Here is a 57,671-nt window from a genome sequence, read left to right as displayed (position 1 = left end):
CTATTGAAAAATCGCCTATTAGTATAGGGGAGGTGTTGTTTATTATATATGCGGCGGGTATCGTTTTTTTATCGCTCAGATTGATCTGGCAGTTGTTTAAGCTAAAAAAGGTGATTAGTCAGCCGCAATCACAGGTATCCTATTCCTTTTTCAAAACCGTGAAATTAAATGCCGATGGGGAGGCCAATGAAGCAATTGCCACGCATGAGGATGTGCATGCCAAACAATGGCATTCGGCCGATGTGCTGCTGATTGAGCTGGTGATGATCATTAACTGGTTTAACCCGATAGTATATTTCTATCGCCGGGCAATAAAACATATTCACGAGTTTATTGCCGACAGGCACGCTGTTGAAGCCGGTACCGACAAGGCCGATTATGCGATGTTGCTTTTAAGCCAGACATTCCATACGCCTTCGCATAACCTGGTTAATTCATTTTTTAATAAAAGTTTGTTGAAAGAGCGTATTGTTATGCTGCAAAAAAATAAATCGCACCGTATGGCACTTATTAAATACGGATTGTCTGCGCCGCTGTTTATTTTGATGATGATCCTTTCATCGGCAACAATCAATAATAGTGATACCATTACGGTAATAAATACCAGGGCCGATAAAGTATTTTCAACCCCGGCTAGCAAAGTAACCGAGATAACTATTGACGGGCCGGCCCAAACTGATGAAAGGCCAGTTGCAGCTCCCGATACTACGCCGGTTTATACCTCGGTTGAGCGTGTGCCCGAGTTTCCGGGCGGGTTGGAAGCTTTTGGCAAATTTCTGGCAACTAATATCAAATATCCGGCTGCCGCCCGCGAGAAAAAGATCCAGGGCCGGGTGATCATAACTTTTGTTGTTGAAAGGGACGGCTCGCTTTCAAACCAAAGGGTGGTAAGGGGCATTACCGGCGACCTTGACGATGAGGCCTTAAGGGTGATGAAATTATCGCCGCAGTGGAAGCCTGGGATGCAGGGCAATCGCACAGTGAGGGTGCAGTATTCAGTACCTATTAATTTTGCACTGGCTCCTGATGCAGATACCACCAAAACTGTTACGCCGGCAAAATTCTCAATAGCTTCGGCCCAATCAGGTACTGAACCTGTATTTACATCGGTTGAGCAGGTGCCCGAATTCCCGGGAGGTATTGAGGCATTTAGCAAGTTTTTAGCAACAAACATCAGGTACCCTAAAGCCGCCCGTGATAATAATGTTCAGGGCCGGGTGATCATAACTTTTGTTGTTGAAAAAGATGGTTCATTATCAAATATGAAGGTGGTGAGGGGGATAGGCTCAGGCTGCGATGAAGAAGCTGTAAGGGTGCTTAGCATATCACCGGCATGGAAACCGGGTATTCAAAATGGAAAGGCGGTAAAAGTTCAATATTCCGTTCCGATAAGTTTTGCGCTGGCCGATAGTAAGCCGGCGAGACCCGGCGAAAATAAAACTGGTGCAGTTGAAAATCCATCCGGGGCCAATCAGGTTATTTACACAGGCAGAGCGGTTACTGATACTACGAAATCCCATATCATTATTGGAGACGGGTATAATAGCAAATTAGCGCCCTTGATTATTATCGATGGGGTAGCCCTGGCCCAGGGATCATCTTTAAATAAAATTAATCCGAACGATATTGAACAGATAAACGTGTTAAAAGATAAAACTGCTGTCGCTATTTATGGCGAAAGAGCTGTAAATGGTGTAGTGCTGGTTACTACAAAGACGGCCGCGAAGAAAAAGGCCGCTGGGGGTAGTCCTGCGAAAAATAATTGATTCCACAATAATTTATTGTTATTCGGTTTTCGGCGGTTTTAGAAATAGTATTTGGCTTGTTTATGTAAATATTTATACCTTTGAGCCCCAACACCTTATTACATGAAAAAAAGAATACCACTTTTATTGGCTTTGATTGTCATTGCCATTTACTCTTCCTGTCACAAAGAACAAAATAATCCTGGCCCCAAGCCTATAAAGCTTCAAAGTATAAGCATCACTGATACTTTAACCGCTTACATCGGTAATGTATTGCAAATGGATTTGAAAGTAGATCCTGTTTCATTTGATACCTCAAAATTTTCATGGCAATCTTCTGATACATCGATTGTTTCTGTTTCTAAAACAGGAAAGATCACTGTTAAGAACGAAGGTATTTCAAAGATATCAGTTACTGATTCTGCCAAAATCAAAACAGCCACCTGCTTAGTAACGGTTAAGGACAGTTTAAGTATTGGCTTGTTGGCGTACTATCCTTTTAATAATAACCTTAACGATTTTTCGCCTTATAAAAATAATGGCAAAGCTAATGACATATCGTCAACAACTGATAGGTTCGGAAACGCAAACAGTGCTTTCTATTTTAATGGATTCAGCAGTTATATTGTTGTAAAAGATAATCAGGCATTACGCTTAAGCAATACAAATATTACATTAAGTACATGGGTTAAGTTAGATCAGTACAATTACTCGTACGGTGTCAATCTATTAACTAAGCATTATTCAGGCATTGAAAACGGATGGGCCTGGGGTATCACAGGTTATGGATTTTCAACATTGGGTATTGTAACTTACGGCACAGGCGGTGGCAGTGCCGCAGCCCGAGGAACCCAGGTAATTAGTCTGAATCAATGGCACTTAGTTACCAATGTTTACGATTTGTCCAAACATCAGCTAAGCATCTATGTTGACGGCACGCTTGATACCATAACAAACAATATGCCGGTGCCTAACATGAACACAGATGCCGACCTGTATATTGGGCGTGATAACCCGGGTGTTTCATCGGACGGGTACCTTGTACGTGGTGCTATGGATGAAGTAAGGATTTATCGCAGGGCGTTGAGTGCCTATGAAATTCATAAATTATTTATATCAAAGAAATATTAAGAGCTACACGGATAATTAAAATAAGAGGACCGGTTAATGATATTCCGGTCCTCTTATTTTTTAATACAACCGGGTATTGCAACTTTTCAGGTTGTTCCAGTCTGGGTTTATTTGTTATTTAAAACTGGTAATTAGCTATATGTGAAAGGTAATAACAGAATAAACACAGGCACAATGCAATAGGGTTATCTATGTCATCGTGGCTCCAAAGCCCCTTTAATATTATTTATTAACTTTGTGCCTGCAAAGCAAAGCCATATTACTCTGTATCTGTAATGACCGAAAATCCAAACCGCGAAAATGTAGTGTCATACTACGACGAACACGTTAAAAATAAGCTTAACGACTACATCGTAGTTAATCCCCGCATAGAGCTTGGCTGGGAAACCATAAAACGATTTACAATAACAAAACCAAACAGGATATTGGAAGTTGGCTGTGGCATGGGCAATATCTGTTCACGGATGCATAAATATTGGCCGGATGCGGTTATAACAGGTATTGATATCAGCACTTTATCTATACAGGTTGCCCAAAAGCTTTTTGCAGATAATAAACTGGATTTTAGGGAAAGTATACTTACTAAAGATACGTTTGATGAGCAATTTGATTTGATCATCTTTATGGATGTTTATGAGCATATTGCAATTGTTGACAGGCCGGAGGTACACGCAGCTCTTGCAAAAATATTAAGTAATAAGGGGCGGATAGTTTTAACCGTGCCCACACCGCATAACCTTAAATGGTCATTGGTAAACAAGCCGGAAACCATGCAGCCGGTTGATGAGCATATATCTTTTGAAACCGTTGGCAAACTGGCTGCCGATATAGGTGCAGAAGTAATACTGTATGAATCCAAAAGTGTTTGGAATGTAGGTGATTATGCCCACATTGTACTGGAAAAAAATGACGACTTTGAGGCCGCTTTCTTTTATCCCAAGCCCGTTACATCTTCACAACGTGCAAAGCGTATTATAAACAAAGCCATTAATAAGTTTAGCAGCGTATTTCGTAGGTTTTACGTGAAGAGAAAACTTGGTTGATATGAAAGATACGTTCAACTTGTGTATAGTTAAGCCAAATAAATCCACCTTTTCTGAAACCTTTATACAAGCTCATATTGATAGGTTGGAGGGGAACAAAAAAGTACTTTATGGCGGCGACTTTCCGCTTTATGACCATGAAGGGAAATTTCTTATCCGCTCAAAGGTCTCGCTGTTAGCTTATCTCGTTCAAAAAAGAATTTTTAAAAAAAAGGAAATAGGAGTTCGCATAAGGGCTCTTTCTGCTTATCTCAAGGAAAATAAGACCGATGTTGTACTTGCCGAATATGGTATGGTAGGTGCAATGATTGCATCAGCTTGTAAAATGGCCGGTGTACCACTGATTATTCATTTTCATGGTGCAGATGCGCATCATAAGCCCACGATAGCAAAATATTTGCCACTTTATCGTGTTGCCTTTGATTATGCTTCTGCAATTGTTGCGGTATCGAACGATATGGTTACGGCTTTAAAAAAAATGGGTGCCCCGGCATCGAAAATACATCTCAATCCTTATGGCGTTGATGGAGCTAAGTTTCCACTGACGGATATATTAAACTCCGGTCCTTCTTTTTTGTCGGTTGGCCGGTTTGTTGAAAAGAAATCGCCTCAATCGGTCATCCGGGCCTTCATGCAGGTACATTTGGGTTTTCCGGAAGCTCATTTATGGATGGTAGGCGACGGGCCTCTTTTTGATAATACAAAGCAGCTAATATCAGAACTTGGCCTTACAGATAGTGTAACGTTGACCGGTGTAATGACGTCTGCCGAGATCCGCGCACTTATGGGAAAAGTACGTTGCTTTGTACAGCATTCGGTAACGGCCGCCGATGGTGATATGGAAGGAACTCCCAATACCATTCTTGAAGCAGCTTCTGCAGGTTTGGCCATCGTAAGTACAGCTCACGCCGGTATAAAAGAGGCTGTTATTGACAGTGTAACAGGTTTTCTGGTTGCTGAACATGATATCGATAATATGGCAGCTAAAATGAGGCGTATTGCGGACGACGTGGAATTAGCCGCGAAAATGGGGTTAGCTGCTCATGATCATATTGTCAAAAACTATGATATAAATAAGCGCATCGCTTTGCTTGATCATATTATCCAAAGCAGCATCAGCAATAACAAAATTAGATGAACCTATTACAAAAACAGGGATTTTTTAACAGCCTCATATTGTATGCAGGGGTTGCTTTAGGTTTCTTTAATCTTATCATTCTTTTTCAGCGGATCCTTACCACAGAAGAGATCGGTTTTTTTATTTTGATGGGGACCATATCGCTGCTTTATGCACAGCTTGCGGGATTAGGTATTGGTAATATCATTCTTAAATATTTCCCTTACTATCGCAGCGACGATAAAAAACATGGCGGTTTCGCATCTTTTGTTACTGTTTGGAGCCTGATAGGTTTTGCGATCTTCACGGTGCTTTTTGTAGTTTTTAAGGATTTTATTATTAGTTATTATAAGAATAAGAATGGGGCTCCGCTACTAATCAGGTATTTCTATTACCTTATTCCTTTGTCATTTTTTACGCTTGTATTTTCTGTTCTGGAAAACCTGGCGCTTACGGTATTTAAAAATGTACTTTCTTCCTTTTTGCGCGAAGTAGGGTTACGTTTGTTCACAACCGCGGGCGTTTTGCTCATAGCCATTAAGCTGGTTGATTACCATGTTTTTTTGATGATATATATAACGGCTAACCTGGTGGCTGTATTGGTGTTGCTTGCCTATATTAGCAAAGGCCGGCACTTTAAGTTTTCGACTGTTGGTGCTCAGCTGCTAAGCGAAAGAAAAACGTTTTTGAGCTATGGCATTTTTACAGTATTAAGTGGCAGCTCCTTTGTAATGATCCAGAACCTTGATACCCTGATGCTGAGCATGCTTACCAAAGAGTCATTTAGTTATGTAGGTATTTATGGTACGTTTTTCGCCATTGCGGTAGTGATAAGTTTACCGGCCAAGGCATTGAGCCGCACCTCACTGCAGATCATAGCCCAGTCATGGGTTACCAATGATCTGGCCAAGATTGGTAAAATTTATTACAAAACATCAGTAGTACAAATGCTTATCGGCTGCCTGCTTTTCATAGGCTTGGTTATTAACAGGTCGTTTATTATAATGTTGTTACATAAACCTGAGTACGCCAATTATTTCAATGTATTTATTATAGTGGGCGTGGCCTTTCTGGTTGATATGACAGGAGGGTTAAATGGCTACATCATGAATGTATCTAAATATTACAAGCTTACCACTGTTTTTATTGTTTCGGGGGTGGTTTTTTGTGTGCTGTCAAATTTGGTCCTGATACCTATGTTAGGCATGATGGGTGCTGCCTTATCATACCTGATCACCATGTTTGTACTAAACTTTGCTTATTGGTTATTTGTTAAAATTAAGTTTAACCTGCAGCCTCTTGCAATGGCACACGTATATATATTATTGATCTTTACGGTTTGCCTGCTTATCGGGCTTTATCTTCCGTCATTAAAGAATGTATTTGCAGATATGATTTACAGATCGGTTATCGTGGGCGTGGTTTACGTGTTTTTGGCATATATTTTAAAAATTTCAGAAGATATTAATATAGTATTTGATCGCATCCTGAAAAAGGTATGAGTTGGGTTGTGATAATTGCTATAATATTCCTGGCCTTTATATAGTTTTATTGTCACCAGCTCACAATAATATTGCCGTTTATGTTATTAGCCGGGCTGCATTTACCCTTTATGGTTAATTAAATAAAATCAGTAGCGCCGCAGACCGTCCCTTCATCAGGCCCTTATCCAATGTGCTTCCTGTAAATTGGGGCTATTAATAATTCATAGTTTTTCACATCATACACTAAACTGATACGGGTTTGCACTCACCTTTAAAAGGTAAAATTTGTAATAGCTTCAATTGCAGTAAAGCTTAGTTTGAAATTTTTTGATAATGTAAACATTATAATTAATTGTATCGTAGAAGAGCTTAGGATACCGTTGTAATACAACGATATTAATAAACCTGGATTAACAATAAAATAATTAATTAACATAACTGATTGGGTCAACTCAACGCGGATTGGCTTTGGAATTATTTCGTTAATGATTAAAATATTTTGAAAATTTAGTAATATGAAAGATAATTATTATCATTATCCGTTAATTTAAACTATGCGCCCTAAACCTGCACCTCTATATAAAATAGTATTATGGGCAATATTTTGCCTGTTTTTTCTCCCGTTCGCTGGGTTTAGCCGGGCATTTGAAAACCCATTGACTGTTAACACGGAGCCGCGGTCTGTTGAACCACGGTTTACTACATACCATATTACGGTTGCCCCCCTGCAGGCAATTACCATTTGCTCCGCTGCTGCAGCTGTACTTAACGGCGATATAAAAAGCCCCGTTCCCGATAGTTACCTATGGCAAATAAATAACAACGGGAACTGGGTAAATGCGCCGTCGGCAAATACTCAAAAAGATTATATCACATCTTCGTTAACAAATACATCTGCTTCGAGTATTGTATACAGCCTTCGCCGCAAGATCTCTACCGCCGGCGTAGTAGATTATGATTCTTATTATGATGTTACCGTAAGGCCGATAGCAGCGGTAAACAACAATACGATAGTAGCGCCGGCTGTTACCCAATTTTGTTCAACAGGCAATCCTGCGGCTATTACGGGTAGTGTGCCCGGGGGGGGCGATGGTACTTTTTCGTATCAATGGCAATCATCCACAGATAACGCAACATTTAATGATATTTCGGGTGCTGTATCAAAAAACTATGACCCGCCGGTGCTAAACAATGATACTTATTATCGCCGTATGGTTTCGTCCGGGGCATGTACAACTCCGGCGCTTAGTAATGTAGTGCTCCTTAAGGTTTCAACGCCACCACCACCTCCATCACCTGCAGCGTCAACAATAACCATTTGCCAGGGAACCCCGGCTACATTGACAGTTGCCTCGCCGCAGGCCGGGTTTACGTATAACTGGTATGATTCGTCGGCTAAAATCACGGTGCTTGCTACAGGTACCTCATACACTACTCCTGTTTTAAACGCAGGAAAAAATTATTATGTCGAAGCATCAAACGGCACTTGCGGCAGCCAGTTAGCAACAATACAGGTAAAGGTTACCCTGGCACCTGCTGTGCCTCAGTTTTCTCAAACAACGGTTACAGCCTGTATGGGCTCAACAGTGACACTCAGTGTACAAAATTCGCAAAGCGGTGTTATTTATAACTGGTATAGTACTGCAACTGATGCCAATATTTTGCATACCGGCAGTACTTTCGTATTGCAAAAAGTAACATCAGCGGTAACTTATTATGTAGAGGGACTTAGTTCAACAGGTTGCAGTTCTACATCACGCGGAAAGATAAGTTTAACTGTGAAGCCCGTGATAGCGGTAACCAATAATCAGATCACAGCCCCCACAGTTACTGATTTTTGTGTAACCGGTAACCCTTCGGCAATTACGGGCAGTACGCCTGCCGGTGGTGACGGTACTTTTTCATACCAATGGCAGTCATCTGCCGATAATATAACCTTTGCTAATATTGCCGGGGCCACGTCAAAAAGTTATGGCCCGCCGGTATTAAGCAAGGGCGCTTACTACCGCCGTATAGTATCGTCAGGTACCTGTACAACCCCAATAGTAAGTAATGTGATCAGTGTTCAGGTTTTAACACCTCCGCCTGCACCGTCGCCCGTAGCATCGGGCCTAACCATTTGCCAGGGAACCGCAGCCACGTTAACGATTAGTTCGCCGCAGGCCGGGTTAACGTACAACTGGTATGATTCGCCTGCTAAAACTACAATACTTGCCACGGGTACTACCTACAAAACTCCTGTTTTAAACGCAGGCAAAAGTTATTATGTTGAGGCATCTAACAGCGCCTGCAGCAGTCCTTTAACAACAATACAGGTAACTGTTTCGCCATTACCGGCGGTGCCGCAATTTACACAAAGCACCGTTAGCGTTTGCTCCGGCTCCGCAACAACAATTACCATACAAAACGCGCAAAGTGGTATTGTTTATAACTGGTACGGCAGCGCCACCGATGCTAATATTTTACATACCGGGACCAGTTATACAATCAGCAACGTAACAGCGGCAACAACCTATTATGTACAGGCTGTTAACGCTGCAGGGTGCGGTTCTTCGGCCCGGGGGACGGTTAGTGTAGCTATCATTCCGTTGCCGGTGGTTACAGTAAGCAGTTCGGGCACTTCTGTTTGCCCGGGCACCAGTGCCACATTAACCGCGTCCGCATCAGGCGGGGCAGTTATTTCCTGGTATGATGCACCGACCGGTGGAAACCTGCTTGCTCAGGGCAATACATATGTTACGGCTAACTTAACATCGGCAAAAAATTATTACCTGGAAGCAACCAACAGCACTGGGTGTAACAGCAGCGGAAGAGTCACAGTGCAGGTACAGATGACCAAACCGCTTGATGAGCCTGTAGTAACGGTTGGCGAAGTCACCTCATCAAGCGTAGCTTTTGAGTGGAGCGCGGTAAGTGGCGCTACCAGTTACCTGGTAAGTACCAACAATGGTTTAACCTATACTGCGCCAAGTTCGGGCAGTAACGGTTTAACGCATAAAGTGAACGGCCTTGGCCTAAACGAGTCTGTTACCATCACAGTGAAGGCTTTGGGAGCATCGTCATGTACGCTTAGCGGGGCTTCGGCCGCGGTTACCGCCGCCACCATCGATAATAACAATGTAATATATGTAGCCAACAACTTTACCCCCAATGGTGACGGGAATAACGATATTATTTATGCACATGGAAAAAATATTAAAACACTTTCCTTTAATGTGTATGACCAATGGGGACAATTGGTTTTTACATCAACCGATGTTAACAAAGGATGGGATGGTTATTATAAAGGCTCATTGATGCCCGTGGGTGTATACGTATACTATTTAAAAGCGGCAATGAATAACGGGGCGCTATTGAATAAAAAAGGAACAATTACGCTATTAAGATGAAGAAACTACTACTCATTATTACAATAGCGCTGCAGTTTGCAGTTGGAGGAACGGTGAAGGCGCAGGTTGATCCGCATTTTTCACAATACTACGCTTACCCGCTTTGGCTTAACCCGGCGCTTACGGGCGTTTTTGACGGCGACACACGCTTATCTGCCAACTACAGGGACCAGTGGGCAAACATCAGCAATGGCTACCGCACAGCAGGGGTATCGGCCGATTTCAAGCCAACCGATAAAGTGGGCATCGGCCTTAATATCCTTGATCAAAAAGCAGGCACTGCCGGGTACAATTACTTTACAGCTTATGGTTCATTTGGTTATGGCATAACGCTGTCAGGTGATGGTAATCAGCGGCTGCATTTCGGCTTGCAGGCGGGTGTTATCAGCCGCAGCTTTGATCCGGGTAAACTCCAGTCTGATAACCAGTACGACCCGAACAGCGGCTTCGACCCTACATTGCCCAATTTCGAAAATTTTGGTTATTCGTCAAAAACGGTATTTGATGCAGGCGCCGGTATCTATTATTACAATGCCGACCCAATGAATAAAGCCAATTTGTTTGGCGGACTTAGTATTAACCATATCAATGATGTAACAGATCCATTTGCCGCGGGTGGTATAGCCAGCAAATTGCCAATGCGGTTTACTGCGCATGGCGGTGTCCGTATAAAAGCGTCTGATTTTTTTGACCTGATCCCAAACGCAGTTTACGTTAAACAAGGCAAAGGCGAGATCAAAGCTTTCGGACTATATTCTGAACTTAAGTTTGCCGATGATAACGGCCTGGTACTCGGTGGTATGGTCCGGGTACAGGATGCTGCAATTGCCAACGTTGGTTACCATATCCGCAGGATGGTGATTGGTGCCAGTTATGATTTTAATACTTCAGGGCTTCGCGCGGTTACATCAGGCCGCGGCGGTTTTGAACTATCAATAAGCTATATATTTAGTCGCTACGCTGATTCTCCGGCCCCAATTTGCCCAAGGATATAATATGAAAAAACTATTACCCTATTTCTTACTATTGTTTTTTCCGTTGGTTTCATTTGGACAGGCGAAAAACTACAGGGCACTGGCCGACACCGCCTTTAGCAGGCACGAGTACTATACTGCCGCGTATTATTACAAGCATATTGCCGATGGTACAACCGATGAGCCAAAAAGCAATGTGCCGCGTTCATCAGCTGTAAAAAAAATCAGTTCAAAAAAGGCTGAGACTAATCAATACATCATTTATCGCCTGGCCGAATCATATCGTCTGTATAAAGACTATACTGATGCTACTATATGGTATGCCCAATTGGCTAAGGAAGCACCAACTGCCCAATATCCGTTAATACCGCTTTGGTACGGCATCTGCCTGCAGGCAAACGGAAAGTATAATGAAGCTTTGGTCCAGTTAAAGCAGTTTGCGGGCAATGCTCCCGATCCGCAGTATGCCGCTCTCGCTAAAAAAGAAATAATCTCGTGCGAGTATGCATTAAAGCAATTGGAACACCCGCGCGCCGTTGATGTATCGGCTTTAGTGTTCTTAAATAAAGACCAGGGCGACTACGCCCTTACCGTTAACCTGGGCAGGTATTGGTTTACCTCATCACGCCTGGTTGATAAGGATAAGTTTTATACCAACAGGGTTTACAGTTCGGCCATCCTCGATTCAACTAAAGCGCTTGCCACAAACTTTAACGCGTTTGATAAAGATGGACAAATTGAATACGCTACATCTGCGCTTGATGGTACCGGCACCAGGATGTACCTTACCCGGTGGTATAAAAAGAACGGGAAAACAGTATCTGCCATTTATTTTAGTCAACTGATAAACAGCGTATGGCAGCAGCCGGTAAAGCTGAATAATACTGTTAACGCCGAAGGCTATAATTCCAAGCACCCTTTTGTTAGCGCTGATGGCCGGCGATTGTTTTTCGCATCAGACAGGCCCGGCGGTGAAGGCGGTGACGACATTTGGGAAAGTAACCTTGATGATGCCGGGCAACCGAAAACTGTAAGTAACCTGGGCGATGCAGTAAACACAGCATATGATGAACAGTCGCCATATTATGACCAGGCTGATAAAGTGTTGTTTTTTAGCTCGAATGGTTTTACCGGTATGGGCGGCTTTGATGTTTACCGCAGCGAAGGAGATTTTGGTCGTTGGTCGGCCCCGGTTAATTTAGGTTACCCGGTTAACTCATCTAAAGACGACTTGTACTACAGCCTTGATCCAACCAATCCAAATAAATTCTACCTGAGTTCGGCACGCGGCTCTGACTGCTGCTTAAGCCTGTTTACCGGGCAGTATAAATTTTTATATATCAGTGGCCGTGTAATTGATTGCCGCACTAACGGTGGTATGGCAGGGGCAAGGGTGATCCTTAAAGATCCGGACGTAAAAATGGGTTTGGCTGTTAAAGTAACCGATGCCAAAGGCGATTATGTTTTCCAGGTAAAGGAAAAACTGCCAAGGTATAAACTGGAGATTTCGCAAAAGGGGTACTTTACCAAAGTTATTCCTGCACCGATAGTAAAGCCGGGTATTGATACGCTCATTAACCCCGAAATTTGCCTGCAGAATTATAAGATCAATGTTCAGATAACTATCGAGAATATTTATTTTGATTTTGGTAACGCCCATCTCCGATCCGAATCATTTGATACGCTGGATAAACTGGTGGCCATCATGAACGATAACCCTAAAATTAAGATCGAGCTTGGCTCGCATACCGATGGGATAGGCACCGACGCCGCTAACATGAAATTATCGCAGGCCCGCGCGGAGGCTTGTGTTGATTACCTGTTATTGCAAGGTATTAAGTCTGCACGCATTACAGCCCGCGGGTACGGGAAAAGAATGCCCGTTGCCCCAAACAAATTACCAAATGGCAAGGATAACCCTGCAGGCAGACAGCTTAACCGGCGGACCACATTTACGGTAAAATCGGCAGAATAAAAACAAATTATTTTATTTGTTTGCAATCGGAAGGTTATGGTATAATTTTGCCTTGCAAATTAAATGCCCGACTTAATGCAAGGCGTTTAAATTGCAATACCTGATCTGCTGAAATCATACCATGCAAAATCTTGCCCCGATAGCTCTTTTTGTTTATAACCGGCCCGACCATACCCGCCGTACCATCAGTTATTTGCAGCAAAATTTACTGGCCGATGAATCGCGCCTGTACATTTTTTGCGATGCAGCCAAAACTGATGCCGATAAGCCAAAGGTTGAACAGGTGAGGCAACTGGTAAACGATATAAGCGGTTTTAAATCGGTAAAAGTTATTTTGCGTAATCATAATCTCGGTCTGGCCGAATCCATCATCAGCGGGGTAACACAGTTGGTGTATGAATATGGCAAAGTGATTGTGTTTGAAGACGATCTGTTATCTTCTCCATATACCTTGCAGTATTTTAATGACGCGCTAACAAAATATGCAAACCAGGAACAGGTAATGCATATCGGTGCCTATATGTACAACCTGCACAACAAAAAACTGCCCGAAACATTCTTTTATCGGGCAGCCACCAGCTGGGGGTGGGCAACCTGGGCCCGTGCCTGGAAAAACTTTGAACCCGATGTTGATAAGCTGATTGATCAGTTTGATACGCTGAAAATAGCCCGGTTTTCGATAGAAGGGAAAATGAATTTTTGGAAGCAGATAGAGCAGTTTAAGGCCGGTAAAAATAATTCATGGGCCATTCGCTGGTATGCCTCTATCTTTTTGAAGAACGGGTTGACGCTGAACCCTTCACAGTCGCTTATTCAAAACATAGGTCATGATGGTACTGGCGTACACTCCAATAAAGAGGATATGTACCATGTGCAAATAGCACGCAAACAGGTAACGCAATTTCCCGACACCATAGAGGAGAATGAAGAGGCTTATAAAGCTATCAAAAATTTCCTGGCAAACAGAAAGGGCACCTTGCTGCAGCGGATCAGAAGGTTCGTGAAGCAGCAGATGGGACGATAAGCTATTTAGGCGTTTACAGCGCAAATGTATAGACGTATGTGATGTTTCTCTGCGTTGGAAATAATCAATTTGAACTTCCCGTTAAACCGGAAAACAGAATTTTCCCATCAATACTGCCGGGTTAACACCGATCCTGATCGGCTCACCGCATAAGGCTTCATTGCCTAATAAAGCAAATAATATAGCTTCTTTGGCATCGGGGTTGATCCCAAGTAAACTGCTATCCTCTATTGCCGCTTGGGGCAATAGTTTTTTTAATTCCCCAATAACAAATGGATTTCGTGCCCCGCCGCCGCTGGTAAAAATTTTAATATGATCCCCTGCGATATTTTCCTTAACAAAACCGGCTATAGATGCCGCGGTGAAGGCGCTTAGGGTACAAATAAGGTCTTTACCACTAATTTGCCTGATACCTGACCGTTGCTGTGCTTCAGCAACCATGGCAAGGTTGAACAGTTCTGGTCCGGTGGTTTTAGGGGCTTTTTCGTCAAAAAATGGATGGGAGAGGAGCGCCGTTAATAGATTATCATTTACCTGCCCGTTGTAAGCTATGGCTGAATCCTCATCAAAAGACTTATCAAAATATTTTCGGCAGGCAGCATCGATGAGTGTATTGCCGGGGCCAATATCTGTGCAGAGCACACCGTTAAAATCACCGTCACCAGGAAGCCAGGTTAAATTAGCAATGCCTCCTATGTTTAACAGCACCCGGTTTTGGCCGGTTTTATTGCCCAATAATACATCACCATATAAGGCCAGCGGAGCGCCCTCTCCTCCGGCAGCAATATGCTTCTGCCTGAAATCGCTGATGGTTAATATGCCGGTTTTTACGGCGATATGATCGCCGTCGCCAATTTGCAGGGTGGCGTTAGGGTAGTTTTTATGCTGATGTAAACGCTGGGGGGCATGGTAAATAGTTTGACCATGACTGGCGATAAAATCAACCTCCTGTGGGTCGATTTTCCATTGACCAAGTGCCTGTAATATCAGTTCGGCGTGATAGCTGCCGATATAAGCGTTAAGTAAAGTTACCTTTTCAAGATCTGCATTACGCCGGGCAAATACCTGCTGAACTTGCAGCTTAAAGTCATCCGGATAGGGGATTGTGATAAATTGTACCAGCTCAAAATGAGTGCTTAAACCATTGCCGGTAAATTTGCATAGGGCAATGTCAAGCCCATCCAATGAGGTGCCGGACATTAGGCCGACACCCATTTTTGATGGTTTTTGAGCGATGCTAAATAGGTGCTGCAGGTTATGGTTCAATGCTATCATGGGCTTAAATTACTATTTGTACGGCAACCCGCAAAAGTTGGGGCAAATGCATTTAATATTTTAGTAACGATGATTTGTTGTTAATATAGCAACGAAATAAGATAATGATATTGGCAAACTATCAGTATCAAATGATACTTGTTTTATGGCCTGATGCCGGTTAAACGGGCCAAGTTTCATCAGCACTTGCTTTTGTCAATAACAGGGGCAAACGTTTGGATGTGTTAATTGCTCGAAAATATCAGTTTAGTGTAACCCATGGTTGTGTTTAAACTGTTGATTATTAATGTTTTCTATTTTAAAGATTTGAAATTTGTTAACCCGTGTTAACCCCATTTAGATGGGTTAACACTACCGCAAAAGTTAAAATAATAACGGCACTATGTAAATATCTGATATATTTGTTTTGAACAACTAACCTCATTTTCATTTCCTAAGATTCATGGCACGATTAAATTTATTGGAAGAGACACGTTACGAGAAGTTACCGGTAAGCGTATATAGCAACCAGCAGGAAGCCTCGGTAGCGGTAGCGAACCGGATAGCAGATCTGATCCGCGCGAAACAAGCTAAAGGCGAAAAAGCGGTATTAGGGCTTGCCACCGGTGTAACCCCGATAGGGGTATATGCCGAACTGGTAAGGCAGCACAAAGAAGCAGGCTTGAGCTTTAAGAATGTGATCACTTTCAACCTGGATGAGTACTACCCCATGAAGCCCACAGCAGCGCAAAGCTATGTGACTTTTATGTATGAAAACCTGTTCAGCCATATTGATATAGATAAAGCCAATGTGCACATCCCGGATGGTACACTGGATAAAGAAGCCGTAGCAGGCTACTGCCTGGCTTACGAAAAGCAGATAGAAGAACTGGGCGGCTTAGACCTTCAGATCCTGGGTATCGGTCGTACAGGTCACATCGGCTTCAACGAACCGGGTTCTGCACCAAATTCAGGAACCAGGATGGTAACGCTTGACGATCTGACCAGGAGTGATGCTTCAAGGGATTTTGGTGGTAAGGCGAATGTGCCAACCAAAGCGATCACGATGGGGATCGGTACTATTTTCAAAGCCAGGGAAATCATCCTGATGGCCTGGAACAAGAAGAAAGCACCGATCATCAAGAAAGCGGTAGAAGGAGAGATCTCGGGCGAAGTACCTGCAACCTACCTGCAACTATCACAACATGTAGAGTTTGTACTGGATGCAGATGCTGCATCAGAACTGACCAGGTTTGATACCCCGTGGCTGGTAAAAGATTGCGTGTGGGATAACCAGTTAAAGAAAAAGGCTGTGATCTGGTTAGCCAATGAGGTTAACAAACCGGTACTGAAACTAACGGAAGAAGATTACAATAACCACGGCATGGCGCAACTTGCAGTAGAGCAGGGCCCGGTATACAATATCAACATTGATATTTTTAACCAGATTCAGCATACCATCACCGGCTGGCCGGGTGGCAAACCGAATGCGGATGATTCGCAAAGACCGGAAAGGGCACTGCCTGCTAAAAAGAGAAGTATCATTTTTTCACCACACCCGGATGATGACGTAATCTCGATGGGCGGTACCTTTATCCGTTTGGTAGACCAGGGGCATGATGTACACGTAGCTTACCAAACATCAGGCAATACCGCCGTTTGGGATGATGACGTGCTAAGGTACATGGAGTTTGCTATCGATTTCACAAAGAGCATCGGCGAAGACACCGCTCATCTTCAAAAGTCATATGAAGATATGCGTGCCTTCTTCCCAACCAAACAACCAAACGAAATTGATACCCAGGAAATCAGAAACGTAAAAGGCTTCATCCGGAAAACGGAAGCGATTTCAGGCGCAAGATACGCAGGCTTACAGGATGATCATATCCACTTCATGGCACTACCGTTTTACGAAACCGGTAAAACGAAGAAGAACTCGGTAGGTGAGGAAGATATTCAATTAACCATCGACCTGCTTCAAAAAGTAAAACCACAGCAGATCTTCGCGGCAGGTGACTTTGCAGATCCTAACGGTACGCACCTGGTGTGCTTCAAGATCATCTTAGCTGCACTCGAAAGATTAAAAGGCAAAGAAGCCTGGGTAGAAGATTGCTGGTTGTGGATGTACCGTGGCGCATGGCACGAGTTTGAAACACATGAGATAGAGATGGCAGTACCATTGTCGCCGCAGGAGGTGATCCGCAAACGTAACGCTATTTTCAAACACCAGTCGCAAAAGGACAGGCCTGTGTTCCCGGGCGATGATGCAAGGGAGTTTTGGGTACGTGCAGAAGACCGCACCCGCGACACCGCCCAGCGTTATGATCGTCTTGGCCTTGCGGAATATGAGGCCATGGAAGCGTTTAAACGATATATGTTTTAAGGATTTATAGAACCTCATTGTCTTGTGGAAGCAGGCAATGGGGTAATAATTGAAGGCCATGTGCGATTTCCTCCCTTGGGAGGGTGTAGGGAGGGGTTTCATCGATTAGCCTTGTTTTTGACAGGGTGTATAAACCCCTCCCTGCCAATGCACATTCCAAACGCACCCCTCCCAAGGGAGGGAATTTCTTTAATGTAGCCTATGACCTCAACCATAACCGAAAAACCAAAACGGCTTCTTTCCCTTGATGTATTCCGGGGCATTACCATCGCCATGATGATCCTCGTTAATGATCCTGGCGATTGGGGACATATCTATGCACCGCTCGAACATTCTAAATGGAACGGTTGTACACCTACCGACCTGGTTTTTCCTTTCTTTTTGTTTATGGTTGGCGTATCGGTTATATATGCCATGGAAAGTAAAAAGGCTACGGTATCGCATAGTAAACTCATCCTGAAGGCGCTGCGCCGTACTGTGATCCTGCTGCTGATCCCCTGGATAACTCAACTGATCTTTCACCCCGATACCGGGCTGGCTCATTTACGTTTGCCAGGTGTGTTGCCGCGCATAGCCCTGGTATATTTCATCAGCACGGTGCTTTATCTCAAGACATCGCAAAAAACGCGCGACTGGATTTTTGCCGGAGCGCTTATAGGTTATTTTATCATCATGACCTTTATCCCGGTACCGGGCGTGGGTTATGCCAACCTGGAGCCCGAAACCAATATGGGGGCATGGATAGACAGGCTGGTATTTACGCCCGATCACCTCTGGCGCGAATCGCATACCTGGGACCCGGAAGGTTTGCTGGGAACTATTCCCGCCGTTGCCACAGCCCTGTTTGGCATTAGGGTGGGCAGCTGGCTAAAACGTAGGGACCGCGATGACAACATCAAAACTAACTGGATGTTTGTTTACGGAATAATCGCGGTTATAGCAGGCTTGTTCTGGGATTTGTTTTTTCCTATTAACAAAGCCTTGTGGACAAGTTCCTTTGTGCTTTATACCGGCGGCCTGGCAACCATTGGGCTGGCTTTATGCTACTGGCTTATTGACGTACAAGGGTGCAAACGCTTTACTTATCCCTTTGTGGTATTTGGTGCAAATGCCATAACAGCTTATGTGCTGTCGGGCTTTATTCCGCATTATATGGGGATGATTAAAATAAACGGCTCATCTATTTATCAAACTTTTTTTGCTCCTTATTTTTCACCTGTAAATGCTTCGTTGATTAGCGCTATATTTACGGTACTCATTTTATGGGTAGTGATGTGGGTGCTCTACATCAAAAAGATCTTTATCAAAATTTAATATGAACCTAAAACTTAAACTTATCGCATTAACAGGAATCATCCTGTTTTCTTTTTCAAGCTTAAAAGCGCAAACAACCACTCAAACTATTACCCAATCACATTTAAAGGCCGCTGAGCAATTGTTAGTTTCTATTGGTATAGATAAACAGTTTGGCGGAATGATGGATAATATCATTAGCACTTCAAGTAGTCAAATGCCTGCAGAGCAGCGTGCCAAATTCATTGATGTGATGAAAACCTTTATGAACAAATACTTTACCTGGGATTTGCTTAAAGATAAGATGGCAGCTATTTATGCTGAAGAATTTACTGAAGATGAACTTAATCAGATTTCTGTGTTTTATAGCTCACCGATAGGACAAAAAGTAAGCTCAAAATTGCCTGCGTTAATGCAAAGGGGGATGATGGTTGGCCAGAATGCCGTTGCAGAACATAAAGATGAGCTAACACAAATGATGCAGGATGCTTTTGGTTCTTCTAACCAGGCTCCGGCTAATCAGGCTCCCGCTAAAAAACCAGCCTCAAAATCAGCTACAAAACATTAATTTTCATAACAATACTTTGTAACTAAGACTTTCGTTTTGCATCTTAGTACCCTGACTATTTAAACTTTATAATGAACCTGAACAAATACGTTCCGCTGGCCCTATTGGCTTTAACACTTTCGGGCGGAAGTGCTTTTGCACAAGTAAAAAAGAAACCTGTTCCGTCGCCTAAAAATAAACCCGGCACCCAGGCCATTGCTGCCAAGAGCGATATATTACCGGTTGACAAGGATGTGATCATTGGTAAATTACCCAATGGCTTAACTTATTATATCCGTGCCAATGTTGAGCCTAAAAGCAGGGCCGAACTTTACCTGGTTAATAAAGCCGGTTCTGTTTTGGAAAATGACGATCAGCAGGGCCTGGCCCACTTTACCGAGCACATGGCTTTTAACGGTACACGCGATTTTCCAAAAAATCAGATGGTTGACTACCTGCAAAAAGCAGGCGTAAAATTCGGCGCCGATTTAAACGCTTACACTTCATTTAACGAAACTGTATATCAATTACCTCTGCCAACTGATACCGTCAGCGTGTTTGAAAAAGGCTTTAATATACTGGCTAACTGGGCCGGTTATGTAAGCTTTGATCCTGCCGAAATTGATAAAGAGCGGGGCGTTGTTTTGGAAGAAGAACGTCTTCGTGGCAAAAATGCCCAGGAACGCCTGCAACAGCAAACATTGCCCGTGCTGCTTAACAACTCAAGGTATGCGCTGCGCTTGCCTATAGGTAAAGAATACATCCTGAAAAACTTTAAGCCGGAAACCATCAAAGCTTTTTACCAGGATTGGTATCGCCCGGATTTGCAGGCTGTTGTTGCCGTGGGCGATTTTGACCCAAAACGTGTTGAGGCGCTCATTAAACAAAACTTTTCACAGCTTAAAAACCCGGCCGCCGAAAAGCCGAGGACAAAATATTCCGTACCTGCAACACCGGGTACCGCGGTAAAAATTGTTACGGATCCCGAGTATCCATACACTGTTGCACAGATAATTGTAAAACATCCCGGCACGGTTACTAAAACTACCGGCGACTACATGCAGCAGGTAAGGATACAGTTGTTTAACCAGATGCTTAACTCGCGCATAAACGAGTTGCTGCAAAAACCTAATCCACCGTTTTTATATGGCCGTACCAGCTATGGTAATTTTATTGGCGACCAGGATGCGTATACTTCACTGGTTGTCGCCAAACCCGGCGAACTTGAAAAAGCGGTTAAAGCCGTAGTGGCCGAATCTGAACGCGCCCGCAAATTTGGTTTTACCCTTACCGAACTGGAACGCGCCAAGCAGGATGCACTGGTTGGTATTGGGAATGCTTACAGGGAGAGGGATAAAACCCCTTCGGCAAATTTTGTACGTGAATACCAGGCTAACTTTTTGACCGGCGAAGCTATCCCGGGTATTAGCTATGAATACAATTTTTATATAGGCAATATCTATAAAGTAAGCCTGGCCGATATGAATGCTATGGCCGGTAAATTTATCAGCGATCAAAACCGTGTGGTGGTAGTACAGGCCCCGGATAAAGAAAAAGCTAATTTGCCCGATGAAAAAACCTTGCTCAACTGGATTGCCACAGGCGGCCAAAATGTAACTGCCTATATTGATAATGTATCAAGTGACCCACTGCTGGCCAAAGTTCCTGAAGGTACTAAAGTTGCTAAAGAAGAAACAGATGAGGCCCTTGGTACAACCACGCTTACTTTAGGCAATGGTTTAAAGGTGATCTTAAAACCTACTGAATACCGTAACGATCAGATCCTGATAAACGGTTATGCTTTTGGCGGTACATCACTGGCAAGTGACGATGAATTTACGTCGGCAAACCTGGCTTCATCTATCATCAGCGGTAGCGGTATAGCGCAATTTAACCAGGGTATGCTTGATAAAAAACTGGCCGGCAAAAACCTGAGTATTTCGCCGTATATCAGTGAGTTCGCACAGGGTATTTCGGGAAATACCTCACCAGCCGATTTTGAAACAGCCCTTCAGTTGATTTACCTGTACTTTACCCAGCCGCGTAAAGACAAAGACATCTGGGATGCCAACATCGATCAAACCAGGTCTATATTGAGTACCCGCGGGCTTGATCCTGGAAGTGTTTACCAGGATACGGTATCGGCTGTATTAAGTAACTATAATTTCCGTGGTATGGTAACTACCTTACCAAGGTTAAATGCGGCAACACTTGATAAAGCTTACGATTTTTACAAAAAACGCTTTGCCGATGCCAGTGGTTTTACCTTTACACTGGTGGGTAATTTTAACATAGAAACAATTAAGCCATACCTTGAGCATTACCTTGGCGGTTTGCCCTCAACCAACAGCAAGGAAACTTACAAAAACATGAATATTGAGCCGCCTGCAGGATTGATCACCAAAACGGTGAATAAAGGGGTAGGTGAAAAAAGCACAGTACAATTGGTTTTTAGCGGCGATTATGATTACAATGAAGCTAACAATATCCAGGTAGATGCGCTGGAAGAAGTACTGAACATTAAACTGATTGAACGGCTACGTGAGCAGGAAAGCGGTGTATATGCTCCCGGGGTAAGGGCCGGCTATCATAAAATTCCGGGAGGCCGTTACACTTTTACCATATCTTTTGGTTGCGCACCCGAAAATGTGGATAAGCTGATCAACGCTACCATGGAGGAGATAGCCAAAATTAAACAGAACGGCGCCTTACCGGCAGATATCCAGAAATTTGTTGCCGAAGAAGCCCGTTCAACCCAGCAGCAGCTAAAGCAAAACGTTTTCTGGGCAGGATATCTTGCCTCTACATCGCAGAACGGCGAAAATCCTGATCAGATCCTGGGGCATGTAAGCAGCCTTGAACAAATAACCCCTCAAAGCACCAAAGATGCCGCCAATAAATACCTGAGCGGTAAAAATTTGATTAAACTGATATTGATGCCCGAAAAGAAATAAGGATAGTCGATATCATAATAAAGAAGGCCTTTCCGTTTTGGGAAGGCCTTCTTTATTTGTAGAGACGCATCACATTTGCGTCTTCCGGAGGACAAGCGGCTTTGCTTAATTATCGTGATTTGTATGCCCAGGACGCAACTATGTGTTTCTACGTCGAAAACAATCAATGCATATTCAAATAAGCCACTGCAGTGTTATTGGCTTTATGCACTACCACGCCAACGCAACGGCCGCTACCACCTATTTCAAAAGAGATCCCTTTAGCCAAATCAGTATAAATCTGCACCTTATCGCCATTGTTGGTGTAGGTAGAGGTTGGCTTTAATGAATAATATTTTTGAATATCCTGTTTGGGTGAACCTACACCTACGCCCTCGCGGGTTTTAAACCGCGGCGATGTTATGAGGATCTTTTGTATATGACTTATTAATTCATCCTTACCGCCCATGTTGCGGTGCGAAAAAACTGCGGTACGATAACGGGTAATATCATGTTTGGCAAACCAGACCATCAATGAACTGCCCATGGCCGCGTCGGAGCTATCAGGCTTGCCCAATTGCTTTATCACATTTTGCACATCATCATTTAAAATAATATGCCCGATGCTTTTGCCGGGAGTTATCAGCCAGTCCGAGTGAACGGTGTTGGCCGTGTTAGTATCGAGTGCCATGGTATGGTGGACGGAGGTATCGTTTTTATTGCCTGAATGCTGGCCTGTGGTATCCCTGGGTATGTGATTGGTATCGGCTAAAGTTGTTTCTTTTTTTGAATTGTTGCCGCAGGCCAAAAGGCAGATGGCTATCGAAATGATTATTAAGCTATTTCTGATCGTCATATAACCATAACCAATTTAATAGTTATTTTGTTGGCTCGATTATTTGTGCAATAACCAAACAACAAAAATTTTGTTAACAGGATAATGACAAGCAAAGGCCAACAGGTTATACAGCAATGGTACATGGAAAAAAATTGGGAGCAGTTCCCTTTCCAGGCCGAAATGATGGAGGCGTACCTTGGCGGCTATTCAGGCTTGTTGAATGCTCCCACTGGCAGCGGTAAAACTTTTGCCCTGTTCCTGCCTTTTTTAGCGGGGTTCATCAACACACATCCCGATACCTATAAAACAAAACAAAATAACGGTTTGCTGATGCTTTGGATAACGCCATTACGGGCGCTTACCAACGATATCCGTAAAGCCATGCAGGAAGCCTGCGATGAGATAGGTTTACCATGGCGCATAGCTACCCGAACCGGAGATACCCCCGCTGCCGAAAAACAGGCGCTCAAAAAAAAGCTGCCCGAAGTGCTGCTCACCACGCCGGAAAGCTTGCACCTCATGCTTGCCCAAAAGGAATATCCTAAACTGTTCAGTCAATTGCAGGTGGTTGTGATTGATGAATGGCACGAGTTGCTGGGTACGAAGAGGGGAGTGCAGGTGGAGCTGGGTTTGTCCAGGCTTAAGGCCCTCGCTACAGTTTGCAGTGGGCAGTTTACAGTGGGCAGTAATAATCAGTTTGTAGTGGACAGTTTGCCGTTTGCAGGGAATAGGGTGCCAAACGAGAGTGTAAACGGAACCAAAAACTGCCAACTGCCAACTCAAAACTGCCAACTCAAAATCTGGGGTATCTCCGCAACCATTGGCAATCTTGAACAGGCTGCCGAAGTTTTATTAGGAAATGATTTCCCGCCGGAACAGGTTAAAATGGTGCGCGCTAACCTGGAGAAAAAGCTGGATATCCGGTCTATTATTCCACAGAATATTGAAAATTACTCCTGGGCGGGGCATATCGGGTTAAAGCTGCTGCCCGAGGTGATGGAAATAGTTGCCAAAAGTAAAACCACACTGATATTTACCAATACCCGCTCTCAATCGGAGATCTGGTACCATGCCATTTTGGATAATTACCCCGAGTATGCGGGCATCATGGCTATGCACCATGGCTCATTGGATAACGAGCTGCGCAACTGGGTAGAAGCCGCCCTGCATGCCGAAGCGCTAAAACTGGTAGTATGCACCTCAAGTTTGGATTTGGGGGTGGATTTTAGGCCGGTAGATACCGTAGTGCAGGTAGGAAGCCCGAAAGGAGTAGCACGATTTATGCAGCGCGCGGGGCGAAGCGGCCACCATCCGGGAGCGACATCTCTGGCCTATTTTGTACCCACGCACTCGCTCGAGTTATTGGAGGGCGCGGCGCTGAAGGAAGCTATTAAGAATAAGATTTTTGAAAGCCGCGATCCGATGCTGCTTACCATGGATGTGCTGATCCAGTACATGGTGACACTGGCCGTGTCTGATGGTTTTTACGCCGACGAGCTTTTTAAGGAGGTTAAAACCACTTATGCCTTTGCCGATTTGAGCAGGAACGAATTTGGACAATTACTTGATTTTATTACCAGCGGCGGTAAAACACTTGCCCAGTATGATGAATTTTTAAAAGTTGAGGTTGAAAACGGATTGTATAAAGTAAATAGCCGCAGAGTAGCCATGCGGCACCGGCTTAGTATTGGTACCATTACCAGTGAATTAAGCATCCGAGTAAAATGGCTCAGCGGCGGTAGTCTGGGTACTATTGAAGAGTCCTTTGTATCGAAGTTAAAACCCGGTAATACTTTTTGGTTTGCAGGCAGGAGTTTGGAGTTTGTACGCGTGAAGGAAATGACAGCCTACGTTAAAAAATCCAACTCAACCAAAGGCATCATTCCGAGTTGGAACGGGGGACGCATGCCGCTGTCATCGCAACTGGCTGCCGTGTTCAGGCTTAAGCTGGATGAGGTGGCGCATGGAATTGAAAAAGATGTAGAAGTTAAAGCTTTGAAACCGCTTTTTGATTTGCAGCAGCAATTATCGCACTTACCGCAAAGCCATGAATTTTTGATCGAGTCATTTAAATCGAGAGAAGGGCACCATTTGTTGTTTTATCCTTTTGAAGGGCGGTTGGTTCACGAAGGTATGGCATCGCTGCTGGCTTATCGCATCAGTAAAATAAGGCCTGCAAGTTTTTCTATCGCCATGAATGATTACGGTTTTGAATTGCTTACCGACGAAGATATACCTATTGAAGAAGCACTGGAAGATGCCGGTTTTTTTTCGATAGATAACCTGATAGATGATATTCAGCACAGTTTAAATGCCAATGAAATGGCCCGCCGCCGTTTCAGGGATATAGCACATATTGGAGGTTTAGTGTTTACGGGTTATCCCGGTCAGCAGGTTAAGAATAAGCATTTGCAGGCATCAACTTCATTACTGTTTGAAGTTTTCAGCGAGTATGAGCCGGATAACTTACTGGTACGCCAGGCCTATAACGAGGCTTTGGCCTTTCAATTGGAAGAGTTCAGGCTAAGGGCTGCTTTGCAACGGATCCAAACACAAAATATCATTTTGAAAGTGATTGAGCGACCAACACCTTTCGCCTTTCCGATCATGGTTGACAGCCTTGGCCGGGAAAGACTGACTACCGAGACCATGGAAGAGCGCATAGCCAAGATGGCCCGCAGCTATGGTGCCGAAGGTGTTCCGGAACCAGCAGAACGCAAAAGCAGGAAGCCGGGAATTACAAGGAAGAAAGGGTTTTAAATAATGAAAAACAAAAGCAGGCCAGCTGTATGCAAAGCAAACAGGTAGCCCCCTCTTTTTTCTATCTTTTTACCCTAACAAAATCTCCTGTTCTACGTTGATCTCCTTTAAAAAATATTCATCGTGCGATACAACGATGAGCGTTCCCCGGTAATCGTTAATAGCTGCTGTTAAAATTTCGATGTTTTGAATATCGAGGTTATTGGTGGGCTCATCCAGGATGATCATATCTGGTGCCTGGTTGCTGATGGTTAATGAACAGAGCATCAGCCGCATTTTTTCGCCGCCGCTCAGGGCGCTGCATGGTTTATCCCAATACTCCTTAGTAAACAAAAACCTGTTGAGGCGAATTTTGATGTCATGTTCCTGCAATACGCCCGAATTATATTCTTCCGCCTGTTCATAAACACTGAGCTTATTATTGATGAGTGAATAATCCTGGTCGATATAAATGGCTTTGACCGCCGCAAGTTCAATTGTGCCGGATTGTGGTTTCAGTGAGTCCAGCAGCATCTTTATCAGCGTTGTTTTGCCCGAGCCGTTTGCCCCTTTGATCACCAGTCTTTCGCCGCTGGCGATTTGAAAACTTAACGACGGGGTCCAAAGCTGCTGATCTTCGTATCCAAAGTTAAGGTCCTTAGCGGTAATCAGTACCTTCCCTTTATGAAGTGTCGAATTGTCAAAACCCATCTTCATTTTATCAATATCCGGCAACCGTGTACGCAGCTGGCTTAGTTCCTGTGCGATAGCATCAGTTTTTTCGGCATGGACACCCTTCATCTTCGAGGTGCTTTTTTCGGCGCTGTTTTTAAGCGTTTTCATCATGATGGTTGGCACACCGGCTTTTTCCTGTTTCTTTTTACCGCGGGCATCCAGCTTTTGCTGCCGTTCAATTGATTCCCTTTCTGTTTCCTTAGCCTTGCGGAGCGCTTTCTCCTTGCTTTTTACATCCTGGTTCAGGGCATCGCCCTCCATCATTTTTTGTTCGGCATAAAAATCGTAATCTCCGCCGTAAACGGTTATACCTCGCTTGCTAAGTTCGCAAACCGTAGTAAGTAAGTTGAGTAAGGTACGGTCGTGACTAACCACCACCAGCGTATTATTGGTTGATTGGATATAATTATACAACAGTTCCCGGCTTGTGTTATCCAAATGGTTGCTCGGCTCATCCAGCAAAACTATTTCGGGGCGATGAATGACGATGCCTGCTAAAAATACTTTTGTTTTTTGCCCGCCGCTAAGCGTGCCCATTTTTTGCGAAAGATCAATATCCTTAAGCTGCCAATGGATAAACGCTTCCCGGCAGCGCTCCTCAATGGCCCAGTCGTCATTGAGCAGGGCCATATTTTCATCGGTAACATTGCCCTCAAGGATCTGCTTTAAGGCATTTAGTTTATCCGCTATTTGCAGGGCTTCGGCAACGCTAAACGCATTGTACTGTCCAAAAATCTGGGGCACATAATATGGTTTCGCACCGGTTTTTACCACGCCGCTTGCGGGCTGTAAGTTTCCGGCCAATATTTTAAGCAGGGTTGATTTCCCGGTGCCGTTGTTGCCTATGAGGGCTATTTTATCGTTTTTATTAACTACGAGATCTATACCGGCAAATAAAAGATCACGGTTAGGGTGTATATAAGTGATATCGTGCAGAATAAGCATAATTTCTTTCTTTAAAGCGTGAATAATTACAGCGTGTGTTGTGGTGACGGCGCTGTTTATTTGTTCTGAAAGAAATTATTTATCACATAAAGGGAATGGTTGTTTACCGCGGCAAAAATAATAAAAATGGTTGAAATGCAATGAGGGAGATATTCCATCCTCTTTCTACCAGAAATCAGCTTAAAAAAAGCCTTCGAACGTCAGTTCAAAGGCTTAATTCTATATCAATCTTCCGACAAAATTATTTGCCGATCTTCTGTACTTTAAAATCTTCAAACTTTACATCAAAGCTTTGTTTGCCGGGCGCCGCCGCCACCATTCCTATCATCGCTTTTACATTGGGCGGAAAATAAGCCAGGCGGAGCATATCATATTTTTCACCATCGAACGAATATTTGATTTCTACGAAATCGCCTTTGCGCAGCAGTTTCAGCCAAACCGATTTGGGACTGTCATGCCTCGGCACTACCGACCAGTCCGAAACTTCGCGGGTAACTACAGCGCTTACGTTTTGCACGCCGTCAACATATTCAATTCCGGTTTTTATCCAGTTTTTGTTATCTATCCTTACCATTAACCCGGCCTGGTGAAACAGCTCTTTGTAGGCCCCGGTAATTTTTACGTTGGCTTCAAAATCACCTTGCTGTTCGGTAAAATAAAATGGACCGTTATCCCTGATAAAGCCATAGTGTGTTACCCGCCAGTAGTCGGTTGCGGGGTCAACGGTCATGTGCAGCGTACTGCCTTCTATTAATGATTTTTGAGGTTTACTGTACCACTGCATACTGTTTAAATTTTGTGCGAAACCAAATTTGCTGAGCAGGGCAAATAAGGTTAAAAAGGTTAGTTTTTTCATGGAGGTAAATTTATGATAATAAAGAATGAAGGTCGTTTTAGTTTATAAACTTTTACTTCGTTGGCCGGGTCACGCCACGCCATATAAGGCCACAGAGGGAGTGATATTACTAATTTTTAAAATAGGCCTGAAGACATCCAGAAACGTGATTTGGAATCTTTAGCTTCAAGGTTTAGACGGAAACTGAGCAGGCAAATGGCTGAAGAAAAATCAGCCCAAAATCAAAGTAATAACCACATGGAGTATTTGTAATCTTTCGCAAAAAAACTGAATAGTTGTTTGACTGTGGGCTAATCGTCAATTTTTTAGAACAGCAGGTCTTATAGTTAAAAATTCAGGAGATTTACTTCTTAAAAGATTTGCTTATGAACCTCGCATTAGATCAAAAGGTAGCTGTTGTATTGGCGGCAAGTAAAGGATTAGGGAAAGCCTCGGCAATGGCGTTATCAGCAGAAGGCGCTAAAGTCATCATCGGTTCCCGGAACGCGGCAGAACTTAACGAGGCCGCAGAAGACATCAGCTCAAAAACGGGCAATAAAGTGGCCTGCTTCCCGGTAGACGTCAGCGATAGCGAGCAATTGGCTTCGTTTATAAATCGGGCGGGCAGCATATACGGACGGATAGATATATTGGTTAATAACGCCGGCGGGCCACCTTTCGGAAAGTTTGAGAGCTTTGACGACACACAATGGCAGCAAGCCTATGAACAAAACATGCTCAGTTTCGTTCGCACATCCAGGTTGATATTGCCGTTCATGAAAACGGCAGGCAGCGGTCGTATTATCAATATCGTTAGCGGTTCCGTCAAGTCCGTATTGACCAACTCAGTGCTGTCCACCGCAATGCGTATGGGCGTAGTTGGTACGGCAAAAATGCTTGCCGACGAATTAGGCGTTTACGGAATTACCGTCAATAACATTGCGCCGGGCCTTATTCTGACAGATCGGATCAGGCACACACTGCCCCAGGACGTAGACCCCGAAGAGGCAATTAGGGAAAAAGCTAAAAGCATTCCGCTCGGACGCATTGGTAAGCCAGAAGAGTTTGCAGCCCTGGTAGCATTCCTTTCATCTGCCCAGGCGGCATACATCAGCGGGACAACCATACAGGTAGATGGAGGCGCCAGCCGCGCTATTTTTTAATAAAGTTCGAACTTATTGCCTGTATGTAATATCGAACCACTCATCTACTTGTATGCAATTGCCGCGCTTGATGGCCCGGTTAATGGAATGATTGAAGTTGATTTAAACCCGGCAATATTTGCCCATCTGTTAAAGTCGGCAAATGTGTAATCAAACCCGGTGCCTGTTTCAATAAGCATATTCAAACTCATCATCATTCCAAAAACATTTTGCTTCCGCTCGCTATCTATTATGTTTTCGATAGCTACAAATGCTCCGTTGGCGGGGAGCGCGTCATAAGCTTTTTTCATTAATGATATTTTATTTTTCTCGTCCCAATCATGCAGGATATTTCCCATTACAACAATATCTGCATTGGGTATCGGCATAGTGAAGAAGTCGCCGCTTGCTGTTTTTACCTGGTCGGATAGCCCGAATTGCTGTATAGTTGCGTTTGCAACGGGTTCAACCGGCGGGAGGTCAAAACTGGTGCAACGCATATGAGCATTATGCCTGGCAACCATCAATGAAAGCAGCCCGGCCGAACCGCCTACATCAATCAGCGTTTTGTATTTGGTAAAATCAAATTTTTGAGCAAAGGCCATAAAGTTCCCCATTTGAATGCCACTCATTGCATTAATAAACCCTTTCAATTTTTCAGGATCTGAATATATTAGGCCAAAAAAATCCTCGCTCTTTTTTATTTCATTTTGCGGAAGCCCGGTAAGCAGCCCTTCGCCCAGACTACCCCAAAATGTATATAAACGATTGTCCATCATTTCAAGGATGCCGCCAATGTATGATGGCTTGTTTTTATCTAAAAATGTGTCTGTGTCGAGAGAATTTGAATAAATAGCCGTATCCAAAATACCTTCACGCTTTAAAAAACCAAAAATGGTTAACGCATCTAAAAAATCGTAAACATTCCTGTCGGTACATTTAAGCCCTAAAATGTTTTTGATGTCGCTGGCTTTCATGGTTTTCTTTTCGGCAAGTCGGGTGAACAATTGAAAACTTACGGCAGTTAAAAGGATTTTTGAGGCCCAAAATCCTGTGCCAATTTTCATAATGTTTTCGGGTGATGGCTGGTTAGGTTGCTGTTCCATTTTTTAGTAATTATCGGTTTAAAACTGGTGATGCCTTTCGGCGAATTCTACCCGGGCGGGAGAAATTAATTATCTAAAATACAGGTATTTAATTTAAGAAGAAAGAGGAATTGATAATTATGAAGAATGTATTTATGTTAATTGATTATACCTTTTTCTGTTCGGGCCGAATGGGGAGATGGCATGATAATTTTTTGCGAAGAGAATGAGCTGTGCTTCCGGCAAAAGGTGATAAAGCATTGCTGCAAACTGCTATGAGCCTATTCGTCGACACAATCACATCATTCATCGTCACATTGGCACAAAAAATACGCGGATTTGTTCCCTCAATAAACAAACTTTTTAAATTATGAAAAAGCTATTTTTATTTACCGCAGCCCTAAGCCTTATGCTCTTTTCCTGTAAAAAGGATAGCACAAATAACGGGGGTACCGCCCACGTGACCGTGAAAATGACTGATGCACCCGGCGCTTTTGATGCCGTGATCCTGAATATCAAAAGTGTGATCATTGTAACCGATAAGGGTGAACAAACGCTCAATGTGGATGGAGGCGCCGTTGATATTCTGCGGTTCCGTTCGGGCCGTGATACTGTGCTGGCCGACCAGGATATCCCAGCAGGGACCATCCAGCAGGTGCGCCTGGTGTTGAACGACAGTGGTAACCGCGTGATTGTAGCCGGTGTGTCATATGACCTGACCACGCCAAGCGGTCAGACCTCAGGTGTGAAGCTGAACGTTCATGATAAGCTTACCGCCGGTATTGCCTATACTATGCGTTTGGACTTTGACGCCGCGCAATCCGTAGTACTTACCGGTAACGGCAAGTACATCCTCAAACCAGTGATCCGCGCAATTGCCACTGCCGCTTCAGGTGCACTGACCGGTGTAGTTAGTCCTGCCGCATCCTCACCGAAGGTATATGCTATTACGGGTGCCGACACCATTGGCTCAACTACAGATGCCACCGGTAAATATTATTTCCCTGGCCTGGCAGCGGGCAGTTACCAGGTGAAATTTGTGCCGGTTAGCCCCTATGCCATCAAAACAGTAACCAACATTTCGGTAACAAACGGCACCGTCACTGATATGGGAACGGTGAACATTACCCAGTAACCCTGCTCTATCATTAAAAGGAAACAGCGGAGATTCAGCGGATGGTTAGATGATCTCCGCACCGTTAACCTATATCTTGTAAAAAGCCTTTGATCTTCAGATTAAAGGCTTTTTAGTTGAAATTTGGCCTCAGTGAGGATATTTCTAAGCTCATAGCTTGCAGCGTTTCCTAAATTGGGCTATTTGCTATTTATTTTTTTGATATAGGTGGACTGCAAATCTTCAACATCGGTATAGTCAATCGCGGTTCGATAGGGTCTCTTCATACTTCCTGCTATAATTCTATGTCTTTCGCTTATCTTTGCGCGCAATTCAATTTTAGCATACAGTGATCAATGTCAACAACATCTCCGTTTCATTTGGCGGAACCACCTTATTTAGTGACGTAACCTTCTCCATCAACGAGAACGATAAGATAGCCCTGATGGGTAAGAATGGCGCAGGCAAGTCGACCATCCTCAAGATCATCGCCGGCGCAGCCAAACCTACTACAGGCAACGTAACCGGACCAAAGGACGCGGTAATAGCGTATTTGCCGCAACATTTGCTTACCCAGGATAACGTTACCGTTTTTGAGGAAACGATGAAAGCTTTTGACGAGGCTAATCAGATGCAGAAAGAGTTGGACGAAGTGAATGAGCAGCTTAACATTCGTACCGATTACGATAGTGACGACTACCTGAAGCTGATTGAACGGGTATCGGAGCTGAGCGAAAAAGTTTATTCGCAGGAGGAGGTGAATTATGATGCGGAGGTAGAAAAGGTATTGAAGGGCTTGGGTTTTGAGCGCAAGGATTTCACCCGCCAAACTTCCGAGTTTTCGGGCGGATGGCGCATGCGGATCGAGCTGGCCAAAATTCTGTTAAAAAAACCAGACCTGATCTTACTGGATGAGCCCACCAACCACATGGATATTGAGAGTATACAATGGCTGGAAGATTTCCTGGTTAACTCAGCCAAGGCAGTTATGGTTATCTCCCACGACCGTACATTTGTGGATAATATCACCAACCGTACCATCGAGGTAACCATGGGCAGAATCTACGATTATAAAGCCAAATACACCCATTATCTTCAGCTGCGTGCCGACCGCCGGGTACATCAATTAAAAGCATACGAAGAACAACAGCGTTTTATAGCCGATAACCAGGAATTTATAGACCGGTTCAGAGGCACGTACTCCAAAACTTTGCAGGTACAATCCCGCGTAAAAATGCTCGAAAAGCTTGAGGTCATTGAGATAGATGAAGTGGATACTTCGGCATTGCGATTGAAATTTCCGCCATCGCCACGTTCCGGTCAGTACCCGGTAATAGTTGAAGACCTGACAAAAACCTATGGTGACCATGTAGTGTTCCAAAAGGCAGCCATGGTGATTGAGCGGGGCGAAAAAGTGGCTTTTGTTGGTAAAAACGGTGAAGGCAAATCGACCATGATTAAAGCTATTATGGGCGAGATTGATTTTGAAGGAAGTTTAAAAGTAGGTCACAATGCCAAGATCGGGTACTTTGCCCAAAACCAGGCAGCCTTATTAGATGAGAATTTAACGGTATTTGAAACCATTGATCAGATCCCTTTGAGTGATGGCACGGTAAAGATCAAAGATCTGTTAGGTGCATTTATGTTCAGCGGCGATGATACTACGAAAAAGGTTAAGGTACTTTCGGGCGGAGAGAAAACACGTTTGGCTATGATCAAGCTACTGCTGGAACCTGTAAACGTACTGATCCTGGATGAGCCAACCAACCATTTGGACATGAAGACCAAGGATATCATCAAAGATGCTCTAAGAGATTTTGACGGAACACTGATCCTGGTATCTCACGACCGTGATTTCCTTGATGGACTGGTACAAAAAGTATTCGAGTTTGGCAATAAACGCGTGCGTGAACACTTTGAGGACATCAAAGGGTTTTTAGCGTATAAGAAGATGGATAGTTTGAAGCAGATTGAGCAGGGGTAAAATTTTTATTGCTTTGATGAATAAATAAAAGCCTGCAAATCAACATTTGCAGGCTTTTATTTATTTTAATAGCCGTTAAAATATGAGAGCCGAATACCTTTTCAGAGGATACAAGCAATGTGATTAAAAGTTAATTCAAAAACGGACATTATTTTGTTCGCTTTCGATACAGTTTATACTTGAAATATCAGATAACATTTTGCTGGTTAGATAATTGCGTTTCTGGATCGTGAATTGAGATTTTGTATTAGTTGAAAACCTATACGTTTCATATTACCCTTTATGATCTCGCCTTTTTCGGAATGCTATTCATCGCATTTACTTTGGCGTTCCTCCTATTGTTCGTTAGGAGAGGCAATCAGTTAGCAAACCGTTTTTTGGCAATTCTCGTTACTATAGCAGCGTTGTGGATGGGGCAAATTGTTGGGATAGGTAGTAAACTCTTCAGCTATAATCCGATTTGGAACTTGCTGCCCCTGCACTATTCACTGGCGCTGGGGCCTCTGCTTTATTTCTACGCACGAAGCATAATTTATCCTAAACAAAAACTCAAACGCCAGGATTTACTACACTTTGTTCCCTCGTTGCTGGAATTAAGCTTTTATCTTTTACAGGCAAACAAAGCCCTTAAAACAGGGCTGATAAATTACAATTCACTTCTATTTCAATTATCAAACTCTGGCATTCATTTTTTAACATTCATCTCGGTCATTGTTTACTTATACCGATGTTATATTTTGAGCCAAAACTTTTATAAGGAAATGAAATTCAATGGCGGGGACCGGTACCGGCACGAGTTTCGATGGCTTCAAAACCTACTTTCGGGCTTGGGGTTAATATGGTTGCTGTGGATACCTTTTACGGTTGCCGACTATTGCTTTTACCGTTACGAATTAAGCGTTCAAGCCTATTATCCCATCTATTTTCTCTTGATGGTGACTTTGATATGTATGGCAGCCAGGGCATTTTTAAGACAGGAAATTGAAGTACAGTCAACCGCTGTTTTAAATTTAACGCCTTTGCTAACATCGGATCTTAAGCAAAAAGGAATCTGGCTTAAAAGGGTTGTTGAACAGAACCGGTATTACGAGGACCCTGAATTAAGTTTAAGTTCTCTTGCAGAAAAGCTGGGCATTACCGCACACGAACTATCGCGGATCCTCAATCAGGCGCTAAAAAAAACCTTTAATGATTTCATCAATGCGTACCGTGTTAGGGCGGCGACCCGTAAAATGCAAGACCCTGCTTATGATCATATAACCGTTCTCGGAATCGCTTTTGAATCGGGCTTCAATTCGCAAAGTAGCTTTCACCGTATTTTTAAGCAGCTAACCGGAAAAAGCCCGCTTGAATATAAAAATCACCTTCAAAAAGTACTCCCATCTTATAACCTGGGAGGTAGCAACCAACTTGCGCCGTTAATTTTGAGTCATGATCCGCTAACTAAGTGGTCTGCTTACAAATTAAATCGCAACAATATGTTTGAAAATTATTTCAAAGCCGCATGGCGAAATTTAAAAAAGAATAAGGTTTATAGCTCCTTAAACATTGTGGGTTTGGCGACAGGTATAGTTAGTGCCTCGCTAATTTTTATGTGGGTTGAAGATGAATTGAATTTCAACCACAATTTCGCGAAGCGCGACCACTTGTATCATGTTATGCAAAATGAAAAAAGCGATGCAGGCATAAATACTAACGGTTCAACGCCGGGGCCGCTCGCTGCAGCTTTGAAAGCGGAGATCCCCGGGATTGTTAATAGCGGGCGGCTCAGTTGGGCAATGGATGAACTTGTTGTATTAGGTGAAAAAACTGTTAAAGAAAACGGTATGTACGCTGATCCTTCGGTACTTTCTATGTATTCGTTAACCTTTATTTATGGGGACCTTACAACAGCATTGAACAATCCTAATGATGTGGTAATCAGTGAGACCATGGCCCGCAAATTTTTTGGTAACAGTAATCCAGTTGGGAAAACCATCAGAATGAATGCTAAAGGAGCATATAGCGTTGACGGGCTTTATAAGATTACCGGTGTATACAAAGATCTGCCTGCAAATTGCTATTATCATTTTCAATGGCTTTCTCCGTATACCACATGGGAAAATGCAAATACCTGGTTAAAGCCCTGGGGCAATAACCTTACAGAAACCATTGTTGAGCTATCGCCAACGGCCGACACTGCAACCATTAATAAAAAATTAAAAACCTATTTAGCCACTAAAGTTGATAAAGCAACCAATCAGTGTTTTTTGTTTAGCATGAATGACTGGCATTTGCGAAGCAATTTTGTAAACGGCATGCAAAACGGAGGCAGTATAAAGTACGTAAAGCTTTTTTCAATGATAGCAATTATTGTTCTGCTTATAGCCTGCATCAATTTTATGAATCTATCCACAGCACGTTCGGAGCAGCGTGGTAAAGAGGTAGGCGTGCTTAAGGTCATAGGAGCAAACAAGGTAAATTTAATAGGAAAATTTATCAGCGAATCAATGCTGATGTCATTTATTGCAATAATAATGGCCGTAGCCCTGTTGTACATATTAATGCCATTTTACAATAACCTTGTACAAAAACAGCTATCAGTTAACTTGTTTGGCCTTACCCATCTCGGGGGACTGCTGGGTATCGGTATAATAGCCGGGATTGTTGCCGGACTTTATCCGGCCTTTTATTTATCGTCATTTAATCCGATAACAGCTTTAAAAGGCATTAAAGTAAAAAGCGCCGCAAGTGTTATTTTTATTCGCAAGGGGCTGGTGATCATACAATTTGCCTCATCCGTTATTTTGATTATATCCACTATAGTGGTTTACAGGCAAGTTCAGCATATAAAGGAAAGAGATTTGGGTTATAATAAGAATAACCTCATTTATATGGATATGCAAGGCAACATGAAAGACCACTTCAGCACCATAAAAAACGATCTTACTGCAACGGGGTATGTTGAAAACGTAGCAACAAGTTTACACGATGCATTGCACGTATATAGTGTTGGCGACGGCTTTAGTTGGCAGGGAAAAAATCCAAATGCTAAACTTGCAATTCATTCAAACGTGGTTAGTGCTGAATACGTGAAGACCATGCATATGCAATTGGTTGAAGGGCGGGATTTTTACCCCGGTATGGTGGATAGTACAAGTGTGATTATCAATGAAAGCATGGCCAGATTGATGGGTAAAGAAGGTAAACTTGGAAGCATAATAGCCACGGGACGATACAAACTATCCATAGTTGGCATAATTAAAGATTTTATATACAATGATGTATATGGAAGTGGGGCCCCTTTAGTAATGTTTAACGGTAATTATTCAGCCACTGTGATGGCCTTGCGCTTTAAACCAAACGTAAACTTGTCGAAGGGGTTGGAAAAAACCCGTGAGGTAATGATGAAGGAAAACCCGGGTTTCCCCTTTGAATTCAGGTTTGCCGACAAAGATTTTAATGATCTGTTTTCCTCCGAAACGCTTATTGGTAGCCTTGCAGGATTGTTTGCCATGCTCGCCATCTTTATTTCCTGTTTGGGCTTATTTGGATTGGCTGCATATACGGCCGAACGCCGTACAAAAGAGATTGGTGTAAGGAAAGTACTCGGCGCATCTGTTACAGCACTAACCGGTTTACTGGCTAAAGAATTTCTGCAATTGGTAACTGTTTCATGTGTTATTGCTTTTCCGGTAGCATGGTGGTTGATGCACAACTGGCTGCAGAGCTATACATACCGGACAACAATACAATATTGGATGTTCGCCATAGCTGGATTTGCCGCTTTAGCCATTGCGCTGATTACCGTAAGCTTTCAGGCGATAAAGGCTGCAATGGCTAATCCGGTGAAAACACTCCGTTCTGAATAGGCTTGTACCAAAAAGAACGATTGCATAGCTTAATCTACGGGTAAAAGTTAAGGCAATCAGGGTTTATAATAAATGATGTTAAAATGGTCATTTTACCAAAACTAAAAAGCCTGTAAATTAAACATTTACAGGCTTATGATTGCTCTTGAAATAAGTATACGTGGTCCCGACGAGAATCGAACTCATATCTAGAGTTTAGGAAACTCCTATTCTATCCGTTGAACTACGGGACCGTTTAAAAATCAGCCTCAAAAAAGACCGATCTTTTATTTAGTTTGCAAAGGTGCAATTTTTCATTGAAAAATCACACCCTAAAATTCAAAATTTAAAAACTGCTCATTTGCGCATCTTCGCACCTGAAGTCTGCACATTTAACGAATTACTGCGCCATTGTGGAAATCTTCAGTAGGGGCAACAAAGCTCAGCTTGCCTTCGCTGTTTTCGGCCATCAGGATCATGCCTTGCGATACAATGCCTTTGATCTCCCTTGGCTCCAGGTTTACCAGGATGCTCACTTTTTGACCGATGATGTTCTCCGGCTCATAATATTCGGCAATGCCTGATACTACGGTGCGTTCGTCGATGCCTGTGTCAATAGTCAGCTTCAGCAGTTTTTTAGTTTTGGCAACCTTTTCGGCTGCTAAAATGGTACCGGTGCGTATATCCATGGTAGCAAAGGTTTCGTAATTAACGTTTTCCTTTGCGGGCAACACATCGGCCGATTTTAGTGGAGCTACTACCTTTTTATCTGCAAGTTTTTTAAGCTGGGCTTCTATCACATCATCCTCTACCTTTTCAAACAACAATGCAGCCGGGTTTAACTGATGGCCGTTGTTAAAATACATTTCCTGGTCATAAGCTATCGGCTCATTAGGCAGGTTAAGCATAGTAATGATCCTTTTAGCTGTAGCGGGTAAAAAGGCCTGCGCCACGGTAGCGAGGTGACCAATCAGCACCAAACAGTTGTGCAGCGCTTCTTTAGCAGCGGCAGGATCTGTTTTAATGGTTTTCCATGGTTCTTTTTCGGTTAGGTAACGGTTACCTAAGCGGGCCATATCCATTACAGCCTGCAAAGCCTGGCGGTAGCGGTAAGCTTCAAGGTTCTTCTCTATCTCGTCGTAATATTCGCCGATGCCGGTGCTCAGGGGTGCGTCGGTAAATTCTATCTTTTCAGTATCAGCCTCAATTTTACCACCGTAAAACTTGTGCATCAATATCATTACCCGGTTCACAAAGTTACCTAATATGGCTACCAGCTCGTTGTTAACACGGGCCTGGTAATCTTTCCAGGTAAACTCGCTGTCGCTGGTTTCGGGTAGGATGGAGGTTAGTACATAGCGTAATTCATCCTGTTTGCCCGGAAACTCTTCCAGGTACTCGTGCAGCCAAACTGCATGGTTGCGTGAGGTAGAAAGCTTATCGCCTTCTAAATTCAAAAACTCGTTGGCTGGCACGTTTTGCGGCAAAATATATTCACCGTGTGCGTGCAGTATGGATGGGAAAATAATGCAGTGGAATACGATATTATCTTTGCCGATAAAATGCAATAAGCAAGCATCATCCTGCTCGTCGGCCTGCTTTTTCCAGTATAATTTCCAGTCTTTTTTGTTGTCGATGGCCCATTGTTTGGTAGCCGAAATATAGCCGATAGGCGCATCCATCCACACGTAAAGCTTTTTGCCTTTGGCTTCGGCTAATGGAACGTCAATGCCCCAGTCAAGGTCGCGGGTCATGGAACGCGGTTGCAGGCCCGATTTAAGCCATGATTTACACTGGCCAAAAACGTTAACTTTCCAGCTGCCTTCTTTGGCATCTATCCATTGCTCCAACCACGGTTGATATTTATCCAGCGGCAAGTACCAGTGCTTGGTTGATTTAAGCACGGGCGTTTTGCCACTCAGGGTCGAGATCGGGTTGATGAGGTCGGTAGGGCTAAGGGAGGTGCCGCAGCGCTCGCATTGGTCACCGTAGGCATTTTCGTTACCGCAATTAGGGCAGGTACCGATGATATAACGGTCGGCCAAAAACTGCTGATAATCTTCGTCAAAATACTGATCCGAGAATTTCTCAACAAACTCGTCCTTTTCATACAGGTTCAGGAAAAACTCCTGGCTCAGCTCATGATGAATAGGCGACGAGGTACGGTGATAAATATCAAATGCGATACCGAACTCTTCAAAACTATCTTTTATCTGTTTGTGGTATTTGTCGATAATGGCCTGCGGGGTAGTATCTTCTTTTTTGGCTTTGATGGTAATAGCAGCACCGTGCTCATCCGAGCCGCATATGTACACCACGTCCTTCTTTTTCAGCCTTAAATACCGCACAAAAATATCTGCCGGCAGGTAAGCACCGGCAAGGTGACCGATATGTAAGGGGCCGTTGGCATAAGGCAGGGCCGATGTAATGGTGAATCGTTTATATTTGTTGAGTTGTGACATTAAATATCGCCTTGGTAAATAGTGTGCAAAGATAATTGATTTAAGTGGGAGTGAGGAAGTCCGAAAGTCGGAAAAGTCTGAAGACCGAACACATAGTTTTATTATAATTTACAAATGAATAATATAAAATCTTCCGGACTTGCGGACTTGCGGACTTCCGGACTAATTCCATACCTCAAAAAAGGCGACAAAATAGCCATCACCTGCCCTGCCAAAAAACTGCCCAACCCCATGACAGATGCTATCGCGCTTCTGCAGAGCTGGGGACTGGAAGTTGTTTTGGGAGATACTGTAGAAGCCTCATTTCATCAATTTGCCGGCGATGATGATTTTAGGGCAGCCGATATGCAGCGTTTTATTGACGATGACAGTATCAAAGCCATCATTGCCGCCCGCGGGGGCTATGGAACCGTGAGGATGATTGACAAGGTTGACTTTAGCCGTTTTGCACAAAATCCAAAATGGCTCATCGGCTTTAGTGATATAACGCTATTACACACTCACCTGTTCACTAATTATGGTGCGCAAACCATACATGGGCAAATGCCTGTTAATATTCCTGATGCATCGAAACATTCTATAGATACATTAAGGCGGGCGTTATTTGGCGAAGACTTAAGTTATGAATTTGCAACACACGATACCAACAAGCCCGGCGAAGCTATGGGTATTATTGTAGGCGGCAATTTATCGCTGCTGGTGGCTTCTGCAGGTTCAGTATCTGATTTAGATTATACGGAGAAAATCCTGTTTATTGAAGACGTTGGCGAATATCTGTATTCGGTAGATAGAATGCTGCGGATGTTGGACAGGGCAGGGAAGCTAAAAAGCCTATCAGGTTTGGTAGTAGGTGGTTTTACGGATATTAAAGATAATGATATCCCCTTTGGCCAAACCGTATCGCAAATAGTGATGGATATTGTAAAAGGATATAATTATCCCGTGTGTTTCGATTTCCCGGCCGGGCATATTCCGGATAATAATAGTTTGGTGTTGGGGCGAGAGGTAGGATTGCTGGTTGATGAAAAGCAGGCTAAATTGTGGTTTAAATAAAGGTTTTAAAAAGTTCCCCTCTTGAGAGGGGGCGCGGAGGAATGAGCGATAGAAGGGGTGTGTTTCGGCTGCGTTCATCAGCGCTTTGCATAAACACACCCCTTCGCCCCTCTCAAGAGGGGAATCGCACGGTCCCCGCTTTTTAATTCCTTAAATTGACGGCTATGCTCTCAAGAGGGGAATCGCACATTCCCCTGCTTTTAAAGCTCCCCCTTTAGGGGGCTGGGGGGGCGGGGCAAACCAATTCGCGTATCAGTAGTTTATATAACATGGCTAAAAAACCGCTGCTTGAATTTACAGATAGAGGGATTTACTGCGCGCAGGGCAAATTTTATATCGATCCATGGAAGCCGGTTGATGATGCTGTAATAACCCACGCCCATGCTGATCATGCTTATTGGGGGCATAAACATTACCTTGCCCATCATCTTTCGCGCGAGGTTTTGTTGTACCGTTTAGGCGAAATCAACCTGCAAACGGTTGAGTATGGTGAAATAGTACACAAGAATGGTGTTACTGTGTCTCTCTTCCCGGCAGGCCACGTGATCGGCTCAGCGCAGATCCGCGTTGAATACAAAAGCGAGGTTTGGGTAGTATCCGGCGATTACAAGGTAGAAGATGATGGGATTTCTACTCCGTTTGAGCCGGTTAAATGCCATCACTTTATTTCAGAGTGTACTTTTGGGATGCCGGTTTACCAATGGAAGCCGCAGGTACAAACTTTCAATGAGATCAATAGTTGGTGGCGTCATAATCTCGATAACGGACTGGCAACAGTAATTGTAGGTTACTCCTTAGGTAAAGCACAACGAATCTTACAAAACCTCGATTTGTTTAATGGCATGGTTTACACCCATGGTGTTATCGAAAATACCAACGAGGCCCTGCGCCGTAATGGCGTATTGTTAAACCCAACTGAGCGGATAACCCCCGAAAGTTCAAAAGAAGAGGTACGTAAAGGAATCATTATAGCCCCACCGTCATCGGTAGGTACGCCCTGGATGCGGAAGTTTCAGCCTTATAGTTTTGGTTATTGTTCAGGCTGGATGGCCATCCGTGGCGCCAAACGCCGCCGCGCTGCCGACAGGGGTTTTGTGCTTTCTGACCATGCCGATTGGGATGGCCTTATTAGTGCTATTGGTGCTACGGGTTGTGAATGCGTTTACCTTACCCATGGATACACAGCCACGTTTTCGAGATATTTAAATGAGATTGGTTTTAATGCCCGGGAGGTGCATACGCTTTATGGCGGCGAAGAAGAAGCCTCCAACCTCCCCGAAGGGGAGGCTCCAAGCGCCGGAGAACCAGAAAAGGAAGTCCTCTCCTTTGGAGAGGATTTAGGTGAGGTTGGAGGGGCCGATTCATGAAAGCCTTCGCCCAACTCTTTCTTTCGCTTGACGAAACCAATAAAACCAACGAAAAGGTTAAAGTATTAAAAGACTATTTTAATACGGTGCCCGATACCGATAAAATGCACATGCTTGCTTTGTTTACCGGTCGCGGGCCAAAACGGCAGATCAATTCAACGCTGGTACGAAACTGGGCCATCGAGGCATCACACATTCCTCCCTGGCTGTTTGAGGAAAGCTATCATGTAGTGGGAGATTTGGCAGAAACTATGGCATTACTTATGCCTCAAAGTGACGCGAGCAGCAGCAAAACGCTTACCGAATGGATAGCCGAGATCAATGCCCTTAACTATAAAACCGAAGAGCAAAAAAAAGAATGGCTGATGGATTCATGGGCCATGCTTGATAACCAGGAGCGCTTTGTTTTTAACAAACTGCTTACCGGCAGTTTCAGGGTTGGGGTATCGCAAAATCTGGTAATCAAGGCGCTGGCGGATATTTCCGGACTCGAACCCGCAGTACTTACCCATCGCATTATGGGGAGTTGGCTGCCCGAAACTTATCAGTTTTCGCAATTGATAGCAGAGCAGGATGCCGAAGCTAATATCTCCCGGCCTTATCCTTTCTTCCTGGCCTATCCTATCCAGGAAACGTCCGAAAAACAAAAAACTCCTGCTGAAGTAGGGATCGCCCTCGGTGATGCATCCGACTGGCAGGCTGAGTGGAAGTGGGATGGGATCCGTGCGCAAATGATAAAGCGTAATGGGGAAATATTTATCTGGAGCCGCGGCGAAGATCTGGCTACTGAAAAGTTTCCTGAGCTGCATCTCTTTTTAAATGCCCTCCCCGATGGTACGGTGATTGACGGTGAGATCCTCAGTTTCCAAAATGGCTTGCCTATGCCGTTTAACGTGCTGCAAACGCGTATCGGCAGAAAAAATCTCAGCAAAAAAATTCTGGAAGAAAGCCCGGTAGCCGTTATTGCTTATGATTGCCTGGAACATAAAGGCGAAGATATCCGCTATAAATCCCAAACTGAAAGACGGGAAATTTTGGAACAGTTACAAACAGAGACACGGTATTCCGAAGTGTTCCGTATTTCATCGCTGATTCAGTTTGAAAGCTGGGAGCAGCTTGGAAGTATCAGGGAACAGTCGCGCGCTATGATAGCCGAGGGGATCATGCTGAAACGCAAAAGCGCGGCCTACCAGGTAGGCCGCCGCCGGGGCGATTGGTGGAAATGGAAGATCGATCCGTTATCGGTTGATGCTGTAATGATTTACGCACAAAAAGGTCATGGCCGCCGGGCCGACCTATACACCGATTACACTTTCGCCGTTTGGGATGGCGACAAGCTGGTACCTTTTGCCAAGGCTTATTCGGGGCTTACCGATGCGGAGATCAATAAGGTAGACTATTTTGTAAAACGCAATACCATCGAAAAATTCGGCCCCGTACGTACCGTAAAGCCCGAGCTGGTGTTTGAGATAGGTTTTGAGGGCATCAATAAATCAACCAGGCATAAATCGGGTATAGCATTGCGTTTCCCGCGGATCCTGAGGTGGCGGCATGATAAGCCCAAAGAAGAAGCTGATACACTGGAAAGCTTAAAGGCATTACTAGGCGAATAAACACTATAATTTAATACCTTTGCGGCTTCAATATTAAAAAAACCTAACTATCAATAACCCAATATGATTGTAATCAGCAGTTTTCAGGAGTTTGAACAGCAGGTTGGCAACGACCTTGGCGTATCATCATGGCACACCATTACGCAGGAGCAGATCAACAAATTTGCCGATGCAACCCTCGATCATCAATGGATCCATACCGACCCGGAAAGGGCAAAAACTGAAAGCCCATTTAAGTCAACCATTGCACATGGCTACCTTACACTTTCACTTATCCCTCACCTATGGAAAGAGATCGTAAAGATCGAAAACCTGAAAATGGAAATTAATTACGGTATCGAAAACCTTCGTTTTGCACAACCGGTGCTGGTTGATAATGAAGTACGATTAAAGGTAAAGCTGACCAGCTTGCTTAACCTTCGTGGCACAACGAAATCCACCATGGCCATCGAACTCGAAATAAAAGACCAACGCAAACCGGCTTTCACCGGCGAAGTAGTGTTTTTATATCATTTTATTGGGTAAACCCACACTTAATAATCGCCCGTTATTGCTGTGAGGTACGAAGCGATGACGGGCGATTTAGATTTACAGAGTTACCTGTACAAGCTTTTGCTCTCAATAAATTTCAATACCGGATCTGGTACAAAAAACTGCACGTTCTTTTTTTCGGCTATTGATTTGCGGATAAACGTAGCCGAAAGTTCCATAAGCGGCGTCATGGTGATGGTAACCGAAGGGTGATCGGCCAGTTCGGCATTTTCATACCCGGGGCGCGGGTACACGTAAATGCGGTAATCGCGCAGGATAAGCTTATAGTTTTTCCACTTATGCAGGGAGCCAAGGTTATCCGAACCCATGATGAGGGCAAATTCATGCTCGGGATATTTTTCCTTTAAATGGGCAAGGGTATCAATGGTATACGATGGCTGGGGCAACTTCAGCTCAACATCGCTCACACTAATATTGGTTGCATTATCAGTAGCCAGGCGGGCCATCTCCAATCTGTCATAAGTGTTGATCAGATCGCCATACTTTTTTAACGGATTCTGGGGCGATACAACCAGCCATACCTTATCAAGCGTGGTATGGTTTGCCATATAATTGGCAATAATCAAATGCCCTATATGTATAGGATTAAATGAACCAAACAGTAAGCCTATCTTCATGTTGTGCCCCTAACCCCTAAAGGGGAAATTAAAAGTTTTGTAGATTAAATGCTCCCGGTGTACAAAATGAGTTTTTTGCACTCCCCCTTTAGGGGGCCGGGGGGCTAATAAAGTTACTCACCAATTCCTCAGCCTCTGCGCAAGCAGTTTCAAGATCGTAATTTTTGAGTATAATATCAAATTGCGGAGCGTATTTAAGCTCTTTTTCTGCTTTAGCAAAGCGTTCTTTTAGTTTTTCTTCGCTATCGGTGCCACGGCCGGTCAACCTTTCAATTAAAACCTCAAGCGATGGCGGTTGTACAAATATAGCCAAAGCCTGGGGGCCATATTTGCGTTTAAGGTGAAGGCCACCCTCAACGTCAATATCAAATATTACTGTTTTGCCTTTTGCCCAGATGCGCTCAATTTCAGTACGGAGCGTGCCATAAAAAGTACCGGTATAAACCTCCTCAAATTCAACAAATTGCTTTTTGGCTATGCGGTGCAAAAACTCTTCTTTGCTTATAAAGTAGTAATCTTTTTCATGCACCTCATCGCCGCGGCGCTCACGCGTGGTGGCCGAAATAGAAAATTCAAGATCAGGAATTTTTCCCAGCAAATGATGTACTATTGTGGTTTTACCAGCACCCGACGGAGCCGAAAATATGATGAGTTTACCGTTTTGGCTCATAGTTTATAGTTCATGGTTCATAGCTGGTTATAGTAATGGCGTTAATCCATGAACTATGAACCATCATCTATGAACTTTACAATACGTTTAACAGTTGTTCTTTAATTTTTTCAAGTTCTTCTTTCATGCCTACTACCAGTTTCTGGATGTTGGCATCATTGGCTTTTGATCCTAATGTATTGATCTCGCGACCAATCTCCTGCGAAATGAAGCCCAGCTTTTTGCCGTTTGCATCAGCGTTTTTTAATGTTTCGATAAAGTATTCGCAATGCGCTTTCAGCCTTACCTTTTCTTCGGTAATATCAAGCTTATCAATATAATAGATCAGTTCCTGTTCAAACCGGTTTTGATCTATAGCTTCGCGGCTTGCGGCTTCTGCTAAGAATGTATTAAGGCGCTCTCTAATTAAAGGAACACGTTTAGGATCTTCCAGTTCAACAAGCTCCAGGTTTTTTAATATAGTGTTAATACGCCCTTTAATCTCCTGTTCAATAACATTACCTTCCTGAGCCCTGAAGTCCTGGAAAGCGGCCATCGCCTGCTGAAAAGTTTTTTCAACGGCTTTCCACTCATCTTCGGATATGGTATCTTCTTCGTATTTAACAACTTCGGGTAAGCCCAATGCCAGCTGAAGCAGGTTGCCGGTTGGCTCGCCGAGCTCTTCACTTACTGATTTTAGCTGGTTGTAATAATGTTTGAGCAGATCTTTATCAATGCCTGCCGCTTTTACTGATTGACTTACCTGCTCGGTGTTAATAGATAAGTTAACTTTACCGCGCTCGATGAGTTTACTGCAGTCATTACGCAGCTGAAACTCTTTTTCGGCAAAAATCTTCGGTAAACGAAGCGATAATTCTAAAAATTTGCTGTTCAGGGATTTAACCTCTACGGTGTATTTTGTACTGCCCGAATCAAAACTGGCAATTCCATACCCTGTCATGGATTTTATCATGCGCAAAGATAGCAAATTTAGTTAGAGGTTAGAGATCGGAGATTAGAGGTTAGGTCACTGTTAAATTTCGGATTTGAAATAAATTCAATAGAGAGAATTTATCATTCAAAAAAACTGTCCTGTCCTGAAATAGGTTGACAAAAAAAGGTTAACAAAAAGGCAGGAAACATGACAAAAAGAAGTGTAAAAGTAGTTCGGTACAGTATTAGCTTTAAACAAAAGGTAGTGCGGGAGATAGAGGAAGAGGGTCTTAGCCTGGCAGAGGCAAGCCGGCGCTATGGGATCAGCGGAGCTGAAACAGTAAGCAGGTGGCTTGGGGCTTTAGGAAAACAATATTTACAAAACAAGGTAATCAGAGTGGAAACGAAAGCAGAGCAGGATCGGTTATTGGAATTGGAACAAGAGGTAAAAAAGTTAAAGCTGGCTTTGGCTGATGCTTACCTGGCCAGGGATTGTGCGGAGGAAGTTGTCAAACAGGCAGGTAAGCTATATGGAGAGGATTTAAAAAAAAAGTTTGGCGGCCAAGTATCGGGGTACTCCGGTCGAAATATGGATTAAGCGAACTATGTGGTTATTTTGAGGTAAGCCGGAGTGGCTACTACAAGGCGGTGTCTGCAGCGGACCGGAAAGCATTAAATGAGACGATGGTATTGTCGTTGGTTCACGAGGTGCGCCGGTATCATCCGCGCCTGGGGGGCAAGAAACTGTATTTCCTGTTAAAAAAAGATATAAGTAAAGCAGGAATAAGAATGGGCAGGGATATGTTCTTTGAGTTGTTAAGCAGGAATAAGCTATTGGTAAAAAGACGTCGTAAGTATGTATCTACGACAGATTCTTACCATCGGTTTAGAGTTTACAGGAACCTGATGAAAGACAGGCAGCTTACGGGCGCTCATCAGTGCTGGGTATCAGATATTACCTATATCCGCACTTCAAAAGACTTTGTATACCTGTTTCTGATCACAGACGCATATTCGCGAAAGGTGGTAGGCTGGTATTTATCAGAAAGCCTTAGAATTGAAGGGGCTATCCGTAGCCTGGAAATGGCCATCAGGCAACGGCAGCCTGCGGATAATCTGATCCATCATTCAGACCGGGGGATCCAGTATTGCAGCAATGATTATACAAAACTGCTAAAAAAGGCTAAGATCGGCATTAGTATGACCGAAGAGAACCATTGTTACGAGAATGCCATGGCAGAACGGGTGAATGGGATACTGAAACAGGAATATGGCCTTGATAGCACGTTCGATTCAGCAAAGGATGCAATAAAGGCAGTAAAAGAAGCGATTGGCTTTTATAATATGAGCAGGCCGCATTGGTCATTAAACCTGGCTACGCCACAACAGCTACACATGGCAGCTTGACTTATCAACAAAAACAAGCTCCTTTTTAAAAGAAAAAAAGAAGCAAAAAAAGAAAAGCTGTTAATAAGTCGGAAACTCTCCGAGTTGCCGACTTATTAACAGCTCAAATAAACAATAATAATGTCTACTTTTTTCAGGACAGGACAAGTAAAACTAACCTCCATTCTCTAACCTCCAACCACCAAAGCGAAGCGCTTTAACACTTTTTCACATTTCAAATAAAATACACTTCCTATATTTACGTTCAATTATCACTGATGCGCAACTATTTATACCTGCTTGTAACAGGCGTTCTATGCCTTATAACCGTTCATGTTTCGGCCCAGGAGTTTACGGTAAAAGGGGTTATCTCAAAAAAGGTGACTAATGAGCGTGTAGGACAGGTTTTTGTTAAAGATCTGAATACCAAAACATTGATACTTAGTGATGATGTTGGCTGGTTTAGCATAAAGACCCGTGTTGGCGATACCCTGCTTTTTTCCCGCGATGACTATACCCCTCAAAAAGTAGTGGTACTGAACAATAGCGACATGCCCGTTTACATGCAGCCCATTATAAAACTTGACGAGGTAAAAGTCGTTGGCCAAACCAAACGGCAGGAAATAAACCAGGTATTGAACGATTATAAGAAACAGGGAACTTATTATAATGGCAAGCCGCCGGCGTTATCTTTTTTAAGTAACCCGGTAACCGGTCTTTATGAGCTTTTGGGCACAACCCCCAATCGCGCACGTCGCTTTGCTCAAAACGCCCAAAGTGAATTGGAGCAGGCCGAAATTCACAAACATTACAATATTCCATTTGTGAAGCAATATACCGGACTGGCTACCGATAGCCTTGCCCGTAAATTCATGAATTATTATACGCCTACCTATAAGGATATCAAAGCCTGGACTGATTATGACCTCATAAAGCACACCATACGGGCATATGAGTATTACAAAAACAGCAGTGATAAAGAAAAGCTCGAAAAGCTAAACAGTCCAACATTCATCGTGCCCGATTCAACTGTAAAACTGGGAGAGGGGCCGGTGCAGCTTAAAAAAGAAAAGCAGCCACCGCTTTAATTGTTAAAAAACTTTGAATCAGATGCCCAAGGCTTCGCATGCTTTTTCGGCGGCAAGTTTTTCGGCGTTCTTTTTACTGAATTCTTTGCCCGAGCCCATTACTTCACCATCTATATTGGCCTGTACAGTGAAAAGCTTGGTGCTTTCGCCGTCCTGGTTGGTTACCAGTTCAAAAATAATATCGCGGCCATGTCGCTGGCACCATTCAATAAGCTTGCTTTTGAAGTTAGTTTCCGTTTGCTCAAGCGTATGAATATCAATATGAGGTTTTATGATGTGGTTGATGAGGAAGTTTTTGGTAAAGTCATAGCCTTTATCCAAATAAACCGCGCCAATCAAGGCTTCAAAGGCATCGCCCAGTAATGATCCCTGCCTGCTTGAGTTAAGCATGCGGTTATCATACTCAATCAATTTATCAAAGCCAAGTTTTTTGCCGAGTGCGTTAAGGTTTACACGGCTTACTATTTTTGAGCGTAATTCGGTCAAAAAGCCCTCATCTTCATAGGGGTATAATTTAAAAAGTACTTCAGCAACAACACTGCCCAGTACGGCATCGCCCAAAAACTCCAAGCGTTCGTTACTGTTTTTTACCCCCTTCTTGATGTTTTGGGCTACCGATTTATGACGGAAAGCCATGCGGTATAAAGACAAATTGCCCGGCACAAAACCGAGCAAATTCTTTAAAATTTTAACATACTTTCTGTTGGGTGATATATAAAGCTTGTAGAACCGACTTATAGGCATCAAACCACAATTAATCTTCGTACTTTTTAAATATTACAGAAGCGTTGTGTCCGCCAAAACCAAATCCATTGCTTTGCACTATATTAATATCGCGTTTTTGAGCGGTATTGAAAGTGAAATTGATCTTAGGATCAAAAGCCGGATCATCAGTAAAGTGATTAATGGTTGGAGGGATGATACCATGTTTTAATGCCAGTATCGATGCAATAGCTTCAACCGCGCCGGCAGCACCAAGTAAATGGCCAGTCATTGATTTGGTTGAGCTAATGTTGATACGGTAAATATCATCGCCAAACACATCCTGTATTGCTTTAATTTCCTGCGGATCACCGATTGGGGTTGATGTGCCGTGAACGTTCACATAATCAATATCGGCAGGGCTAAGGTTAGCATCTTCAAGGGCTGCGCGCATTACAAATGCGGCACCTAAGCCATCGGGATGAGGTGCTGTCATGTGATAGGCATCGGCGCTCATGCCGCCACCCACCATTTCGGCGTATATTTTAGCGCCGCGGGCTTTTGCATGCTCTAACTCCTCTAAAATGATAGTACCTGCTCCTTCACCGGCCACAAAACCATCCCTGTCCAGATCAAACGGACGCGATGCCGTTGCCGGATCATCGTTTCGGGTTGATAATGCGTGCATGGCGTTAAAACCACCTATGCCGGCTTCGTTGATAATGGCTTCAGAACCACCGCTGATGAACATGTTAGCTTTACCCAAACGGATGTAGTTAAATGAATCTATCAGGGAATTATTTGATGAAGCACATGCCGAAACAGTAGTGAAGTTGGGGCCACGCAAACCATATTTAATAGATATATGGCCGGGGGCTATATCGGCAATCATTTTAGGGATGAAGAACGGGTTAAAACGCGGAGAGCCATCACCTTTGGCAAAGGCTGTCACCTCGTCGAGGAAAGTTTTTAAACCCCCAATACCCGAGCCCCAGATAACGCCAATACGGCTGGTATCCAGTTTTGAAAAATCTAATCCTGCGTCTTTTACGGCTTCTTCGGTTGAAAATAAGGCGTATTGTACAAAGGGATCCAATTTGCGGGCGTCTTTACGGCCCAAAAAACCATCCGCGTCAAAGTCTTTTACTTCGCACGCGAACTTAGTTTTGAATTTTTCGGTATCAAAACTTTTGATCAAGGCAGCGCCACTTACTCCATTGATCAGTCCGTTCCAATAGTCTGAAACAGTGTTACCAATAGGAGTAAGTGCTCCAAGCCCGGTTACTACAACTCTTTTAAACTCCATTTAATCCAGTTAAGGAGTTTTATTTAACGTTTTTTTCAAGGTAAGCAACTGCCTGGCCAACAGTACCAATAGTTTCAGCCTGATCGTCAGGAATAGCCACGTTAAATTCTTTTTCAAACTCCATGATTAATTCCACGGTGTCTAACGAGTCGGCACCAAGATCGTTGGTGAAACTCGCTTCTGGCGTAACTTCACTTTCGTCAACACCCAGTTTTTCTACGATAATAGCTTTTACTCTTGAAGCGATATCAGACATAGTCTTTATAGTTTAATGATTAATAAAAATTCAGTGCAAAGAAAAATAAATTCTGTCAATAAACAAATCTAAAACTTTTACAATATAAATCTCTAAACAAAATTTTATTGAAACGGTTTGTATTAGTAATTTTGACGGTGTAAAAGTAATGATTTTGAACAGGAAATTTTTAAAGTTTGAGATCGATTTTGATTTTGTGCTCATTGCAGTAACAAGCTCACTTAAAGATTACCGGGTTTGTTTTCTTATAAACAAGTACTTGAATTTTAATTTCGTAAAAACCGATGACCTGGAAGTAGATATTTACCCCGGGAGCGAACCTGTTTTGTTTTCATTATACCGTTACAGCTGGGAAACCACCGAAACAGACTTCTTCTTTATAGGCAATAAAGGCTCAGACGGCTACCTGGTGCCTGAAATAAAAAGTGCCGACTATTTTTTAATGATTCGTAACTATATAGATGATAATGAGCTTGATACGATCATTTCATCGCTAAATAAAATACCAGAGATAGTTGCAGCTGTAAAGATTGACCCAAAAAAAATAAAATCACGGGAAAATCTTTTATTTTAGCGCCGAATTTAAAAAGATGTTGGTTTTACAATCATTAAATACCCTCCAGTTTTAACCCGAATAATATGGAACTATACTATAATCGTACAAAAATTGTTGCCACCATGGGGCCGGCATCAGCTAAAAAGGATGTTTTATTAGCGATGATCAAGGCAGGTGTCAACGTTTGCCGTCTTAATTTTTCGCACGGTAAGCCTGAAGATCATAAGGTAGTGATCGATCTTATCCGTGAAATTAACGAGCAATACAAAACCAATGTAGGTATCCTGGCCGATTTGCAGGGCCCAAAGATCCGCATCGGACTGGTAAAGGACGGCGGTATTCATTTAGTTAACGGAACGCACATTAAAATTACCACTCACGAGTGCATTGGTAACGATGAGCAGATCTATATTACTTATGATACCTTCCCACAGGACGTACAGGCAAACGAAATTATTTTGCTTGATGACGGCAAACTGCAGTTAAGGGTTATTGAAACCAACAAAATTGATACAGTTATATGTGAGGTTGTTCACGGCGGTATCTTAACGTCACGCAAGGGGGTTAACCTGCCTAACACCAAAGTGTCTATCCCAAGCTTAACCGAAGAAGATTTGATCAACCTTGAATTTGCCCTTAAACAGGATGTTGAATGGATCGGTCTTTCTTTTGTTCGCACAGGCGAGGATATCATTGACTTGAAACGTATTATAGCACGCAACGGTTCGGCGGCTAAGGTAATTGCCAAAGTTGAAAAACCGGAAGCTATTGAAAATATTGATGCCATTATTGCTGCAACCGATGGTGTAATGGTTGCCCGTGGTGACCTTGGTGTTGAAATGCCGCTTGAAGAAGTACCGTTACTGCAAAAAATGATTGCCCGTAAATGCCGCGCTGCTTCAAAACCGGTTATCGTAGCTACCCAGATGCTGGAATCAATGATCACCACACCACGCCCAACCCGTGCCGAAGTGAATGACGTTGCCAACTCTGTACTTGACGGTGCCGATGCGGTTATGTTAAGCGGCGAAACATCAGTTGGTGAGTTCCCGGTTATTGTTATTGAAACTATGGCCAAAATTGTACGCAATGTTGAAGAATTAGGCTATCCGTTTAACGCTCCAAAGCAAGCGACAGCTAAAGACCCTTCTTCTCCGGATTTCCTGATCAATGCACTTTGCGAATCTGCCGTACATATTGCTGAGCAAAGCAATGCGGTAGGTATCGTTTCCATGACTACTTCAGGTTATACTGCATTTGAAATATCAAGCCACAGGCCTAAAGCCAGTACATATATATTTACATCCAACAAGCAGCTATTGAATGCGCTTAGCCTTGTTTGGGGTGTGAGGGCGTATTATTATGATCAGCTGGAAAGCACAGATCAAACCATTGCCGATGTTAACGACACTCTTAAAGCCGAAGGCCTGATTAAAACAGGCGACGTAGTTGTTAACACTGCTTCTACACCTATAATTAAACAGGGTAAAACCAATACGCTTAAATTAAGCGTTGTGGAATAAGGCTATTTAAAATCTTACTTTTAATGAAGAAGGCTCGCCGGGATAACTGGCGGGCTTTTTTGTTGGCGGGATATGCAGGCATCAATGGAATAGCGCGTTCCGCCCTATGGGATATAAGATGAGGTCCCTTCATAAAAAACAATGCCGGCTACCCGAAAGTAAACCGGCAAAGCACAATTAAAATCAGGCATAATTCAGGTTTAAGTTGAAAGGCTGATTTCTCTTGCTATCCTAAAAAATAAAAGGTAGATGCTTAAATAAATTTATCCGCGTTTATAAAACCTGTTTGAGCACCTGCTGCAGCGATAGCGTTTTACTGCAAGCCGGGGAAGGAACAGTTTAACAATAGCACCTCTTTTTATCCGGTCGCAAAATTTGTTTTTGCATCTTGGCCATATTGCATCAGGCGCTTTGCCGATAGTTGGTATTGTATCGGTTTGGTTGTTAAGGGTACGGAGATTATCCTCATTAAAAGTCACAGTCATTATATTAGGGGGTGATTGTATTTCACAAAGCTGCCTAAAAGCGATATAATAAAACTGCCATTTAGCTTTATAAAACCGCCATTTGCTTAAAAAAAGCCTCCTGTCAGTTAAAGATTTCTGAAATTAAAAAGACAATGATAATCGGCCGGATTGTTTAAAGTAGCTCGTTAACGTCGCGGCCATAATGTTCCTTAAACAATTTGCCAAAGTATGCAGGTGTATCAAACCCCGCGGCATATGATACTTCGGCAATGGTGCGGTACTTTCCGCTTTCGATAGCTTCGCGTGCTATTTGTAATTTAATGGCGCGGATGTATTTATTAGGCGTAAGCCCGGTAATTGATTTTATGCGGCGAAACAATTGCCGCTCACTGATCGCCAGTTCATAGCTCAGTGCGGCAAGGGTAAGATCGGTTTTTCCGGTATGTTTTCGTACCTGGGCTTCCAATTCCTCAAGCCAGGATAAATCGGCAGGCGAAAGTTTCAAGCCCGGGTTTTCTGCCGGTTGTTCAATCTGCTGACCATTGGTTCCTGTAATCAGCTCTTCATCATCAGGAATGGTAGCCCCGGAGCGGGCGGCGGCGTTATTAATAAGATTGACAGCGCGTGCAAGCAATTCGCTGCTTAAAAATGGTTTGGTGAGATAATCATCAACACCAATATGAAGCGCTTTAAGCTTATGCCGTGTATTGGCCAGTGCGGTGAGCATGATCACCGGGATGTTGCAGTAAGCCGGGCTTTGCTTCAGGGTTTCAAGCAGGGTAAAGCCATCCATTTCGGGCATCATCACATCTGATATGATCAGGCTGGGCATTACCGGCATATCCTGCAGTTTTTGCAATGCTGCGTGGCCATTGCCGGCAGTGATGAGTCGATATTGTGGCCGTAAAATATCTGCAATATAAGCAGCCATTTCATGATGGTCTTCAACCAGCATAATAAGCTCCCCGTTAGTGTCTTTTCCTCCGGTTTTAATATTCGAAACAATTACGGCTTCTGTTTCGGGCAGTTCAGTTGCCGGCTTTTCAGTTGTCTTAAGCGGAATCTCTATCTTAAAAAACACACCCTTTCCCCAATTATTATCAACCGCAATATGCCCGCCCATCAGTTCTGTAAGTTCACGCGCTATAGCAAGGCCTATGCCTGTGCCGCCTTCTAAGGGTGCATTATTACCTCGGCCCTGGTAATAACGGTCAAAAATATTGGGCAGATCATCCGGATGAATCCCCACACCGGTATTGGCTACTCCAAACTCAATCATTCCCAGCTTAATATCAGCAGTAATGGTTATAGTACCTGCATGAGGCGTAAACTTAATGGCATTACTGATGAGGTTATTAGCTATTTTTTCAAACTTTTCCTGGTCGAGCAAAACAAAAAGCGCCGGATCAATGGAGTTGAGCAATCTGTAATCGATTTGTTTATATTCAGCGGCTGATACAAAACCCTGGTATAGTATCTTTACAAATGATAATAATGCAACGGGCTTGGGTTGTAATGCTAATTTCCCTGCTTCCAACTTGCCAAGATCAAGCAATTCGTTGGTCATATTGAGTAGCTTTTTGCTATTGCGTAATATCGAGTGCAGCATGTTACGCTGTTCAACTTCATAATTAGTAAAAGCCAGGAGCTGAACCGCCGGCCCCATGATGAGCGTTAATGGAGTGCGTAATTCATGACTTATGTTTGCAAAAAAGCGTGTTTTCATAGCATCCATTTTTTCCAGCTGACTATGTTCTTCGGCCAGTAAGGCCGTCTCTCTTTTCTTTTTAAGAATAAACCAACGGTAACTGATAATGGAGGCCATTATTATAAACAGCGCAAGCACAATTAAAAAATTCCGTTGTACCTCAACCAGCTTAGTTTCACCGGCGGCGATTAATAATCGTTTATCGGCCTGGTATTTTTTATCCAGTTCGGAAGCATCCCTTGCTTTATCGAGCTGGTTGATGCTGTCATTAAGCCGCCGGTACAGATAACTATACTTAAAAGCGTTTTTATAATCGCCAATACCTTCATATGCATCGGTTAAATGATTATAGATGTTTTTTTGTACGGTGATGTTACTTTGCGATTCGGGTTGGAGGCTAACGGCCATTTCACCGAATCGTGCGGCCTTCTTAAACTCCTTATGATCAACATACATGGTCATAAGTTCATTAAGGTTATGCTTTTCGAGAGTTTTGAAATCGCCTTTGCGGGATAATTCCAGTGATTTCATCAGGATCTCCTCTGCCTTTTTATCCTGGTTGGTCATGAGGTAAAGCCGGCCCAGATTGCCCTGGTAACGGGCTATGCTAAAATCAGAAAGAAAATGAGCATACTTTTTATCAAGTACCTGTTCCATTAGCCAGGTAGCTTTTACCAGGTTACCCGGCGACGATATACTCCGTTCGGAAAGGATGTTGGATAAGTTACTCAGCGCAAAAATATAAGAAGCTGTATCTTTTATGCTCAATGCATCTTTTGAAGCTTGCTCAGCATAAGGCAGGGCTTGTTTAGGGTTACCAATCGACCGATAAATATCGGCAATACAGGCGCGGCAGTCTATACTTAAACTTTTCCATCCCCTGTTATCGCACTCTTTCAGTATTTTAAAAGCAACGTTTAAGGCTTCAACCGTTTTGGCTTCGCGGCTGAGCATGTAGGCTACCATTATTGGTGCTTTTTCATAAGTAAGTGAATCGGCCGTGGTTGTCAATTTGGTAGCTTCACGGCCAAAGGTTAAAGCATCATGTTCATTACCTATGCCATAAGCCTGGTAAGCCCGGGCCAGCAACACCCGCGCTTCAAATGGTTTATTGTTGTTTTTCCTGGCCGAATCGATCAGTTTTTTTGCAAGCACAGCTGCCGAATCCGGACTTTTCATGCTGCGGAGCATTTTTAGTACAGGTTCTTTAGCGGGCCGGGATTGACTTTGAGCCAGTGCAGCAAAGCTGCATAAAATGATAACACAAAAAGGGATGATCCTTCGGAAAAGATGAACAGGGTAAATTGTAATAGGGGTCATGATATTGAAGCCCAAATTACAATTTTATCGGCGCCTGGAATTACCTTAATTTGAAATAAATCTCCTTATAAAAAATTTTTATCCAAAGTTTTTTCAGCTTACCTGTTTTAAATCAATAGTTAAAATTGCCTGTTTTGTTGTTAATATTACACAATTAAACCTATGCCAGCTTAAGCTATAATTGATTACTTTAGCGCTTTGCATCGATATAAAAATTGATAATGAAACACTACGGACTAATAGGCTTCCCGCTTTCGCACTCATTCTCAAAAAAATTTTTTACCGAAAAATTTGAAGCCGAAGGCATTACCGATTGCCGCTATGATCTTTACCCGCTCGAGAATATTAAAGATTTGCAGGACCTGCTTGACGAGCATCCCAATATTTGCGGACTTAATGTTACCATCCCCCATAAAATAAACGTGATGCCGCTGCTTGACTGGATTGAGCATGACGCACGTACTGCCGGCGCCGTTAATTGTATCCGTGTAACCGCTGAAAGCCCGGTGGCTGCCGCCTTTTCAGGCGAAATAGGTGTTAAAGACCATGATTTCAGGCTGGAAGGGTATAATAC

41 protein-coding genes and 1 tRNA gene (2 of these 42 running past the window's edge) are annotated in these 57,671 nt (G+C 43.4%); 28 read left to right on the top strand and 14 right to left on the bottom strand.

The genetic code is table 11. The features are described 5' to 3' along the window. The 9 genes from ABIC84_RS15435 to ABIC84_RS15395 all read left to right on the top strand — a co-directional run. A protein-coding gene (locus tag ABIC84_RS15435) for a TonB family protein (RefSeq protein ID WP_426582491.1) crosses the window boundary here: on the top strand, positions 1-1,766 show its 3' portion. It extends 241 nt beyond the left edge of the window; the window shows 1,766 of its 2,007 coding nt (coding positions 242-2,007); its start codon lies beyond the left edge, outside the window; its stop codon occupies positions 1,764-1,766. Positions 1,767-1,868: 102 nt separating this feature from the next. Continuing rightward, positions 1,869-2,876 carry a LamG-like jellyroll fold domain-containing protein gene (locus tag ABIC84_RS15430; protein ID WP_426582489.1) on the top strand — a complete coding sequence of 336 codons (1,008 nt, stop codon included), beginning with the start codon at positions 1,869-1,871 and terminating at the stop codon, positions 2,874-2,876. A 275-nt stretch (positions 2,877-3,151) separates the two neighbouring features. After that, positions 3,152-3,919, top strand: coding sequence for a class I SAM-dependent methyltransferase (locus ABIC84_RS15425; protein WP_426582486.1), 768 nt, complete (start codon positions 3,152-3,154; stop codon positions 3,917-3,919). A gap of 1 nt (position 3,920) precedes the next feature. Next, complete coding sequence (locus ABIC84_RS15420; protein ID WP_426582484.1) at positions 3,921-5,057, top strand: glycosyltransferase; 1,137 nt, start codon at positions 3,921-3,923, stop codon at positions 5,055-5,057. Then, complete coding sequence (locus ABIC84_RS15415) at positions 5,054-6,538, top strand: lipopolysaccharide biosynthesis protein (protein ID WP_429264107.1); 1,485 nt, start codon at positions 5,054-5,056, stop codon at positions 6,536-6,538. The genes ABIC84_RS15420 and ABIC84_RS15415 overlap by 4 nt, the downstream gene beginning before the upstream one ends. Positions 6,539-7,176: 638 nt before the next feature. Continuing rightward, entirely contained in the window at positions 7,177-9,909 is a 2,733-nt protein-coding gene (locus ABIC84_RS15410) for a gliding motility-associated C-terminal domain-containing protein (protein ID WP_429264106.1), read from the top strand. Beyond that, positions 9,906-10,904 (top strand): PorP/SprF family type IX secretion system membrane protein, encoded by a 999-nt coding sequence (locus ABIC84_RS15405; protein ID WP_429264105.1) that lies wholly within the window; start codon positions 9,906-9,908, stop codon positions 10,902-10,904. The genes ABIC84_RS15410 and ABIC84_RS15405 overlap by 4 nt, the downstream gene beginning before the upstream one ends. Position 10,905: 1 nt before the next feature. Then, on the top strand, positions 10,906-12,858 hold the full coding sequence (locus ABIC84_RS15400; RefSeq protein WP_429264104.1) for an OmpA family protein: 1,953 nt from the start codon (positions 10,906-10,908) through the stop codon (positions 12,856-12,858). A 121-nt stretch (positions 12,859-12,979) separates the two neighbouring features. Next, the gene (locus ABIC84_RS15395) at positions 12,980-13,882 is read left to right on the top strand and encodes a sugar transferase (protein ID WP_429264103.1); all 903 of its coding nucleotides are present in this window, start codon (positions 12,980-12,982) and stop codon (positions 13,880-13,882) included. 81 nt (positions 13,883-13,963) lie between these two features. Here ABIC84_RS15395 and ABIC84_RS15390 read toward each other — a convergent pair whose 3' ends face one another. Beyond that, positions 13,964-15,157: an anhydro-N-acetylmuramic acid kinase gene (locus ABIC84_RS15390; RefSeq protein ID WP_429264102.1), complete on the bottom strand. Its 1,194-nt coding sequence runs from the start codon at positions 15,155-15,157 to the stop codon at positions 13,964-13,966. A gap of 442 nt (positions 15,158-15,599) precedes the next feature. Between ABIC84_RS15390 and nagB the strand changes: the two genes are divergently transcribed. The 4 genes from nagB to ABIC84_RS15370 all read left to right on the top strand — a co-directional run bounded on the left by nagB (position 15,600) and on the right by ABIC84_RS15370 (position 22,313). Beyond that, positions 15,600-17,519: a glucosamine-6-phosphate deaminase gene (gene nagB, locus ABIC84_RS15385; protein WP_429264101.1), complete on the top strand. Its 1,920-nt coding sequence runs from the start codon at positions 15,600-15,602 to the stop codon at positions 17,517-17,519. 201 nt (positions 17,520-17,720) lie between these two features. Further along, positions 17,721-18,833: an acyltransferase family protein gene (locus ABIC84_RS15380; RefSeq protein ID WP_429264100.1), complete on the top strand. Its 1,113-nt coding sequence runs from the start codon at positions 17,721-17,723 to the stop codon at positions 18,831-18,833. A 1-nt stretch (position 18,834) separates the two neighbouring features. After that, entirely contained in the window at positions 18,835-19,380 is a 546-nt protein-coding gene (locus ABIC84_RS15375; RefSeq protein ID WP_429264099.1) for a DUF2059 domain-containing protein, read from the top strand. A gap of 71 nt (positions 19,381-19,451) precedes the next feature. Then, the gene (locus ABIC84_RS15370; protein ID WP_429264098.1) at positions 19,452-22,313 is read left to right on the top strand and encodes a M16 family metallopeptidase; all 2,862 of its coding nucleotides are present in this window, start codon (positions 19,452-19,454) and stop codon (positions 22,311-22,313) included. 163 nt (positions 22,314-22,476) lie between these two features. Here ABIC84_RS15370 and ABIC84_RS15365 read toward each other — a convergent pair whose 3' ends face one another. Then, positions 22,477-23,148, bottom strand: coding sequence for a hypothetical protein (locus ABIC84_RS15365; RefSeq protein WP_426582462.1), 672 nt, complete (start codon positions 23,146-23,148; stop codon positions 22,477-22,479). A gap of 84 nt (positions 23,149-23,232) precedes the next feature. Here ABIC84_RS15365 and ABIC84_RS15360 point away from each other — a divergent pair, with 84 nt between their 5' ends. Next, positions 23,233-25,890: a ligase-associated DNA damage response DEXH box helicase gene (locus ABIC84_RS15360; RefSeq protein WP_429264097.1), complete on the top strand. Its 2,658-nt coding sequence runs from the start codon at positions 23,233-23,235 to the stop codon at positions 25,888-25,890. 69 nt (positions 25,891-25,959) lie between these two features. Here ABIC84_RS15360 and abc-f read toward each other — a convergent pair whose 3' ends face one another. Continuing rightward, entirely contained in the window at positions 25,960-27,549 is a 1,590-nt protein-coding gene (abc-f, locus tag ABIC84_RS15355) for a ribosomal protection-like ABC-F family protein (RefSeq protein ID WP_426582458.1), read from the bottom strand. A gap of 241 nt (positions 27,550-27,790) precedes the next feature. Next, on the bottom strand, positions 27,791-28,405 hold the full coding sequence (locus ABIC84_RS15350; RefSeq protein WP_429264096.1) for a DUF1349 domain-containing protein: 615 nt from the start codon (positions 28,403-28,405) through the stop codon (positions 27,791-27,793). Between the two features lie 365 nt (positions 28,406-28,770). On the opposite strand from ABIC84_RS15350, the gene ABIC84_RS15345 reads away from it, so the two are divergent. Continuing rightward, positions 28,771-29,547 (top strand): SDR family oxidoreductase, encoded by a 777-nt coding sequence (locus ABIC84_RS15345; protein ID WP_429264095.1) that lies wholly within the window; start codon positions 28,771-28,773, stop codon positions 29,545-29,547. Positions 29,548-29,591: 44 nt separating this feature from the next. Here the strand turns inward: ABIC84_RS15345 and ABIC84_RS15340 are convergent, their stop codons facing one another. Further along, positions 29,592-30,632, bottom strand: coding sequence for a methyltransferase (locus tag ABIC84_RS15340; protein ID WP_429264094.1), 1,041 nt, complete (start codon positions 30,630-30,632; stop codon positions 29,592-29,594). A 349-nt stretch (positions 30,633-30,981) separates the two neighbouring features. Here ABIC84_RS15340 and ABIC84_RS15335 point away from each other — a divergent pair, with 349 nt between their 5' ends. The 3 genes from ABIC84_RS15335 (at position 30,982) to ABIC84_RS15325 (ending at position 37,560) form a co-directional block, all read left to right on the top strand. Then, positions 30,982-31,746, top strand: coding sequence for a DUF4382 domain-containing protein (locus ABIC84_RS15335; RefSeq protein WP_090534736.1), 765 nt, complete (start codon positions 30,982-30,984; stop codon positions 31,744-31,746). 328 nt (positions 31,747-32,074) lie between these two features. Further along, positions 32,075-33,709 carry an ABC-F family ATP-binding cassette domain-containing protein gene (locus ABIC84_RS15330; protein ID WP_429264093.1) on the top strand — a complete coding sequence of 545 codons (1,635 nt, stop codon included), beginning with the start codon at positions 32,075-32,077 and terminating at the stop codon, positions 33,707-33,709. Between the two features lie 950 nt (positions 33,710-34,659). Next, positions 34,660-37,560, top strand: a complete 2,901-nt coding sequence (locus tag ABIC84_RS15325; protein WP_429264092.1) for an ABC transporter permease — start codon at positions 34,660-34,662, stop codon at positions 37,558-37,560. Positions 37,561-37,721: 161 nt separating this feature from the next. Here ABIC84_RS15325 and ABIC84_RS15320 read toward each other — a convergent pair. Both ABIC84_RS15320 and metG read right to left on the bottom strand, forming a co-directional pair. Then, a tRNA-Arg gene (locus ABIC84_RS15320) sits at positions 37,722-37,793 on the bottom strand. A gap of 138 nt (positions 37,794-37,931) precedes the next feature. Next, entirely contained in the window at positions 37,932-40,001 is a 2,070-nt protein-coding gene (gene metG, locus ABIC84_RS15315; protein ID WP_429264091.1) for a methionine--tRNA ligase, read from the bottom strand. A gap of 114 nt (positions 40,002-40,115) precedes the next feature. Here metG and ABIC84_RS15310 point away from each other — a divergent pair, with 114 nt between their 5' ends. The 4 genes from ABIC84_RS15310 to ABIC84_RS15295 all read left to right on the top strand — a co-directional run bounded on the left by ABIC84_RS15310 (position 40,116) and on the right by ABIC84_RS15295 (position 44,559). Then, complete coding sequence (locus ABIC84_RS15310) at positions 40,116-41,054, top strand: S66 peptidase family protein (RefSeq protein ID WP_429264090.1); 939 nt, start codon at positions 40,116-40,118, stop codon at positions 41,052-41,054. Between the two features lie 269 nt (positions 41,055-41,323). After that, positions 41,324-42,421: a ligase-associated DNA damage response exonuclease gene (locus ABIC84_RS15305; protein ID WP_429264089.1), complete on the top strand. Its 1,098-nt coding sequence runs from the start codon at positions 41,324-41,326 to the stop codon at positions 42,419-42,421. Continuing rightward, positions 42,418-44,034, top strand: a complete 1,617-nt coding sequence (locus ABIC84_RS15300) for an ATP-dependent DNA ligase (RefSeq protein ID WP_429264088.1) — start codon at positions 42,418-42,420, stop codon at positions 44,032-44,034. The genes ABIC84_RS15305 and ABIC84_RS15300 overlap by 4 nt, the downstream gene beginning before the upstream one ends. A gap of 63 nt (positions 44,035-44,097) precedes the next feature. Beyond that, a complete protein-coding gene (locus ABIC84_RS15295) occupies positions 44,098-44,559 on the top strand; it encodes a MaoC family dehydratase (RefSeq protein ID WP_090534746.1) in 462 nt (153 codons plus the stop codon). A gap of 71 nt (positions 44,560-44,630) precedes the next feature. On the opposite strand, the gene nadD is transcribed toward ABIC84_RS15295, so the two are convergent. From nadD to ABIC84_RS15280, 3 genes are all read right to left on the bottom strand, one after another. Beyond that, the gene (nadD, locus tag ABIC84_RS15290; protein WP_091173065.1) at positions 44,631-45,203 is read right to left on the bottom strand and encodes a nicotinate (nicotinamide) nucleotide adenylyltransferase; all 573 of its coding nucleotides are present in this window, start codon (positions 45,201-45,203) and stop codon (positions 44,631-44,633) included. An 88-nt stretch (positions 45,204-45,291) separates the two neighbouring features. Further along, the gene (gene gmk / locus ABIC84_RS15285) at positions 45,292-45,873 is read right to left on the bottom strand and encodes a guanylate kinase (RefSeq protein WP_429264087.1); all 582 of its coding nucleotides are present in this window, start codon (positions 45,871-45,873) and stop codon (positions 45,292-45,294) included. Positions 45,874-45,949: 76 nt separating this feature from the next. Next, positions 45,950-46,825, bottom strand: a complete 876-nt coding sequence (locus ABIC84_RS15280; protein WP_229701771.1) for a YicC/YloC family endoribonuclease — start codon at positions 46,823-46,825, stop codon at positions 45,950-45,952. A 168-nt stretch (positions 46,826-46,993) separates the two neighbouring features. Between ABIC84_RS15280 and ABIC84_RS15275 the strand changes: the two genes are divergently transcribed. The 3 genes from ABIC84_RS15275 to ABIC84_RS15265 all read left to right on the top strand — a co-directional run bounded on the left by ABIC84_RS15275 (position 46,994) and on the right by ABIC84_RS15265 (position 49,259). After that, entirely contained in the window at positions 46,994-47,383 is a 390-nt protein-coding gene (locus tag ABIC84_RS15275; protein WP_426589207.1) for a transposase, read from the top strand. After that, positions 47,314-48,192, top strand: a complete 879-nt coding sequence (locus ABIC84_RS15270) for an IS3 family transposase (protein ID WP_426589718.1) — start codon at positions 47,314-47,316, stop codon at positions 48,190-48,192. Before ABIC84_RS15275 ends, ABIC84_RS15270 begins: the two co-directional genes overlap by 70 nt. Before the next feature lie 257 nt (positions 48,193-48,449). Next, complete coding sequence (locus tag ABIC84_RS15265) at positions 48,450-49,259, top strand: hypothetical protein (RefSeq protein ID WP_129567832.1); 810 nt, start codon at positions 48,450-48,452, stop codon at positions 49,257-49,259. 18 nt (positions 49,260-49,277) lie between these two features. Here the strand turns inward: ABIC84_RS15265 and rnc are convergent, their stop codons facing one another. The 3 genes from rnc to ABIC84_RS15250 are packed head-to-tail and all read right to left on the bottom strand — an operon-like array spanning position 49,278 to position 51,523. After that, on the bottom strand, positions 49,278-50,003 hold the full coding sequence (gene rnc, locus ABIC84_RS15260) for a ribonuclease III (RefSeq protein ID WP_090534754.1): 726 nt from the start codon (positions 50,001-50,003) through the stop codon (positions 49,278-49,280). Positions 50,004-50,013: 10 nt separating this feature from the next. Then, positions 50,014-51,267: a beta-ketoacyl-ACP synthase II gene (gene fabF, locus ABIC84_RS15255; protein WP_129567831.1), complete on the bottom strand. Its 1,254-nt coding sequence runs from the start codon at positions 51,265-51,267 to the stop codon at positions 50,014-50,016. A gap of 19 nt (positions 51,268-51,286) precedes the next feature. Continuing rightward, complete coding sequence (locus tag ABIC84_RS15250) at positions 51,287-51,523, bottom strand: acyl carrier protein (protein WP_031266521.1); 237 nt, start codon at positions 51,521-51,523, stop codon at positions 51,287-51,289. 148 nt (positions 51,524-51,671) lie between these two features. Here ABIC84_RS15250 and ABIC84_RS15245 point away from each other — a divergent pair, with 148 nt between their 5' ends. Next, positions 51,672-52,097, top strand: coding sequence for an IPExxxVDY family protein (locus tag ABIC84_RS15245; RefSeq protein WP_229701770.1), 426 nt, complete (start codon positions 51,672-51,674; stop codon positions 52,095-52,097). Between the two features lie 65 nt (positions 52,098-52,162). Continuing rightward, a complete protein-coding gene (pyk, locus tag ABIC84_RS15240) occupies positions 52,163-53,602 on the top strand; it encodes a pyruvate kinase (RefSeq protein WP_090534757.1) in 1,440 nt (479 codons plus the stop codon). Positions 53,603-54,241: 639 nt separating this feature from the next. On the opposite strand, the gene ABIC84_RS15235 is transcribed toward pyk, so the two are convergent. Then, on the bottom strand, positions 54,242-57,097 hold the full coding sequence (locus ABIC84_RS15235) for a hybrid sensor histidine kinase/response regulator transcription factor (protein WP_429264086.1): 2,856 nt from the start codon (positions 57,095-57,097) through the stop codon (positions 54,242-54,244). Between the two features lie 221 nt (positions 57,098-57,318). On the opposite strand from ABIC84_RS15235, the gene ABIC84_RS15230 reads away from it, so the two are divergent. Continuing rightward, positions 57,319-57,671 carry the 5' end (the start) of a shikimate dehydrogenase family protein gene (locus tag ABIC84_RS15230; protein ID WP_354486995.1) on the top strand. The gene runs 454 nt beyond the window's last position, so 353 of the gene's 807 nt are visible here — the first part of the coding sequence; its start codon is at positions 57,319-57,321; its stop codon lies beyond the right edge, outside the window.

Source organism: Mucilaginibacter sp. 3215 (assembly GCF_050433785.1).
Classification (GTDB): domain Bacteria; phylum Bacteroidota; class Bacteroidia; order Sphingobacteriales; family Sphingobacteriaceae; genus Mucilaginibacter.
The sequence above is the reverse complement of the archived record's forward strand: the minus strand, read 5'-3'. Positions and strand labels throughout refer to the sequence as shown.

What these genes read in the sequence shown, in the direction of transcription:
- ABIC84_RS15400 (WP_429264104.1), top strand. Translation starts at nt 10,906, where the DNA reads ATGAAAAAACTATTACCCTATTTCTTACTATTGTTTTTTCCGTTGGTT.
- ABIC84_RS15245 (WP_229701770.1), top strand. Translation starts at nt 51,672, where the DNA reads ATGATTTTGAACAGGAAATTTTTAAAGTTTGAGATCGATTTTGATTTT.
- ABIC84_RS15345 (WP_429264095.1), top strand. Translation starts at nt 28,771, where the DNA reads ATGAACCTCGCATTAGATCAAAAGGTAGCTGTTGTATTGGCGGCAAGT.
- ABIC84_RS15340 (WP_429264094.1), bottom strand. Translation starts at nt 30,632, where the DNA reads ATGGAACAGCAACCTAACCAGCCATCACCCGAAAACATTATGAAAATT.
- ABIC84_RS15415 (WP_429264107.1), top strand. Translation starts at nt 5,054, where the DNA reads ATGAACCTATTACAAAAACAGGGATTTTTTAACAGCCTCATATTGTAT.
- ABIC84_RS15365 (WP_426582462.1), bottom strand. Translation starts at nt 23,148, where the DNA reads ATGACGATCAGAAATAGCTTAATAATCATTTCGATAGCCATCTGCCTT.
- ABIC84_RS15325 (WP_429264092.1), top strand. Translation starts at nt 34,660, where the DNA reads ATGGCAGCCAGGGCATTTTTAAGACAGGAAATTGAAGTACAGTCAACC.
- ABIC84_RS15235 (WP_429264086.1), bottom strand. Translation starts at nt 57,097, where the DNA reads ATGACCCCTATTACAATTTACCCTGTTCATCTTTTCCGAAGGATCATC.
- ABIC84_RS15300 (WP_429264088.1), top strand. Translation starts at nt 42,418, where the DNA reads ATGAAAGCCTTCGCCCAACTCTTTCTTTCGCTTGACGAAACCAATAAA.
- pyk (WP_090534757.1), top strand. Translation starts at nt 52,163, where the DNA reads ATGGAACTATACTATAATCGTACAAAAATTGTTGCCACCATGGGGCCG.
- ABIC84_RS15250 (WP_031266521.1), bottom strand. Translation starts at nt 51,523, where the DNA reads ATGTCTGATATCGCTTCAAGAGTAAAAGCTATTATCGTAGAAAAACTG.
- ABIC84_RS15280 (WP_229701771.1), bottom strand. Translation starts at nt 46,825, where the DNA reads ATGATAAAATCCATGACAGGGTATGGAATTGCCAGTTTTGATTCGGGC.
- nagB (WP_429264101.1), top strand. Translation starts at nt 15,600, where the DNA reads ATGGCACGATTAAATTTATTGGAAGAGACACGTTACGAGAAGTTACCG.
- ABIC84_RS15275 (WP_426589207.1), top strand. Translation starts at nt 46,994, where the DNA reads ATGACAAAAAGAAGTGTAAAAGTAGTTCGGTACAGTATTAGCTTTAAA.
- ABIC84_RS15420 (WP_426582484.1), top strand. Translation starts at nt 3,921, where the DNA reads ATGAAAGATACGTTCAACTTGTGTATAGTTAAGCCAAATAAATCCACC.
- ABIC84_RS15405 (WP_429264105.1), top strand. Translation starts at nt 9,906, where the DNA reads ATGAAGAAACTACTACTCATTATTACAATAGCGCTGCAGTTTGCAGTT.
- rnc (WP_090534754.1), bottom strand. Translation starts at nt 50,003, where the DNA reads ATGCCTATAAGTCGGTTCTACAAGCTTTATATATCACCCAACAGAAAG.
- ABIC84_RS15295 (WP_090534746.1), top strand. Translation starts at nt 44,098, where the DNA reads ATGATTGTAATCAGCAGTTTTCAGGAGTTTGAACAGCAGGTTGGCAAC.
- ABIC84_RS15370 (WP_429264098.1), top strand. Translation starts at nt 19,452, where the DNA reads ATGAACCTGAACAAATACGTTCCGCTGGCCCTATTGGCTTTAACACTT.
- ABIC84_RS15425 (WP_426582486.1), top strand. Translation starts at nt 3,152, where the DNA reads ATGACCGAAAATCCAAACCGCGAAAATGTAGTGTCATACTACGACGAA.
- ABIC84_RS15305 (WP_429264089.1), top strand. Translation starts at nt 41,324, where the DNA reads ATGGCTAAAAAACCGCTGCTTGAATTTACAGATAGAGGGATTTACTGC.
- ABIC84_RS15390 (WP_429264102.1), bottom strand. Translation starts at nt 15,157, where the DNA reads ATGATAGCATTGAACCATAACCTGCAGCACCTATTTAGCATCGCTCAA.
- ABIC84_RS15335 (WP_090534736.1), top strand. Translation starts at nt 30,982, where the DNA reads ATGAAAAAGCTATTTTTATTTACCGCAGCCCTAAGCCTTATGCTCTTT.
- ABIC84_RS15310 (WP_429264090.1), top strand. Translation starts at nt 40,116, where the DNA reads ATGAATAATATAAAATCTTCCGGACTTGCGGACTTGCGGACTTCCGGA.
- ABIC84_RS15350 (WP_429264096.1), bottom strand. Translation starts at nt 28,405, where the DNA reads ATGAAAAAACTAACCTTTTTAACCTTATTTGCCCTGCTCAGCAAATTT.
- ABIC84_RS15430 (WP_426582489.1), top strand. Translation starts at nt 1,869, where the DNA reads ATGAAAAAAAGAATACCACTTTTATTGGCTTTGATTGTCATTGCCATT.
- nadD (WP_091173065.1), bottom strand. Translation starts at nt 45,203, where the DNA reads ATGAAGATAGGCTTACTGTTTGGTTCATTTAATCCTATACATATAGGG.
- ABIC84_RS15395 (WP_429264103.1), top strand. Translation starts at nt 12,980, where the DNA reads ATGCAAAATCTTGCCCCGATAGCTCTTTTTGTTTATAACCGGCCCGAC.
- ABIC84_RS15375 (WP_429264099.1), top strand. Translation starts at nt 18,835, where the DNA reads ATGAACCTAAAACTTAAACTTATCGCATTAACAGGAATCATCCTGTTT.
- ABIC84_RS15265 (WP_129567832.1), top strand. Translation starts at nt 48,450, where the DNA reads ATGCGCAACTATTTATACCTGCTTGTAACAGGCGTTCTATGCCTTATA.
- ABIC84_RS15380 (WP_429264100.1), top strand. Translation starts at nt 17,721, where the DNA reads ATGACCTCAACCATAACCGAAAAACCAAAACGGCTTCTTTCCCTTGAT.
- metG (WP_429264091.1), bottom strand. Translation starts at nt 40,001, where the DNA reads ATGTCACAACTCAACAAATATAAACGATTCACCATTACATCGGCCCTG.
- abc-f (WP_426582458.1), bottom strand. Translation starts at nt 27,549, where the DNA reads ATGCTTATTCTGCACGATATCACTTATATACACCCTAACCGTGATCTT.
- gmk (WP_429264087.1), bottom strand. Translation starts at nt 45,873, where the DNA reads ATGAGCCAAAACGGTAAACTCATCATATTTTCGGCTCCGTCGGGTGCT.
- ABIC84_RS15360 (WP_429264097.1), top strand. Translation starts at nt 23,233, where the DNA reads ATGACAAGCAAAGGCCAACAGGTTATACAGCAATGGTACATGGAAAAA.
- fabF (WP_129567831.1), bottom strand. Translation starts at nt 51,267, where the DNA reads ATGGAGTTTAAAAGAGTTGTAGTAACCGGGCTTGGAGCACTTACTCCT.